General features: G+C 68.9%; 63 protein-coding genes, 1 tRNA gene and 2 rRNA genes (2 of these 66 cut by a window edge). 28 read left to right on the top strand and 38 right to left on the bottom strand.

Annotation, left to right across the window (positions count from 1 at the left end):
- The 8 genes in view from AFR_RS01295 to AFR_RS01260 are tightly spaced (at most 33 nt apart) and all read right to left on the bottom strand, a layout consistent with a single transcriptional unit that may run on beyond the window.
- Positions 1–336: the 5' portion of an ABC transporter ATP-binding protein gene (locus AFR_RS01295; RefSeq protein WP_023357481.1), read on the bottom strand. 354 nt of this gene lie to the left of the window's left edge; 336 of the gene's 690 nt are visible here — the first part of the coding sequence; its start codon is at positions 334–336; its stop codon lies off the left edge, out of view.
- Positions 333–869, bottom strand: a complete 537-nt coding sequence (locus tag AFR_RS01290) for a PadR family transcriptional regulator (RefSeq protein WP_023357480.1) — start codon at positions 867–869, stop codon at positions 333–335. The genes AFR_RS01295 and AFR_RS01290 overlap by 4 nt, the downstream gene beginning before the upstream one ends.
- Positions 870–902: 33 nt before the next feature.
- Positions 903–2,453, bottom strand: coding sequence for a fused response regulator/phosphatase (locus AFR_RS01285; RefSeq protein WP_023357479.1), 1,551 nt, complete (start codon positions 2,451–2,453; stop codon positions 903–905).
- Positions 2,450–3,796: a sensor histidine kinase gene (locus AFR_RS01280; RefSeq protein ID WP_023357478.1), complete on the bottom strand. Its 1,347-nt coding sequence runs from the start codon at positions 3,794–3,796 to the stop codon at positions 2,450–2,452. The genes AFR_RS01285 and AFR_RS01280 overlap by 4 nt, the downstream gene beginning before the upstream one ends.
- Positions 3,793–4,824: a SpoIIE family protein phosphatase gene (locus AFR_RS01275; RefSeq protein ID WP_041841652.1), complete on the bottom strand. Its 1,032-nt coding sequence runs from the start codon at positions 4,822–4,824 to the stop codon at positions 3,793–3,795. Before AFR_RS01275 ends, AFR_RS01280 begins: the two co-directional genes overlap by 4 nt.
- The gene (locus AFR_RS01270; RefSeq protein WP_148308244.1) at positions 4,821–5,213 is read right to left on the bottom strand and encodes an ATP-binding protein; all 393 of its coding nucleotides are present in this window, start codon (positions 5,211–5,213) and stop codon (positions 4,821–4,823) included. Before AFR_RS01270 ends, AFR_RS01275 begins: the two co-directional genes overlap by 4 nt.
- 23 nt (positions 5,214–5,236) lie before the next feature.
- Positions 5,237–5,647 carry an STAS domain-containing protein gene (locus AFR_RS01265; protein WP_041840503.1) on the bottom strand — a complete coding sequence of 137 codons (411 nt, stop codon included), beginning with the start codon at positions 5,645–5,647 and terminating at the stop codon, positions 5,237–5,239.
- 4 nt (positions 5,648–5,651) lie between these two features.
- Positions 5,652–6,518 carry an STAS domain-containing protein gene (locus tag AFR_RS01260; protein ID WP_023357474.1) on the bottom strand — a complete coding sequence of 289 codons (867 nt, stop codon included), beginning with the start codon at positions 6,516–6,518 and terminating at the stop codon, positions 5,652–5,654.
- 200 nt (positions 6,519–6,718) lie between these two features.
- Between AFR_RS01260 and AFR_RS01255 the strand changes: the two genes are divergently transcribed.
- The 3 genes from AFR_RS01255 (at position 6,719) to AFR_RS01245 (ending at position 7,933) form a co-directional block, all read left to right on the top strand.
- Entirely contained in the window at positions 6,719–7,072 is a 354-nt protein-coding gene (locus tag AFR_RS01255; RefSeq protein ID WP_023357473.1) for an anti-sigma factor antagonist, read from the top strand.
- Positions 7,073–7,195: 123 nt separating this feature from the next.
- Positions 7,196–7,639 (top strand): large conductance mechanosensitive channel protein MscL, encoded by a 444-nt coding sequence (gene mscL / locus AFR_RS01250; protein ID WP_023357472.1) that lies wholly within the window; start codon positions 7,196–7,198, stop codon positions 7,637–7,639.
- A 60-nt stretch (positions 7,640–7,699) separates the two neighbouring features.
- Positions 7,700–7,933 (top strand): hypothetical protein, encoded by a 234-nt coding sequence (locus tag AFR_RS01245; protein WP_023357471.1) that lies wholly within the window; start codon positions 7,700–7,702, stop codon positions 7,931–7,933.
- On the opposite strand, the gene AFR_RS01240 is transcribed toward AFR_RS01245, so the two are convergent.
- The gene (locus AFR_RS01240) at positions 7,930–8,673 is read right to left on the bottom strand and encodes a zf-HC2 domain-containing protein (RefSeq protein ID WP_238547219.1); all 744 of its coding nucleotides are present in this window, start codon (positions 8,671–8,673) and stop codon (positions 7,930–7,932) included. The genes AFR_RS01245 and AFR_RS01240 overlap by 4 nt on opposite strands.
- 66 nt (positions 8,674–8,739) lie before the next feature.
- On the bottom strand, positions 8,740–9,378 hold the full coding sequence (locus AFR_RS01235; RefSeq protein ID WP_023357469.1) for a CGNR zinc finger domain-containing protein: 639 nt from the start codon (positions 9,376–9,378) through the stop codon (positions 8,740–8,742).
- A 230-nt stretch (positions 9,379–9,608) separates the two neighbouring features.
- On the opposite strand from AFR_RS01235, the gene AFR_RS01230 reads away from it, so the two are divergent.
- Positions 9,609–10,874, top strand: a complete 1,266-nt coding sequence (locus AFR_RS01230; protein WP_023357468.1) for an RICIN domain-containing protein — start codon at positions 9,609–9,611, stop codon at positions 10,872–10,874.
- A gap of 45 nt (positions 10,875–10,919) precedes the next feature.
- Here the strand turns inward: AFR_RS01230 and AFR_RS01225 are convergent, their stop codons facing one another.
- Both AFR_RS01225 and AFR_RS01220 read right to left on the bottom strand, forming a co-directional pair.
- Entirely contained in the window at positions 10,920–11,273 is a 354-nt protein-coding gene (locus tag AFR_RS01225; protein WP_023357467.1) for a hypothetical protein, read from the bottom strand.
- 4 nt (positions 11,274–11,277) lie between these two features.
- On the bottom strand, positions 11,278–11,727 hold the full coding sequence (locus AFR_RS01220) for a TetR/AcrR family transcriptional regulator (protein WP_023357466.1): 450 nt from the start codon (positions 11,725–11,727) through the stop codon (positions 11,278–11,280).
- A gap of 128 nt (positions 11,728–11,855) precedes the next feature.
- On the opposite strand from AFR_RS01220, the gene AFR_RS01215 reads away from it, so the two are divergent.
- The gene (locus AFR_RS01215) at positions 11,856–12,632 is read left to right on the top strand and encodes a L,D-transpeptidase family protein (RefSeq protein ID WP_023357465.1); all 777 of its coding nucleotides are present in this window, start codon (positions 11,856–11,858) and stop codon (positions 12,630–12,632) included.
- Here AFR_RS01215 and sthA read toward each other — a convergent pair whose 3' ends face one another.
- Together sthA and AFR_RS01205 are read right to left on the bottom strand one after the other, a co-directional pair.
- Entirely contained in the window at positions 12,633–14,036 is a 1,404-nt protein-coding gene (gene sthA, locus AFR_RS01210) for a Si-specific NAD(P)(+) transhydrogenase (RefSeq protein WP_023357464.1), read from the bottom strand.
- Positions 14,037–14,082: 46 nt separating this feature from the next.
- On the bottom strand, positions 14,083–14,523 hold the full coding sequence (locus AFR_RS01205) for a hypothetical protein (protein ID WP_023357463.1): 441 nt from the start codon (positions 14,521–14,523) through the stop codon (positions 14,083–14,085).
- Between the two features lie 245 nt (positions 14,524–14,768).
- Between AFR_RS01205 and AFR_RS01200 the strand changes: the two genes are divergently transcribed.
- Both AFR_RS01200 and AFR_RS01195 read left to right on the top strand, forming a co-directional pair.
- Positions 14,769–15,530 carry an alpha/beta fold hydrolase gene (locus AFR_RS01200; protein WP_023357462.1) on the top strand — a complete coding sequence of 254 codons (762 nt, stop codon included), beginning with the start codon at positions 14,769–14,771 and terminating at the stop codon, positions 15,528–15,530.
- Positions 15,531–15,612: 82 nt separating this feature from the next.
- Entirely contained in the window at positions 15,613–16,272 is a 660-nt protein-coding gene (locus AFR_RS01195; RefSeq protein ID WP_052359283.1) for a fasciclin domain-containing protein, read from the top strand.
- A 1-nt stretch (position 16,273) separates the two neighbouring features.
- On the opposite strand, the gene rho is transcribed toward AFR_RS01195, so the two are convergent.
- The 7 genes from rho to AFR_RS01160 all read right to left on the bottom strand — a co-directional run bounded on the left by rho (position 16,274) and on the right by AFR_RS01160 (position 23,126).
- The gene (gene rho, locus AFR_RS01190; protein WP_023357460.1) at positions 16,274–17,491 is read right to left on the bottom strand and encodes a transcription termination factor Rho; all 1,218 of its coding nucleotides are present in this window, start codon (positions 17,489–17,491) and stop codon (positions 16,274–16,276) included.
- A 198-nt stretch (positions 17,492–17,689) separates the two neighbouring features.
- Positions 17,690–19,027 (bottom strand): methyl-accepting chemotaxis protein, encoded by a 1,338-nt coding sequence (locus tag AFR_RS43250; protein ID WP_193786346.1) that lies wholly within the window; start codon positions 19,025–19,027, stop codon positions 17,690–17,692.
- 216 nt (positions 19,028–19,243) lie between these two features.
- Positions 19,244–19,564, bottom strand: coding sequence for a hypothetical protein (locus AFR_RS01180; RefSeq protein WP_023357458.1), 321 nt, complete (start codon positions 19,562–19,564; stop codon positions 19,244–19,246).
- Between the two features lie 46 nt (positions 19,565–19,610).
- Positions 19,611–20,819, bottom strand: a complete 1,209-nt coding sequence (locus tag AFR_RS01175; protein ID WP_023357457.1) for an ABC transporter permease — start codon at positions 20,817–20,819, stop codon at positions 19,611–19,613.
- Positions 20,816–21,508: an ABC transporter ATP-binding protein gene (locus tag AFR_RS01170; RefSeq protein ID WP_023357456.1), complete on the bottom strand. Its 693-nt coding sequence runs from the start codon at positions 21,506–21,508 to the stop codon at positions 20,816–20,818. Before AFR_RS01170 ends, AFR_RS01175 begins: the two co-directional genes overlap by 4 nt.
- Complete coding sequence (locus tag AFR_RS01165) at positions 21,505–22,569, bottom strand: peptidoglycan-binding protein (protein WP_023357455.1); 1,065 nt, start codon at positions 22,567–22,569, stop codon at positions 21,505–21,507. The genes AFR_RS01170 and AFR_RS01165 overlap by 4 nt, the downstream gene beginning before the upstream one ends.
- Positions 22,569–23,126: a hypothetical protein gene (locus AFR_RS01160; RefSeq protein ID WP_148307839.1), complete on the bottom strand. Its 558-nt coding sequence runs from the start codon at positions 23,124–23,126 to the stop codon at positions 22,569–22,571. The genes AFR_RS01165 and AFR_RS01160 overlap by 1 nt, the downstream gene beginning before the upstream one ends.
- Positions 23,127–23,243: 117 nt before the next feature.
- Here AFR_RS01160 and AFR_RS01155 point away from each other — a divergent pair, with 117 nt between their 5' ends.
- From AFR_RS01155 to AFR_RS01130, 6 genes are read left to right on the top strand one after another with little or no spacing between them, the layout of a single operon-like run.
- Positions 23,244–23,918, top strand: a complete 675-nt coding sequence (locus AFR_RS01155; protein WP_023357453.1) for a response regulator transcription factor — start codon at positions 23,244–23,246, stop codon at positions 23,916–23,918.
- Entirely contained in the window at positions 23,915–25,324 is a 1,410-nt protein-coding gene (locus AFR_RS01150) for a sensor histidine kinase (protein ID WP_023357452.1), read from the top strand. The genes AFR_RS01155 and AFR_RS01150 overlap by 4 nt, the downstream gene beginning before the upstream one ends.
- Positions 25,314–26,195 carry an aminoglycoside phosphotransferase family protein gene (locus tag AFR_RS01145; protein ID WP_063749569.1) on the top strand — a complete coding sequence of 294 codons (882 nt, stop codon included), beginning with the start codon at positions 25,314–25,316 and terminating at the stop codon, positions 26,193–26,195. Before AFR_RS01150 ends, AFR_RS01145 begins: the two co-directional genes overlap by 11 nt.
- Positions 26,192–26,695, top strand: coding sequence for a DUF4279 domain-containing protein (locus tag AFR_RS01140; RefSeq protein ID WP_023357450.1), 504 nt, complete (start codon positions 26,192–26,194; stop codon positions 26,693–26,695). The genes AFR_RS01145 and AFR_RS01140 overlap by 4 nt, the downstream gene beginning before the upstream one ends.
- 54 nt (positions 26,696–26,749) lie before the next feature.
- Positions 26,750–26,950, top strand: a complete 201-nt coding sequence (locus AFR_RS01135) for a hypothetical protein (RefSeq protein ID WP_023357449.1) — start codon at positions 26,750–26,752, stop codon at positions 26,948–26,950.
- Positions 26,951–26,968: 18 nt separating this feature from the next.
- Positions 26,969–27,937, top strand: coding sequence for an aldo/keto reductase (locus AFR_RS01130; RefSeq protein WP_041840500.1), 969 nt, complete (start codon positions 26,969–26,971; stop codon positions 27,935–27,937).
- Here the strand turns inward: AFR_RS01130 and AFR_RS01125 are convergent.
- The gene (locus tag AFR_RS01125) at positions 27,888–28,649 is read right to left on the bottom strand and encodes an HD domain-containing protein (protein WP_023357447.1); all 762 of its coding nucleotides are present in this window, start codon (positions 28,647–28,649) and stop codon (positions 27,888–27,890) included. The two genes, AFR_RS01130 and AFR_RS01125, sit on opposite strands and share 50 nt — an antisense overlap.
- 69 nt (positions 28,650–28,718) lie before the next feature.
- Between AFR_RS01125 and AFR_RS01120 the strand changes: the two genes are divergently transcribed.
- A complete protein-coding gene (locus AFR_RS01120) occupies positions 28,719–29,612 on the top strand; it encodes a LysR family transcriptional regulator (RefSeq protein ID WP_023357446.1) in 894 nt (297 codons plus the stop codon).
- A 4-nt stretch (positions 29,613–29,616) separates the two neighbouring features.
- On the opposite strand, the gene AFR_RS01115 is transcribed toward AFR_RS01120, so the two are convergent.
- Genes AFR_RS01115 through AFR_RS01105 form a run of 3 tightly spaced genes read right to left on the bottom strand, consistent with a single transcriptional unit; the run spans position 29,617 to position 31,550 of the window.
- Positions 29,617–30,618 (bottom strand): SEC-C domain-containing protein, encoded by a 1,002-nt coding sequence (locus tag AFR_RS01115; protein WP_023357445.1) that lies wholly within the window; start codon positions 30,616–30,618, stop codon positions 29,617–29,619.
- Positions 30,619–30,667: 49 nt separating this feature from the next.
- Positions 30,668–31,075, bottom strand: coding sequence for a VOC family protein (locus tag AFR_RS01110; protein ID WP_023357444.1), 408 nt, complete (start codon positions 31,073–31,075; stop codon positions 30,668–30,670).
- A gap of 40 nt (positions 31,076–31,115) precedes the next feature.
- Positions 31,116–31,550, bottom strand: a complete 435-nt coding sequence (locus AFR_RS01105) for a helix-turn-helix domain-containing protein (protein WP_023357443.1) — start codon at positions 31,548–31,550, stop codon at positions 31,116–31,118.
- 96 nt (positions 31,551–31,646) lie between these two features.
- Between AFR_RS01105 and AFR_RS01100 the strand changes: the two genes are divergently transcribed.
- The 5 genes from AFR_RS01100 to AFR_RS01080 all read left to right on the top strand — a co-directional run bounded on the left by AFR_RS01100 (position 31,647) and on the right by AFR_RS01080 (position 34,937).
- Positions 31,647–32,249, top strand: a complete 603-nt coding sequence (locus tag AFR_RS01100; protein WP_084297875.1) for a DUF2975 domain-containing protein — start codon at positions 31,647–31,649, stop codon at positions 32,247–32,249.
- Positions 32,249–32,509 (top strand): helix-turn-helix domain-containing protein, encoded by a 261-nt coding sequence (locus AFR_RS01095; protein WP_023357441.1) that lies wholly within the window; start codon positions 32,249–32,251, stop codon positions 32,507–32,509. Before AFR_RS01100 ends, AFR_RS01095 begins: the two co-directional genes overlap by 1 nt.
- 78 nt (positions 32,510–32,587) lie before the next feature.
- Entirely contained in the window at positions 32,588–33,028 is a 441-nt protein-coding gene (locus AFR_RS01090; protein ID WP_023357440.1) for a YciI family protein, read from the top strand.
- A 30-nt stretch (positions 33,029–33,058) separates the two neighbouring features.
- Complete coding sequence (locus AFR_RS01085; protein WP_023357439.1) at positions 33,059–34,339, top strand: RNA polymerase sigma factor; 1,281 nt, start codon at positions 33,059–33,061, stop codon at positions 34,337–34,339.
- A 7-nt stretch (positions 34,340–34,346) separates the two neighbouring features.
- The gene (locus AFR_RS01080) at positions 34,347–34,937 is read left to right on the top strand and encodes a TetR/AcrR family transcriptional regulator (RefSeq protein WP_023357438.1); all 591 of its coding nucleotides are present in this window, start codon (positions 34,347–34,349) and stop codon (positions 34,935–34,937) included.
- On the opposite strand, the gene AFR_RS01075 is transcribed toward AFR_RS01080, so the two are convergent.
- The 3 genes from AFR_RS01075 to AFR_RS01065 are packed head-to-tail and all read right to left on the bottom strand — an operon-like array spanning position 34,934 to position 37,037.
- Positions 34,934–36,016, bottom strand: a complete 1,083-nt coding sequence (locus AFR_RS01075; protein ID WP_023357437.1) for a Gfo/Idh/MocA family protein — start codon at positions 36,014–36,016, stop codon at positions 34,934–34,936. The two genes, AFR_RS01080 and AFR_RS01075, sit on opposite strands and share 4 nt — an antisense overlap.
- A complete protein-coding gene (locus AFR_RS01070) occupies positions 36,013–36,738 on the bottom strand; it encodes a sugar phosphate isomerase/epimerase family protein (RefSeq protein WP_023357436.1) in 726 nt (241 codons plus the stop codon). Before AFR_RS01070 ends, AFR_RS01075 begins: the two co-directional genes overlap by 4 nt.
- Before the next feature lie 32 nt (positions 36,739–36,770).
- Entirely contained in the window at positions 36,771–37,037 is a 267-nt protein-coding gene (locus AFR_RS01065; RefSeq protein ID WP_148307838.1) for a hypothetical protein, read from the bottom strand.
- A gap of 212 nt (positions 37,038–37,249) precedes the next feature.
- Between AFR_RS01065 and AFR_RS45765 the strand changes: the two genes are divergently transcribed.
- The 4 genes from AFR_RS45765 (at position 37,250) to AFR_RS01045 (ending at position 40,387) form a co-directional block, all read left to right on the top strand.
- Positions 37,250–38,518 carry a calcium-binding protein gene (locus AFR_RS45765; protein ID WP_023357434.1) on the top strand — a complete coding sequence of 423 codons (1,269 nt, stop codon included), beginning with the start codon at positions 37,250–37,252 and terminating at the stop codon, positions 38,516–38,518.
- Positions 38,519–38,712: 194 nt separating this feature from the next.
- Positions 38,713–38,787 (top strand) — tRNA-Lys (locus AFR_RS01055).
- A gap of 198 nt (positions 38,788–38,985) precedes the next feature.
- Entirely contained in the window at positions 38,986–39,333 is a 348-nt protein-coding gene (locus AFR_RS01050; protein WP_148307837.1) for a hypothetical protein, read from the top strand.
- Positions 39,334–39,457: 124 nt separating this feature from the next.
- On the top strand, positions 39,458–40,387 hold the full coding sequence (locus tag AFR_RS01045) for a phosphotransferase (protein WP_041840498.1): 930 nt from the start codon (positions 39,458–39,460) through the stop codon (positions 40,385–40,387).
- 56 nt (positions 40,388–40,443) lie between these two features.
- Here the strand turns inward: AFR_RS01045 and AFR_RS01040 are convergent, their stop codons facing one another.
- Genes AFR_RS01040 through AFR_RS01020 form a run of 5 tightly spaced genes read right to left on the bottom strand, consistent with a single transcriptional unit; the run spans position 40,444 to position 42,858 of the window.
- A complete protein-coding gene (locus AFR_RS01040; protein ID WP_023357431.1) occupies positions 40,444–40,731 on the bottom strand; it encodes a hypothetical protein in 288 nt (95 codons plus the stop codon).
- A gap of 37 nt (positions 40,732–40,768) precedes the next feature.
- Positions 40,769–41,041, bottom strand: a complete 273-nt coding sequence (locus tag AFR_RS01035) for a DUF4235 domain-containing protein (RefSeq protein WP_023357430.1) — start codon at positions 41,039–41,041, stop codon at positions 40,769–40,771.
- Positions 41,038–41,361 (bottom strand): DUF3618 domain-containing protein, encoded by a 324-nt coding sequence (locus AFR_RS01030; RefSeq protein ID WP_023357429.1) that lies wholly within the window; start codon positions 41,359–41,361, stop codon positions 41,038–41,040. The genes AFR_RS01035 and AFR_RS01030 overlap by 4 nt, the downstream gene beginning before the upstream one ends.
- Positions 41,358–41,774 carry a phage holin family protein gene (locus AFR_RS01025; protein ID WP_023357428.1) on the bottom strand — a complete coding sequence of 139 codons (417 nt, stop codon included), beginning with the start codon at positions 41,772–41,774 and terminating at the stop codon, positions 41,358–41,360. Before AFR_RS01025 ends, AFR_RS01030 begins: the two co-directional genes overlap by 4 nt.
- 19 nt (positions 41,775–41,793) lie before the next feature.
- The gene (locus AFR_RS01020) at positions 41,794–42,858 is read right to left on the bottom strand and encodes a YihY/virulence factor BrkB family protein (protein WP_023357427.1); all 1,065 of its coding nucleotides are present in this window, start codon (positions 42,856–42,858) and stop codon (positions 41,794–41,796) included.
- 157 nt (positions 42,859–43,015) lie between these two features.
- Between AFR_RS01020 and AFR_RS01015 the strand changes: the two genes are divergently transcribed.
- Positions 43,016–43,789, top strand: coding sequence for a TetR/AcrR family transcriptional regulator (locus tag AFR_RS01015; protein WP_023357426.1), 774 nt, complete (start codon positions 43,016–43,018; stop codon positions 43,787–43,789).
- A gap of 105 nt (positions 43,790–43,894) precedes the next feature.
- Positions 43,895–44,647 (top strand): PRC and DUF2382 domain-containing protein, encoded by a 753-nt coding sequence (locus tag AFR_RS01010; protein ID WP_023357425.1) that lies wholly within the window; start codon positions 43,895–43,897, stop codon positions 44,645–44,647.
- Between the two features lie 12 nt (positions 44,648–44,659).
- Here AFR_RS01010 and AFR_RS01005 read toward each other — a convergent pair whose 3' ends face one another.
- Positions 44,660–45,790: a glycosyltransferase gene (locus AFR_RS01005; protein WP_023357424.1), complete on the bottom strand. Its 1,131-nt coding sequence runs from the start codon at positions 45,788–45,790 to the stop codon at positions 44,660–44,662.
- Entirely contained in the window at positions 45,787–46,926 is a 1,140-nt protein-coding gene (locus tag AFR_RS01000; RefSeq protein ID WP_041841642.1) for a glycosyltransferase family 4 protein, read from the bottom strand. Before AFR_RS01000 ends, AFR_RS01005 begins: the two co-directional genes overlap by 4 nt.
- A 143-nt stretch (positions 46,927–47,069) precedes the next feature.
- On the opposite strand from AFR_RS01000, the gene AFR_RS00995 reads away from it, so the two are divergent.
- The 3 genes from AFR_RS00995 to AFR_RS00985 are packed head-to-tail and all read left to right on the top strand — an operon-like array spanning position 47,070 to position 51,081.
- Entirely contained in the window at positions 47,070–48,863 is a 1,794-nt protein-coding gene (locus AFR_RS00995) for a LamG-like jellyroll fold domain-containing protein (RefSeq protein ID WP_041840497.1), read from the top strand.
- A 26-nt stretch (positions 48,864–48,889) separates the two neighbouring features.
- Positions 48,890–49,699: an alpha/beta fold hydrolase gene (locus AFR_RS00990; RefSeq protein ID WP_023357421.1), complete on the top strand. Its 810-nt coding sequence runs from the start codon at positions 48,890–48,892 to the stop codon at positions 49,697–49,699.
- Positions 49,696–51,081, top strand: coding sequence for an FAD-binding oxidoreductase (locus tag AFR_RS00985; RefSeq protein WP_023357420.1), 1,386 nt, complete (start codon positions 49,696–49,698; stop codon positions 51,079–51,081). Before AFR_RS00990 ends, AFR_RS00985 begins: the two co-directional genes overlap by 4 nt.
- Here the strand turns inward: AFR_RS00985 and AFR_RS00980 are convergent.
- The 3 genes from AFR_RS00980 to AFR_RS00970 all read right to left on the bottom strand — a co-directional run.
- On the bottom strand, positions 51,078–51,896 hold the full coding sequence (locus AFR_RS00980) for a hypothetical protein (RefSeq protein ID WP_148307836.1): 819 nt from the start codon (positions 51,894–51,896) through the stop codon (positions 51,078–51,080). The genes AFR_RS00985 and AFR_RS00980 overlap by 4 nt on opposite strands.
- Positions 51,897–52,007: 111 nt before the next feature.
- Positions 52,008–52,124: ribosomal RNA gene (gene rrf / locus AFR_RS00975) — 5S ribosomal RNA — on the bottom strand.
- Between the two features lie 96 nt (positions 52,125–52,220).
- Positions 52,221–54,970, bottom strand: a 23S ribosomal RNA gene (locus AFR_RS00970); it runs 361 nt beyond the window's last position.

Below are 54,970 nucleotides of genomic sequence, written 5' to 3'. Positions count from 1 at the left end.
CGAACCGGCGAGAAGCAGCGGAAGGGCGACGTTCTCGGCTGCCGTCAGCTCCGGCACCAGCTGGCCGAACTGGAACAGCACCCCGAATTCGGTACGCCGCAGCCGTGACCGCGCGGCCTCGGTCCACAGGCTGATGTCCTGGTCGCGGTAGCGCACCTCGCCACTGTCGACCTTGAGGATCCCGGCCAGGCAGTGCAGGAGGGTCGACTTGCCGCAGCCGCTCGGCCCGGTGACCGCGACGATCTCCCCCTCGCCGATCTCGACGTCGATGCCCCTCAGGGCCGGCGTGGGTCCGTACGAACGGTGCAGGCCGGTGCCTGTCAGCAGCGGGCTCATGCGATCACCTCTCGGTGGAGGTCGGCGACGCGCAGCAGCGTGGTCTGCAGCCAGCGCAGGTCCGCGTCGAGGTGGGCGATGGCGTAGTCGGCGGCGACCACGTCACCGGCGGAGGAGTCGGTGGCGGTCTTGACCGCGGTCAGCTCGCGCAGCCGGGTGGTGTGCGCGGCCCGCTGGGCGACCAGGTATTCCTTCGCTGCCGCGGCGCCCGAGGCGAGCAGGCTGACCACAACCTTGGCGAAGAGGTCACTGGTGACGTACGGAGCCGGCGGCTCGACGGCGGCCAGCCATTCGTCGAGGCGGGCACGGCCGGCGTCGGTGAGGGTGTACGAGGTGCGCTCGGGGCCACCTTCCTGATCCTGCCCGGACTGCTCGACGAACCCGTCGCGTTCCAGGCGTCCCAGGGTGGCGTAGACCTGCCCGTACGCGAGCGGTTTGGCCCGGGGCAGGCGTTCGTCGTGCACCCGCTTGAGTTCGTATCCATGCTGGGGACCTGCGGAGAGCAGCCCGAGCAACACGTGCGAGGTCGACATGACCCACACTATTCACTGAGTGAATAGACGCCGTCAAGCCCTTTCGGTCACGCTCCGTCGCAGAGCAACCACGGCGATGTCGTCGGCCTGCTCGTCGGCACCGGCCAGATCGACAAGAAGTCGCTGGCAGAAGGCATCGAGGCTGCGGTCCACCTCAGCCGCGCAATCCGCCAGCGCGGACAGGCCGACGTCGATATCGGCGTCGCGGCGTTCGATCAGACCGTCCGTGTAGAGGACCAGGGTCCCGCCGGGCGGCAGCACGAACTCCAGGTCCGCGGGGCGCGGCGCGTTGATGCCGAGCAGCGGGCCCTTCGGCGCCAGGAAACGCGCCTTCCCGTCCACGTGCAGCAGCGGCGGCAGGTGACCGGCGCTGGCCAGGCGGACGCGACCGGTGTCCGGCTCCAGCGTCAGCAGGCACAGTGTCGCCGACTCGGTGGGCAGCACCGCCCGCATGAAGCGGTTGACCAGCTCCAGCACCGCGCCGGGCGGATGCCCCTCGACGGCGTACGCCCGCACGGCATGCCGCAGCTCCGCCATCACCGTCGCCGCGTGCAGCGAGTGCCCGGCGACGTCACCGATGGCCACGAGCAGCCGGCCGTCCAGCATCGTCAGCTCGTAGAAGTCACCACCGACCTCGGTCTGCGCACCGGCGGGCTCGTAGCGGACGGCGAGCTCCAGACCCGGCACGTCGGGCAGCCGCGACTGGAGCAGGCTGCGCTGCAACGTCACCGCGATCCGGTGCTCCTCGTCGTACGAGCGCTGCGCCTCGACCGCGGCCGCCACCGCCTGGGCGAGCTGCCGCAGCACCGGGAAGCCGGGGTTCTGGCTGCTGGACGGCACGGCCACGGAGACCGGCGAACGGTCGCTGCGCAGCCGGGCCGACGCGACCGCGACGGACTCGCCCTCGGGCCAGGGCACACCCGGCCAGAGGTCCGGGTCGTCGTTGCGCACCGTCGAGCCCACCGCGATCTCCTGGTGCTCGACGGTCCACGGCCGGACCGCCGACTCGTGCCCGTCGGCCACGGCGGCCAGCCCGTCACCGTCGGAGGTCTCGGCGACCACGATGACCGGACCGTCGAAGATCTCGTGGGCGCCGTCAGCGGCCGCCTGCAGCAGCCCCGTCAGCGTGGACGCGGAGTTGATCGCCAGCGTGGTCTCGGCCAGCCGGATCATCCGGGCGGCCAGCGTCTCGGCGCGCTGCCGGGCCCGGTAGTAACGCAGCACAGCCTGCGACGTGGCGATCAGCTCGTCCGGCTCGATCGGCTCCACCAGGTACGCGTCCGCACCACGGTTCAGCCCTTGCGTGCGGTCGACCACGTCCACGGCGTGCGCGGACACGTGGATCACGGGCAGTACGCCGTACACGGGATCGGTCTTGATCCGCTCGCAGACCTCGAAGCCGTTCATGTCCGGGAGTTTCACGTCGAGGACGACCAGGTCGATGTCCGCCTCGGTGAGGCGGCGCAGCGCCTCGCCACCCGTCTCCGCCTCCACCACCGTGAAACCGGCACGCGACAACCAGCTCACCAGCAGATATCGCTTGGTGGCGCTGTCGTCGACGACCAGCACGGTGGCGGGTGTCACGGCGACACCGGCAGGGAGACGGTGAACGTGCTGCCCTGGCCCGGCGTGGACGTCACGCGCAGCGCGCCGCCCAGGATGGTGACCAGCCGGCGGGCGTACGGGAGGCCGAGGCCCGTGCCCTTTCCGCTCAGCGGGTGGCTCCCGGGCACCTGGTAGAACTCCTCGAAGATGCGCTCCTGCAGCTCAGGCGGGATGCCTGTGCCGGTGTCGGCCACCGTGAACTCGACGCCGTCGTCGATCGGGGTGACAGCGAGCCGGATCGAACCCTCGGAAGTGAACTTGATCGCGTTGGTCAGGAGGTTTCGCAGGACCTGCGCGAGCAGCACCTCGTCGGAGCGCAGCACGGCGATCGACGGCTCCTCGACGACAAAGTCGACCTCCGGCCGGGTGGCCAGCGGGCGCAGAGTGCCGCGCAGCTGACCGAAAACCGCCTTGAGGTCCACATCGGACCAGTTCGGCTCGATCCGGCCGGCCTCGGCCTTGGCCAGGTCGAGCAGATCGTTGACCAGCGACAGCAGATCGGTGGCCGAGCCACGGATCAGCTCGACCTGACGGTTCTGCTCGGGGGTGAGCGGATCGGAGGCGTCGTCGCTGAGCAACCGGCCGAGCCCGATGATCGCGGTGACCGGCGCGCGGAGCTCATGACTGACGTTGGCGAGGAAGCGGCTCTTGGCCTCACTCGCCGCACGGAGCTGCACGGACTTCTCGTCCAGCTCGTTGTAGAGCGCCACGACGCCGCGGTTGGTCTCCTCCAGCTCGTCGGACAGCTGGTGGTACAGAGCCATCACACCGCGGTTGGTCTCCTCCAGCTCGGCGTTGAGCCGGGCCAGATCGTCGCGCTGGGCGCGTACCTCGTCCAGGGCGCCGATGAGCTGCTGATTTTGCACCGTCAGCTCGTCGTAGGGCGTCCCCGGCACGTGGCCGGCGAGACGTTCACGGATTTCGTCCATAAGATCGGGGCTCAGGAGCGGCGCGGCCGGCGGGAGTCGACGTGACATCCGCACGATCGTTCCGATCCCCCCATCCCCTACCTCCATCGAGTCGACCAGGCGCCTCACCTGCCCCAGCTGCGAAGTCAGCCGGGCTGCGTCACCGGTAACGGGGTATTCAACTTGCACCTGAAGCGTAGGTACCCCATCAGGCGCCGCAACGAACACCACCTCGGCGTCTCGGCCCGTGACCAGCATCAACCGGCCGACCTCACTGAGCGCCGTGGCGAGCCGGGTCTGATCCTGGGTCTCCATGCCGACCTCGCGCGCGACCTCCCGGGCCAGCTGACGCACCACGAAGATGTCCTGCTCGACCCGGATCCGTGCGCGGATCAGAGGATCGGGGGAGGTCATGGCGTCCGGGCCACGAGAACACCGGCGTCGTCGCGCCGGGTGCCGGCGTCCCGCAGCACGGTCGCGGCGATGACCTGCGGCGAGTGCGTGATCAGGCCGGGATAGTCGGTCGCGTTCCAGCGATCGACGATGCCGTCCGTGTGCATGATGACCACGGCACCGGGCAGCAACGGGTAGTCGTACTCGCGGATCTGCCGCCGCTGGTGCCCGGCGATGCCGGGCAGCGACACCATGCCCCGCCGGGTGCCGTCCGCGCCGACCACGATTCCGGCGATGTTGCCCAGGCCCGCATAGCGGACAAGACCGGCCCTGTCGTCCAGCTCGGCGACGGCCAGAGCGGCACCGCGGGTGTGTCCGATCGCACGGTGCAGGGCCTCCACCACCACGGCGGGCGGGGCGGCGGCAGTGGAGTCGAAAACGCGGACGGCCTCCTGCGTGGCCGCATGGGCGAGGTGGCCATGACCCAGTCCGTCGCAGACCAGCACCTGCCGCCGGCCGTCAGCCTCACGGATGGCAAAACCGTCCCCGGTGACCGTTTCGCCGGTCAACGGCCGGGTCAGCCCGGCCGCCCAGGCGGGAGGCGGCGCCTCGTCCGCCCAGACCTGGATGCTCATGACCGTGCCCCGGCCGGGCACCGAGTGCAGGTCGGACCAGCTGGCCTGGCGCACGATCGCCCCGAGACCGATGCCGAGGGTGCCCGCGGTGGAGTGCCCGTCGCCGAGAGACCGGGCGATGTCAGCCATACCCGGACCCCGGTCCAGGGCGACGATCTCCACCCCGGCCCGATCCGGTACGCGCACCGGGCGCACCAGCAGCATGCCTTCGTCGGCGTGCTTGACGAGGTTGCCGGCGGTCTCGGCGGCGACGATGGAGAGGTCGGCGATGCGGTTGGCGGGCAGTCCCAGCTCGGTGGCCAGGCGCTCCGCCGCCCTGCGGACGGCGGCGGCCGTCCCGGCGGCTTCCACCCGGAACCAGACCCCCGCGTCGAGGAGCCCCTCGGGTAGTGACGCCACCGCGCCTCCGCTCATCGGCACCACTTGATCACACTAATCGTCGTACCTTGACCCACGCGGGTGTCGATGTCGAACTCGTCGACCAGGCGGCGTGCCCCGCTGAGGCCCAGACCCAGGCCGCCGCCGGTCGTGTAGCCGTCGGTCAGCGCCAGGCTCAGATCGGCAATGCCCGGTCCCTCGTCGGCAAAAACGATTTTGATGCCGAGACGCCGGCCGTTGTCGACCCGGCCCACGTCGACCGTCCCGCCACCGCCGTAGACGAGGGTGTTGCGGGCGAGCTCACTGGCCGCCGTGACGAGCTTGGTCTGGTCGACGAGCGAGAGCTTGACCGCCACGGCCAGCGTGCGGACGAGCTGGCGAACCCGGACGACATCCTGATCGGTACGGACCACGATGCGCTCCATCGCGGCGATGTCGTCCCCGGCGGTCACGGTGTGCTTACGACGGCCTCGCCGGCGTCGTCCTCGTCGAGGGGCAGCTCGAAGTCACGGTCCCGGGCGAGCATCTCGATGCCCAGCTCGACGTTGAGCGCGGTCTGGATCCCCGGAAGGGACAGCCCGAGCTCGACGAGCGTGATGGCGACCGCGGGCCGCATGCCGACCACGACGGTCTCCGCGTCGAGAACGCGGGAGACGGAGGCGATGGTGGCCAGGGTCCGCCCGACGAACGAGTCGACGATGTCCAGCGCGCTGATGTCGATGATCACACCGTGGCAACCCGTGGCGACGATCCGGTCGGCCAGATCCTCCTGGAGCTGCAGCGCGACCTGGTCCTCCATGTCGATCTGGATCGACACCAGGAGGATGTCACCGATCTTCAGGACCGGTACGCGTTCCACCGGTTCAGCCCTCCCGGCGACCGGCACGACCGAGCGCCTTGGCGTCGGTCTTGCGCAGGACGTGCCGCAACGCGTCGGCGAGGCTCGCCTTGGTGGCGATGTCGCCGAACTCGATGCCGAGGGCCACGATCGTCTGGGCGATCTGCGGCCGGATGCCCGAGATGATGCAGTCGGCGCCCATCAGGCGGGCTGCCACCACGGTCTTCAGGATGTGCTGCGCGACCTGGGTGTCGACGGCCGGCACCCCGGTGATGTCGATGATGGCGTACGGCGAGCCGGTGTCGACCAGCGTCTGCAGCAGCCGCTCCATGACCACCTGGGCGCGGGCCGAGTCGAGCGTGCCCACCAGCGGCACCGCGACAACGCCCTCCCAGAGCTTCACCACCGGCGTGGAGAGCTCGAGAAGCTGCTCGGCCTGGTCGGAGATGAGGTCCTCGCGGGCGCGCACGTAGCTGTCGAAGGTGAAAAGGCCGGCGCGGTCGATGAAGGCCGAAAAGGCGACGTAATCACGCAGAGTAGTGGCGTCGGCGCTCGCGCCCTGCTCGAAGAACGGCAGCACCGCGTCCTTGAGAGCAAAAACGCTCACGGCCGTCTCGGTGGCGGTGAAGCCCTGCCGGGCCCGGATCGTCGACAACTCGCTCAGCTGGGCACGCAGCTCGGCGGCGGAGTCGCCCTCGAGGTCGGTGGCACCGCCGGCGAGCGCCGCGTGGAAGCCCTTGTGCAGGTCCGCGATCTGTCGACGCAGCTCGGCATGGCTGAGACGGCCGCGCAGCAACGTGCTCACCGCGTCGGTCCAGGCCGTGATGACAGCCTCAGCATTGCTCTCGAGCAGGCCCGCGAAGCGCCCCACCTCTTCGGTACTCAGCGCCACCGCCGCCTCCCTGATAGTGACTCCACCCTGGGCGGCTTCGCGTGCGCGCGGACAGCCGTCGCCGAGGGTCGGCCGGACTTTACCACCGGGCGATCGTTACTTGCCGTAGGCCAACTAAAATCTCGGCAGCATCCGCACTCCCCGTTCTGCACACCACCCCCGGCGTGGAGTACCGTTCGGGACATAACTGGAGGTCCTGAATGTCCTTGACGGTACAAACGGAACAGCGCGGCGACGTCGTCGTCGTGTCGGTCGCCGGTGAGCTCGACATGGCCACCGCGCCGCAGCTCCAGGACCAGATCAGCGACCTGCTGGAGAAGGGGCGCACGCGGCTGGTCTTCGACCTCGCCGACGTGTCGTTCTGCGACTCCACCGGCCTGTCGGTCTTCGTGCGCGCGAAGAACAGCACGGACGATGCCGGCGGCGTCGTGCGTCTCGCCGCCCCCCAGCGCGGGGTGCTGCGCATCCTCGAGGTCAGCGGACTCGTCGAGGTGCTGCACACGTACCCGACCGTGGATGAGGCCGTCACGGCCGAGGAGCCCGCACTCGACTGAGCGGCGCGCCCGCCGGACGTTTCGCCCCATGATCCGATCGGCGTAGTTTGTCGCTGACCGGTCGTGGGAAACTGCTGCCCGTCGTCGACCCCCTCGGCTCACGCGCAGGAGTGACTCTTGTCCATGCTCAAAGGCTTCAAAGACTTCATCATGCGAGGCAACGTCGTTGACCTCGCGGTCGGCATCGTCATCGGTGCCGCCTTCACCGCGGTTGTCAGCGGCTTCACCAAGTCCTTCCTCGAGCCGCTGATCAAGTGGATCTCGGGCGGCAGTGGTGTCGGAGCCGGCGTCTGGGAGCCGTCCGAAGGCATCCAGTTCACCTACGCCGCCTTCATCAACTCGGTCATCACCTTCATCCTGACCGCCGCGGTCCTCTACTTCCTCGTGGTCTACCCGCTCAACCGGCTCGCCGAGCGCCGCAAGCGGGGCGAGGAGCCCCCGCCGGAGGCTCCCAGCGAAGAGGTCAAGCTCCTGACCGAGATCCGCGACGCTCTCGTGCGCCAGCAGGTCACCCCGGGTGCCGCCAACGACATCCTCGGACGTCACCAGGAGCCCGGCCAGCGCTGAGTTCTCAAAAGATCAACCCCACCCGGCACTGTTCGAACAAATGTTCGATACAGTGCCGGGATGGAGCAGCGTAAGCACTGGTGGAACGGCCGATGGGGACGCGTCGCACGCAAGGACGTGTACCTCCGAACCAGTGGCGACCAGTGGTATGTGGAGCAGCGTGCGGGCGGCTCCGACGGTGTCTCCCACTTCTTCGAGTACGACAGCGAGGAAGCCGCGCTCGACATGGTCCGCGCCCTCCTGGTGGGTCCGGACGAGTGGCGTGAGCTCTCGGTCCGGCCCCCGGCCCGCTAGGCTGCCCGGCGCTCCTCGTAGTCGGCGGCGGAGGCGGTCAGCGGCCCGCGCGGCACCAGGCGGAGCTTCGGCAGGACCGGGTCGGCGACCTCTTCCTCCTCGACGAAGTGCCAGGCCTTGCCTCCGGTCGACCGGTCGCCGGGCGGGCGGACAGTCTCGCGGGTGACCCGCGACAGCGCGACCACCAGCAGATAACCCAGGATCACGAAGCCGTGGCTGATCAGTCGCTCGGCGTCGACCCGGGCCGCCGACAGGTCGTTGACCGAGAGCAGCAGCAGCATCCCCACAAACGCCGTCAGCATGGGGACCAGTCCGGTGGGCCGGCTGCGCCGCAGGGCGATGAAGAGGAATCCCGCACCGACCGCGACGTTCCAGGCCGCCGACTCGTGCCACAGATGTCCGGGGGTCGCGTCCAGGCCCGTGTGCACGTGCAGGCTGCTCGCACCACCGCCGACCTGGGCGAGACCCAGGATCAGCTGCACCGCGCCGACCGCGGCCAGCGCGACGTAGAGCGGTCCGACGCCGAGCCGGCGCCGCTTACGCTCGGGAGCAGCCGGCAGGGCAGCAAGAATGGCCGCGCTGAGGTCGGGCACATCGGCGACCAGACCCGTACGCGTCAGCCGGTTGACCGTGGCCGCGCGTTCCAGCCACTGCCGGCAGCCGGCACACCCGGCCAGATGCTCGTCGACCCGGGCCCGATCGGCCGGATCGTCCTCGCCGTCCAGTTGTGCAGACAGCATCTCGCGCCACCGCTCACACGCCATACCCTCATAGTCGCCCATCGAGGCGTGCTGGTTCCCGGCTGGTCAGTGCAGATCGGGGCGCTGCACGCTGGGGCCGCCGAGCTGGTTGCCGGAATTGCCCATCAGGCGCTTCCGCTCCCGGAACGCCCGCAGATTGGCCGTGTTGCCGCAGGTGCTGACGTCGTGCCAGACCCCGCTGTTGTTGCGGGAGGTGTCGAAGAACGCCGCGCGGCAGTCGATGTTGTGGCAGAGCTTGAGCCGGGGCCAGAGGCCGGCCTGCTGGGCGAGCAGCGCCTCGGCCCAGAGCGCGGAGGCGAGCCAGCGGATGCCGCGGCCGCTCGGCACCATCCGCACCCAGCCGTCGGCGTCGGGCACCAGGCTGACCGGCACGTCCGCGGGTGGCAGGGCACCGTCGGGCTCGGGGCTGCGCCCGCCGGCGAGGATGACCCCTTCGAAGGTGGTCCGCAGGCGCCGCAGCGACCGCATGTCGGTCGACGACAGCAGGATGACGGGTGCCGGAAGGCCGGCCACCCGGGCCCAGGTGCCGAGCGCGTCGGTGAGCCAGCGTTGCGCGTCATCGGGCGTGCCCAGCAGGTCCGGGGCGTAGGACATGGACGCCCGGGTGTTCAGAAGATCCTGCAGAAGAGCGAGGCCGGCGGGCGCCTCGCGTACGCCGTGCCGGGCACTTGCCTTCCATGACATAGGCGAAGCGTACTTGATTCTTTTTCACACCCGCATCCACCGGTCACCTGACCAGCTGGGCAAATGCTCTCCACGCAGCGTCCCGGCCCGCTGACCCAGAGTTGATCAAGATCGCTATCGGAACTTCAATTAACTATTAGGGCTCTTAACCTTGTGGGTCAACACATCGATGACTGAAGATGTGATGCAGCGGCGCCGCCCCACCGCCCCCTTCCCCCCAAGGACATTCCGTGGCCAGAAATCTGCTCAGACGCGTCCTCGTCGCCGCACTCGGAATCCTCACCGCCGGCACCATAGGCATCGCCGTACGCCCCGCGGACGCCGCCGCTGCAGCCCCGTTCAAGGTGCTCGCGTTCTACAACGGCACCTGGGACGCCGCCCACATCGACTTCGACAAGGAAGCCCGCGACTGGTTCCCCCGCGCCGGCGCACAGTACGGCTTCACCTGGGAAGCAACCACCGACTGGAGCCGCCTCAACACCGGCAACCTCGCGCAGTACAAGGTCATCATGTTCCTGGACGACGCGCCGCCGTCGGGTCAGCGCGCCGCGTTCCAGCAGTACATGCAGAACGGCGGGGCCTGGATGGGCTTCCACGTCAGCGCGTTCACCACCGACGCGAACTCGTGGAGCTGGTACTACAACACCTTCCTGGGCTCGGGGAACTTCGCCACCAACACGTGGGGACCGACCGCCGAGACGCTGAAGATCGAGAACCGCAACCACCCGTCCACCGCGGGCCTGGCGGCGACGATCCCCTCCGCGGTCAGCGAGTGGTACTCGTGGAGCCGCGACCTGCGGCAGAACCCGGACATCGACATCCTGGCCTCGGTCGACACGTCCAGCTTCCCGGTCGGCAGCGACCCGAACCAGCAGTGGCGCAGCGGTTTCTACCCGCTGATCTGGACGAACAAGAACTACAAGATGCTCTACACGAACTTCGGCCACAACGCGATGAACTACGAGACCAACACCCGCACCTCGTCGACCTTCGCCAGCGCCCAGCAGAACCAGTGGCTGATCAACGGCCTGCTCTGGCTCGGCGGCGCGACCAGCACCCCACCCAACACCCCTTCCTGGTACGCCCTGAGCAGCAAGAACAGCGGCAAATGTGTCGACGCCCGCGCCGCCGGCACCACCAGTGGCACCGCCATCCAGCAGTACGCCTGCAACGGCAGCACTGCGCAGCAGTACCAGCTCGCGCCGACCAGCGACGGCTACGTACGGATCAACAACCGCGGCAACAGCGCACAGGCCCTGGACGTGACGAACGTGTCGACAGCCGACAACGCGCCGATCCAGACGTGGGCGTATTCGGGTGGCACCAACCAGCAGTGGCAGCCGGTCGCGGAGGCCGACGGCTCGTACCACTTCGTCAACCGCAACAGCGGCAAGTGCCTGGACGTCCCCGCAGCCTCGACCGCCGACGGCGTGCAGCTCGTGCAGTACGCCTGCAACGGCACCGCGGCGCAGAGCTTCCGGCTCACCGCGCAGTAGAGATCGCGAAGGCCGTCCCACCCCCTCGGCGGGACGGCCTCCGGCTCATCGGACCAGGGCCTGCTCGATCAGGTCGACGGCCGCGCGGGGGTCGTCGACCTCGATGACCAGCCGGGCGTATTCGGCGTCGTCGAGCTGGATGACCACGGCTTTGTCCGCGTCCCGGACGTCCCAGAAGACCCGCTCGCCGTCCGCGTGGAACGTCCCCGCCACGATCACGCCCGGCACGTGGGTGCCCGGCGCGCGCAGACCCTTGGGCTCGCGGACGATGCCGGGGTCGAAGGTCGCGCCGCGGACGTGTGTCAGCGGCACGGTGATCCGGCTCTTGAGCGCCCACATCTTGTTGAGGCCCTCGATGTCGACGATCAGGTCGTCGCCCTCGATGCGTACGTGCGCCATGACGTCACTCCCCCTCATTGGTCGTTCGCGTTGCCCTCGCGCGCAGCAGCAGGCCGAGCGCCTCGTCGAGGCCGGGCCGGGCGTCGTCGAGCAGTGCCAGCGCACGACTCGTCTCGGCGGCGACCTCGGCGTCGACCGGTGCGCGCTCGACCAGGGCCAGGAACAGCAGTCCGAGATCCGGCCCGGACGCCACGATCCGGTGAACCGCCGTCACGGGATCGTCCGCCGCCGCGAACACCTCGGCCGCCGCGACAACGTCACGGGCGACGTGCTGCCGCAACGCGGCCAGGTAGAGACCGCGCTTGCTGCCGAAGGTCTTGTAGAGGCTGCCGCGGTGCACACCCAGATGGCTGACCAGGTCGTCGACCGAGGTGCCGTCGAAGCTCTGCCGTCCGAAGAGCACCACGGCCGCCTGGACGACCTGCTCCTCGTCGAATCCCCGTGGCCGGCCCATGACCCCACCCTAGGTCGTTTGAGAACGTTCAGTCAAGAACAATCGTTCTTAAACTGATGACACTTGCCGGTAGATTGGCCTCTCGAGAAGTTCTCGCGTGTGACCATGAAGTAGTCGAGGGAGGCCTGGTGCGGAAAGCTCTGTCGTTCGCAGCGGCGATCGCTGTCACCGCCACCTTGGCCGTCGGCTGCGACAGCGGCGGTTCCGATCAGGCCGCGGCGCCCCCGCCCGCGCCCTCCTCGGCACCGGCCTCACCTTCCGTGCAGCCGACCACCCCGGCCGCGCCGAAACCCAAGCCGAAGCCGAAGCCGCTGAAGCTCAAGACCGGCGCAAAAGGCGCTGAGGTCGTCGCCCTGCAGGAGCGGCTCAACGAGCTCGGTTACTGGAACGGCAAGGCTGACGGCAAGTTCGGCGGCCAGACCCAGCAGGCGGTCTACGCCCTCCAGAAGGCAGCCGGCCTCGGCCGCGACGGCACGGTCGGCCCCAAGACCAAAAAGGCCCTCGACCAGGGCGTACGCCCCAAGGCGAAGAGCACCGACGGGTACGTCATCGAGATCAGCCTCAAGCGGCAACTGCTGATGCTGGTCAAGGACGGCAAGGTCAGCGAGGTCTTCAACACCTCGACCGGCTCGATGGAGAACTACGAGCAGGAGGGCAACACCTTCCTGGCCGACACCCCGAGCGGGAAGTTCAAGGTGTCCCGCCAGATCGACGGCTGGCGGCACGCGCCGCTCGGCCTGCTCTGGCGCCCGAAATACTTCAACGGCGGCATCGCTGTCCACGGTGCGAACAGCGTGCCGCCGTATCCCGCGTCGCACGGCTGCGCGCGGCTGTCGATCTCGGCCATGAACTGGCTCTGGAAGAACGACAAGATCCCGATCAGGACCAGGGTCTGGGTGTACTGATCAGCCGTCGATCCGGGTGATGTTGCGGATCTTGTTGCTGGCGTCCAGCGCGGCCACCTTGTAGGCCTCGGACAACGTCGGATAGTTGAACACCGCGTCGACGAGATAGTCGACCGTGCCACCGCAGCCCATCACCGCCTGACCGATGTGCACGATGTCGGTCGCCGCGGTGCCGAACACGTGCACGCCGAGCAGCCGGCCGTCCTCCGGCGAGACCAGAAGCTTGAGCATGCCGTACGAGTCACCGACGATCTGGCCCCGCGCGAGCTCGCGGTAGCGGGCGATCCCCACCTCGAACGGTGTCGCGGCGTCGGTCAGCTCGTCCTCGGTCTTCCCGACGAAGCTGATCTCCGGGATCGTGTAGATGCCGATCGGCTGCAGCTCGTGGATCTCGCGGATCGGTTCGCCGCACGCGTGCTGGGCCGCGAGCCGCCCCTGCTCCATCGACGTCGAGGCGAGGGCCGGGAAGCCGATGACGTCACCGACCGCGTAGATGTTGTCGACCGCCGTACGGTAATTGGTGTCGACCGCGATCCGGCCGCGCTTGTCCGCGCTCAGGCCGGCGGCCTCGAGGGCCAGGTCATCGGTCTGGCCCTGGCGGCCGGCCGAATACATCACCGTGTCGGCGACGATCTTCTTGCCGCTCTTGAGGATGCACAGCGCGGCGGTCGAGTGCCGCTCGACGGACGCGACCTCCTCGCCGAACCGGAAAGTCACCGACAGGTCCCGCAGGTGGTATTTCAGCGACTCGACGATCTCTTCGTCGCAGAACTCGAGCATCTTGTCGCGCCGCTCGACCACGGTGACCTTGGTGCCGAGCGCGGCGAACATCGAGGCGTACTCCATGCCGATGACGCCGGCACCGACCACGACCATGCTGCGCGGCACGGCCTGGAGGTTGATGACACCGTCGGAGTCGACGATGGTCCGGTCGTCGAAGTCGACGCTGTCCGGTCGCGCCGGCCGGGTGCCCGCGGCAATGATGATCTTGTCTGAGGTGACCTTCGTGTCGCGGCCCGTGCCGCCATCGATCCAGATCGAGTGCGCGTCGGCGAACCGGCCCGTGCCGGTCAGCATCTCGATGTGGTTGCGGGCGAGCTGGTTGCGGATGACGTCGGTCTGACGGGTGATCACGTGCTGGGTCCGCGCGGCCAGATCGCTGACCGTGATCTCGTCCTTGACGCGGTAACTGCTGCCGTACAGGTCACGCTGGCTCAGGCCGGTCAGGTAGAGCACGGCCTCCCGCAGGGTCTTGGACGGGACGGTGCCGGTGTTGATGCACACCCCGCCGATCATGTCGCGGCGGTCGATGATCCCGACCCGCTTGCCGAGCTTGGAGGCTGCGATGGCGGCCTTCTGACCACTGGGCCCGGAGCCCAGCACCAACAGGTCGTAGTCATACACGAAGGTCAGCGTGGCAGGATCTCCGGGCCAGCGCTACGGGCCAGCGCTATTGCGCGTTTTCGCACATGACCTTGATCGGCATATCGGTGTCCGGAACGTGTCCGGGCGGCCACGGCGACCCGTAGAGCTCGGTGCACATGACAACGGTCATCCACGGCACCCACGGGCCGCGCAGCATGATCGGCTGGGCGCCCTGGAAGTAGAGGTTCACGGACCAGTCGAGCGGGTTCGGCTGCACGAGGATCAGCGACCGGAAGTCGTACGAGGTGTCGCCGAGCACGAGCCGCTGGCTGGTGACGATCGCCGCCTGCCGCCTGCCCTCGTGCCAGCCGTCCTGCTCCTCGGTGCTGCCCTCGGTGAAGAACAGCCCGCCGCTCGCGAAGATGCTGCTGCTGTAGTCCACCTTGGTGGAGAAATAGGCCGACACGTCGACGAGGAAGGAGCCGTACTGCTTTTCGCCGACACCCAGCCGGATCGTCGGAGCCACGGCGGCCGGGTGACCACCCCTCTGCACATGCCGGACCAACATGGACATAGAACGCCAACCGGCATCGGTCTGTTCGGCGTTGTACACCCTCGGTGCTTCGGATTTCACCTACAGAGACTGGCACGCCGAATTGGTCGATCACCAGCTACTTAGCTCTGCCGTGAGCTGAATTGTCCGTAGCGAGGAGGTTAGCTGGCCGAACGTCCGGTGTGCACCCGCCGCGGGAAGGAACCGATGATGGGGACATGCAGCGTGTCAAGATTGATCATTTGTCCTGCCTCGTGACAGGATCCGGACCCCCGCTGGTCCTACTGCACGGTCTGGCCGGCAGCGCCGCAGAGATGATGGCCGTGTCACTCCCCGGCCGGCGCCTCATCGCCCCGGATCAGCGCGGGCACGGCCACAGCGTCCGCCGGCCGGACGACCTCTCCCGCGAGGCCTACGTGGAGGATGTCGCCCGCGTGATCACCGCCCTCGCCGACGGCGGACCGGTCGCTCTGGCCGGCCAGTCGATGGGCGCCCACACCGCGATGCTGACCGCGGCGCGGCACCCGGGCCTCGTCGACCGCCTGGTGATGCTCGAGGGTGGTGTCGGCGGCAGCGTGGACGACTACCCGGCCCGGCTCGGACAGTGGTTCGCCTCCTGGCCCGTGCCGTTCCCGACGCGGGAGGCGGCGGTCGACTTCCTGGGCCCGGGATCGCTCGCGACGGCCTGGGCGGCCGAGCTGGAGGAGCACCCGGACGGTTTCCGGCCCCGCTTCGACGCCGACATCATGGAGGCCGCGATCCGCCCGGTCGCCGAGACCGCCCGCTGGACGGAATGGCAGCAGGTCCAGGCACCGACCCTGATCGTCCGGGCCGCCGAGAGCCGCAATCCGGACGAGGAGATCGCCCGCATGGCCGAGCTGCGCCCGGGGACCCGAGTGGTCACGATCCCCGACTCGGGCCACGACGCCCACCTCGACCAGCCGGAATCCTGGGCGAAGTTGCTGCGCGACTTTCTGTGACGTGCATCCAGGCGTCCCGGTGCGTGCGAACTCCAGTCGGCGGCATTCGCCGCTGATCGGTCGCATGACGAAAGGCGTGTTGATGAACATCGCTCGATTGGCCACCCGCATCGCCGCGGGGGCCACGGCCACCGTTCTCGCCTCGGTTGCACTCGGGGCGCCCGCGCAGGCTCATGGCAAGACCAAACCGCTGGGCACCAAGTCGCTGGCCGCGGTGCTCACCGCGGACAAGAGCGGTTTCGACCGCAACTCGCGCGACTTCGACGTACTGACCGCTGCTGTGCTCGCGGTGCTCGACGCCAAGCCGAACAGCCCGGTCAAGGTGCTCACCGACGGCACGGTCGCGCTGACCGCGTTCGTGCCGAACGACGGTGCGTTCCGGCAGCTCGCCAAGGAGGTCACGAAGAAGCGTTCGCTGCCGACCGAGCAGCAGGCGTTCACCACGGTGGCCGGTCTCGGGATCGACACCGTCGAGGCCGTCCTGCTCTACCACGTCGTGCCGGGCGCGACCGTGGACAAGAAGGCCGCGCTCAAGGCGGACGGCGCCAAGCTGACCACCGCCGCCGGCTCGAAGATCACGGTGGATGTGTCGCGCTGCTGGTACCGCAGCCCGCGCGTCACCCTGATCGACGCCGACCGCAACGACCGCAACGCGCAGGTCGTGGTCTTCGACATCAACAAGGGCAACAAGCAGATCGCGCACGCCGTCGACCGGGTGCTGCGCCCGGTGGACCTGCCCTGATCTAGCTCTGGGTACGGGCAGCCCGGCGCAGGAACTCGGCGTTCGAGCTGGTCGCCTTGAGGTGTTCGAGGAGCTGCCGCAGGCTCTGCTTGCGGTCCTCGCCGCTGAGCGCGCGACGGAGCTGGTGCATCAGGGCCAGCTCCGTCGGCCCGACGAGTGCCTCGTCGTGCCGGGTGCCGGAACTGGTGACGTCGACGGCCGGGAAGAGCCGGGACTCGGCGAGCGTCCGGTCGAGCTTGATCTCGGCGTTGCCGGTGCTCTTGAACTCTTCGAAGATGACGGTGTCCATCGCCGAACCGGTGTCGACCAGCGCGGTCGCCAGGATGGTCAGCGAGCCACCGTTCTCAATGTTGCGGGCCGCGCCGAGGAACCGCTTCGGCGGGTAGAGCGCGGTCGAGTCGATGCCACCGGACATCGTGCGTCCGCGGGCCGGCGCCGCCAGGTTGTAGGACCGGCCGAGCCGGGTGATCGAGTCGAGCAGGACAACCACGTCCCGTCCGGCCTCCACGAGCCGCTTGGCCCGCTCGATGGCCAGCTCCGCCAGCGCGGTGTGGTCGGTCGGCGGCCGGTCGAACGTCGCCGCGATGACCTCACCCTTGACCGAGCGCTGCATGTCGGTGACCTCTTCGGGCCGCTCGTCCACGAGCACCAGCATCAGGTGCGCCTCGGGGTTGTTCGTCGCGATCGCGTTGGCCATCGCCTGCAGAACCATGGTCTTGCCGGCCTTGGGCTGCGACACGATCAGCGCGCGCTGCCCCTTGCCGATCGGCATGACCAGGTCGATGACCCGGGTGGTGAGGATGTGCGGCTCGGTTTCGAGGCGCAGCCGCTCCTGGGGGTACAGGGCGGTCAGTTTGTAGAAGTCGGGCCGGCGGACCGCCTGGTGGGGGTCCTGGCCGTTGATGGTGGCCACGTCGAGCGTGGCCGGCTTGCGGCCGCTCGGCACGTGGGCGATGCCGGTGACACGGTCACCGCGGCGCAGGCCGTGGGCCCGCAGCTGGTTGGAGGCCACCGGGATGTCGTCGGGGCCGGGCAGATAACCGTCGGCCCGCAGCCACGCCTTGTCGTCGACGATGTCGAGCAGGGCGTCGACCGCGACGTCGGCGCTGGGTGCGCCCGGGCCGGTCTCGGCGGGGCGGTTCCGCGGCCCCACGCCGGAAGGCCGGCGGCGGGTCTGCGCGGTGCGGCGTCCGCTGGAGCGAACGTCTGAGTCTGTCATGTGAGGTACTCCTCATTTCGGGGTGCGCGAATACGCGCGAGCGAGGCTGCGAAACATCGCCGGCAGCCGTGCGCCTGCAAAGAAAAAGGGGCCGGTCCTTGTAACTCGGCCGTTGGGGGTGCCTGGGGGGCTTCTGTGCCGCCTACTGCCAGGTCCCGACTGCGCTAAAGGTAGCGCGACGGGGCAACCGCCACAAGCTTAACGACCGGCGCGTGCCAGGAGATCCATCGCCTCGTCGTACGAGGTGACGTAGTGCGCGGCCATGCCGGACGCCGTACCCATGCGCTGCATCTGCATGGCGATCAGCGGGTTGGCCACGATGTGCACGGTCGCTTCGGCGCCCTGTTCCACCACCAGCCCCATGAGCCGCCCGTGCACCTTTTCCACCTCGGGATCCTTGGCGGGCCCGAGCCGGCTCATGTCGACGACGTTCCACCATCCGGGGCGGTTGTCGAGGATCGCGGCCCGCAGCTCGGTCTCGTACGGCCGGGCGATCGCCATGTCCCAGGCGCCGAAGATCTCGAAGTGGAAGTAGTTCCGGGCCCGGTCCCACCCACGGATGACGTAACCGGCGGCGGCTTCCGTTTGTTCCGGCAGGGTCAGCCAGCCGATACCTTGACGCAGGTCACCACCGAGCCGCTGCATCTCCACGACCACCCGCCGGCTCGTGTCCGCAGCCTCGGAGGTCGACCGGGCCAGCCCGGCAACGGCCGACGCGGCCCCGGCCACCCGCCGCATCTCACCGGTGATCCCGGCAGTCATCCTGTTGAGCTCGGCCGTCGTGAGCGACTGCTCCTCCACCGCCGCGGCGATGGTGTGCTGAAACTCCGCAACCCGCCCGATGACCCCACGGATCTCCCCGATGGCGGTCACCGCGGTCTCGGAGTCGTTCTGAATGACACCGACAGCGGTGGAGATCTCCTCGGTCGCCCGCGCGGTCTCCTGCGAAAGATCCTTGACCTCACCGGCAACAACAGCAAAACCCTTGCCGGCATCCCCTGCCCTAGCCGCCTCGATCGTGGCATTGAGCGCCAGCAGGTTCGTCTGCGCCGCCAGCTGCGTGATCACCCCGACGACATCACCGATCCGCGCGGACGACTCCCGCAGACTCCCGACCCACACACTGGTCCGCCCCACGGTCGCCACCGCCTCGGCGATCATGGCGGAGGCCGCGGTAGTGGTCCGCGAAATCTCCTGCACCGCGGACGCCATCTCCCCCGCCGACGTGGTGATGGCACCCACACTCTGCGAAACGGACTCCGCGGACTCCGCGATCGTCCCCGCCTCGTCACTGGTGCTGCGAGCCCCGGCAACAATCGTGTCGCCCGCCCGACCCATCTCCTCCGCGGCAACACCGACCATGGCGACGGCAGGCACGGCGGGTGCGATCCGGCCCGCAAGCGTCCCGATCGCCGCCCCCAGAACCCCACCCCCGCCCAGCCCGGTCCCCCGCAGATCACCCCGGTCCAGCGCGGCGGCGATCCCCGCGACCGCCTCGAACTCCAGACCCACCTGCCGCGCCGCACGCTGCTGCACGACAAGCAAGATCAGACCCACCACTGCGTACGCACAAAGCCCCGCACCGATCCCGGCCCCACGATCGACAGCAACAGCCAGCACAACACCGGCAATCAGGGCCACCCCGACCGACAGAACATTTTTGGAGCCCATGACCCACCTGTTCCGCCGCCCGATTTATCCACAAATGATAAATCCTCAGCCCTTCCCAGGCACCCGATCACGATTGCCGGCTCACCCCACAACGCTGCGGTAGAGAAACCGCCACTGCGGGAGTGACGCCAATCGACTCCGCACCTCGTCAGGCCGGTCGGACTTGTCGACGAACAACAGATACCGGCACTCCGGGAAGCCGGGTTCCTGGTGGTACCGATCCTCGCCATCCCGCAGGTCGTTCGACTGGAGCCGGAGCTTGCCGGTGCCGATCCGCGCTGCCCGGTAGCTGCCTCGGTAGTCACTTTCGTGCAGAGCCCATTCCACCCCGAGCGCCTCGGCGAGCCGCTGGGGCTGATCGCCGAGGCCGGGCTCGCCGTATCCATATACGTCGTAGATCACAGTGGGCTTTCCGTGGGTCTTGCCGGCTGCCGTCCTCTCATGGGTATCAGACCGTTCTGAGGGCTTCGGTGGGTGAGAGGCGGGAGGCGCGGACCGCCGGGTAGAGGCCGGCCGCCGCCCCGATCAGCACGGCGGCAACCACACCCCCGGCCATTCCCACGTACGGGATGAGCACGTCCCACCCCCGGAGGAGGTCGTAGCCCGCTGTCACCAGCGCGCCGAGGATTGCTCCGCCGAGGCCGCCGAGGGCTGAGAGGAGGAGGGCTTCGGCCAGGAATTGGATGCTCACGTGCCGGCGGGTGGCGCCCAGGGCCCGGCGGAGGCCGATCTCGGAGCGGCGTTCCAGGACGGAGATCACCATGACGTTGGCGATGCCGACGCCGCCGACGAGGAGGGCGACGGCGCCGAGGGCGAGGAAGAGGCTGGTGAAGGCGTTGCTGGCTGCGGCTCTGGCTTCGATGGCGTCGGAGGGGCGGGAGACCGTGACCTGGTCCGGGTTGGCCGGGTTGGCGGTGGCGGCGACCACCGCGCGGACGTCGTCGACCGCGTCCGGGTCGCTGCGGATGTAGACGGTGCCGGGTGCCTCGTCGGTGTTGAACTTCGAGGCGGCGATCGGGCGTCCGATGAGGACGCTGCGGTCGATGTCCTGGGCGAGTTCGACGGACTCGAGGATGCCGATGACGGCGAACCACTGGTCGCCGACGTAGATCCGGGTGCCGTCGGCGACCTCGGTGATGCCGAGGCGTTCGGCGGCGACCGAGCCGAGCACCACGACCGGCAGGGCGGCGCGGGCGGGGTCGAGCCAGACGCCGTCGGCCGGCCGGGCGGCCAGGGTGTCCAGCAGGGCCGGGTCGGCTGCTTTCACCGCGATGCCGCCGGTGTGCGTCTCCGGCACGAGGTCGGTACGCCGCACCGTCGCGTCCACCGGGGTGACCGACGCGACCTGCTCGACCGGTGTGATGCGGCGCAGCATCGTTTCCGTGCTGGTGGGGAGGACCGCGGTGGTCCCGCCGCCGCCGATGCCGGTGCCGGCTTCGACGGTGAGCATGTTGGTGCCGAGGCGGTCGAGGGACGACAGCAGGTCGGCTTTGGACGACTCGGAGATGCCGAGCACGGACACCATCGCGGCGATGCCGATGGCGATGCCCAGGGCGGACAGCGTTGCTCGCATGCGGCGGGTCCGGAGGCCGATGGAGCCGACCCGCAGCAGGTCGCCGGGGTGCAGGGAGCTGCGCCGCACTGTCAGGGCGCTCATGAGGTGAACGCTCCGTGCTCGATGCGGCCGTCACGGACGGCGACCTGGCGGGGCAGGCTCTGCGCGATCTCGCGGTCGTGGGTGATGACGACGATGGTGGATCCGGCGGCGTGGAGTTCGTGCAGCAGCCCCATGATCGAGGCGCTGGACGCGGAGTCGAGGTTGCCGGTGGGTTCGTCGGCCAGCACGACCGCGGGGTCGCCGACCAGCGCCCGGGCGATCGCGACGCGTTGGCGTTCGCCGCCGGAGAGTTTCTCCGGGTTGTGGTGCAGGCGGTGGCCGAGGCCGACACGGTCGAGGGCGGCGGCGGCCCGGTCGCGCCGGGCCTGGCGGGCCACGCCGTGGTAGAGCAGGCCGTCAGCGACGTTGTCCAGTGAGGACATGCCGGAGAGCAGGAAGAATTGCTGGAAGACGAACCCGATCGCGTTGCCCCGCAGTGCGGACAGGTCCTGGTCGGAGAGGTCGGACACGTCGTGCCCGGCGACCTTGACCTGTCCGCTGGTGGGCCGGTCGAGGGTGCCGACGATGTTCATCAGGGTCGACTTGCCGGAGCCGGACGGGCCGACGATGGCGAGCAGTTCACCGGCCCGGACGGTCAGGTCGACGCCGTGCAGGACCCGGGTCGGCGGGTCGGTCGGGTATTCCTTGACCACGTCCCGCAGCTCGAGGACCGTTTCGCGCGCGCTCACTGCGGCACCACAACCTCGAGACCCTCCTGTACGCCGGCACCGCTGATGCCCGCGTAGGCGTCCGTGATCGTGCCGGTCTCGACGCCGACCAGCCGGTAGCCGGTGGGCCGGGCCGGGTCGACGACCTGGACGGCGTAGCCACCTTCGGCCAGCGCGAGCAGCGCCGTGACGGGTACAGCGAGCACGTTGTCGTCGCGCGACTGTTCGATGGTCACGGTGACCGAGCCGCTGTCGTAGTTCTTCGCGTCCGCCGGTCTGGTCAGGGCCACCACCATCAGCACGGTCGGGTCGGCATCCGGGTCGGCGGCGCTCGTCTGTGCGTCGGTGCCGACGCTGGTGACCTTGCCCGGGGTCTCCTTGCCGTCGGGCAGGCTGACCGTGACCGCGTCCTGGGCGGCGACGAGGTCGGACTTGTCGACCTCGAGGTCGACCTCGGCCACCTTCGAGGTGGAGCTGACGGTCACCACCGGCGAGGTGATCTGCACCTGGGTGCCCACCGACACCGCGCGGCTCGACACCCGCAGCGGGCCGGGCGCGAAGACGACGTCGCCGAGTTCGACCGTGCCGTCGGGCTCGGCGCGTTTCAGGTCCTCCTCCCAGTTCTCGACGGCGTCGGCGGTCGCCGCGGTGAAGTTGTCGTCGACGGTGAGGTCGTCGCCGTAGCCGAGCGCCACCAGCGCTTTCTCCAGCTGTTCGATGTCCGCGCCGTCCGGGGAGGCGGTGCTCAGCCTGCGGTACGCGGGAATCTTGCCGGTCAGCAGCACGGTGGGTTCCAGGTCGACGCTGTAGAGCTTCTTGCCCTGTTTCACCACTGCGGCCTCGGCCGGGAGGTACGTCACGACACCGCTGCGGTGGGCCGTCAGGTCACGCTTGTCGGCGTACCCGAGGTCGCCCTTGACGTCCTCGGTGACGGCCAGGTCCCGCTTCGCCACCTTGGCCGTTCCGGTGGCTGCGCCCGTACCGGAAGGGGTGGTGGTGTCGGTGCCGCGCTGCGTGACGATGAGCGCGCCGGCCGCGGCCAGGGCGACCACCGCGCCGGTGGCGAGGAGAACGCGGCGCATCAGTTGCCGCCTCGCGCGTCGGTCCAGACCTTCTGGCAGACCTCGAGCGCCGCCGCGACCTTCGGGTCGTCACGGTCGAGGTCGGCGAAGGGACCACCGGCCGAGCCCAGTTTCGACACGTCGGGATCGGCCATCTGGATGCCCTCGCCGCGCATGCACTGCGCAAATTTCAGCGCGACGTCCTGGAGTTCGGACTGGTCCATGTCGGTGAAGCCGGAGATGAATCCCTCGGGCAGATCACCGCAGACCTTCTGCGCCTCGGTGACCTTTTCGCGATCGATGGTCTGGCCGTTCGCGGGCCGGCCGAAGGTGATCTGACCGTTGGCGTCGACAGTCGGATCGGGCACGTCGGCGCCTTCCTTGCGCAGGCACTCGACGTAATCGGCCAGTTCCTTCTCCAGGTTTCCGGAGGCTTTTGCGCTGGGTGCGGTCGTCGCGGTGCCGTCGTCGAGCGTGGCGACCCGGCTGCCGCCACCGTCGTCACCGCAGGCGCTGAGCGTCAGGGCCGCGGCGGCCAGGAGTACGGGAAACATGCGGAGGCGCGTTCGGAAAGTCATGCCGCAAACGCTCGCGGTCGCCGCTAAGAAGCCCATGAACCGGCTCTGAGATTTTGGTGAGTTCGTTTCTCACCCTTCTCTTATTCTCCGTACGCGCACAGCGGCGACAATCGGTGAATGCGTGTGCTGGTGGTGGACGACGACCCGGATGTTCGCGACAGCCTGCGCCGGAGCCTGTCCTTCGAGGGTTACCGGGTGACCACGGCGGCCGACGGCGTCCAGGCGCTCGACTCGGTGGCCGGCGCCCGCCCGGATGTGGTGGTGCTCGACCTCCAGATGCCGCTGCTCGACGGCATCGAGACGTGCCGCCGCCTGCGGGAGCAGGGCAACGACGTGCCGGTGCTGATGCTGACCGCCCGCGACGGCACGCGCGACCGGGTCACCGGGCTCGATGCCGGCGCCGACGACTACCTGGCCAAGCCGTTCGCGCTGGAAGAGCTGTTCGCCCGGCTGCGCGCGCTGCTGCGCCGGCCCCGGCAGCCGGAGGGCGAGCTGCTCCGCTTCGCGGATCTGGAGCTCGATCCGGCCACCCGGGACGCGAGCCGGGCGGGCCGGGCCATCACCCTGACGCGTACGGAGTACGACCTGCTGGAGTTGTTTCTGCGGCACCCGAGGCAGGTGCTGACCCGGCAGCAGATCCTCGCCGAGGTCTGGGGTTACGACTTCGATCCGGGGTCCAACACCCTCGAGGTCTACATCGGTTATCTGCGCCGCAAGACCGAGCAGCACAATCCGGTACGCCTGGTGCACAACGTCCGCGGCGTCGGATACACGCTGAAGGTGCTGTCGTGAGGTGGCAGCCGGGTCTCAAGGCCCGCCTCGCCCTGATGAGCGCGACCGCCGTGGCGCTGGCGATCGCCGTGGTCAGCGTGCTCGCCTGGTGGGCCACCGACCGGACGATGCGCTCGGAGATCGACCGCACGCTGACGAACAGCCCGCTGTCGGCCCGCTTCGAGCAGCGCGGGTCGTTCGACGTGCAGGATCTCTGCACCATCGGGCCGACCTTCGGGGCGATCCTGCAGCGTGGCATCGGGGCTGTGCAGGTCGTCCGGGCCGACGGCACCAGCTGCGCCGTCGCCCAGGAGGCCGCGATTCCCGTGACCCGCGAGGACATTGCGGTGGCCGCCGGCGGGGAGGCGACTGCACCCCGTGACGCCGAGACGACCACCGGCACCCATGTCCGGGCGATCACCTTCCCGCTCCGTGACGGGTACGCCATCACCGTCTGGCGTGATCTCACCGAGCTGGACAACACGGTGCGTACGTTGTTCCTGGCGTTGTTGATCTCCGGTGGTCTGGGTGTCCTCGGTGCGCTCTGCGCCGGACTGGTGGTGGCCCGGGCCGGCCTGCGCCCGCTGGACAACCTCACCGACGCCGCCGAACACGTCGCCGCGACGCAGAACCTCAACGTCCCCATCGCGGTCACCGGCACCGACGAGGTCGCCCGCCTGGCGCTGGCCTTCAACCGGATGACAAGCGCCCTGGAAGGCGCGCGGCAGCGTCACAACCAGACCATCGCGGACGCCAGCCACGAGCTGCGGACCCCGCTGACGAGCCTGCGCACCAACATCGAGCTCCTGGTCCGCAGCGAGGACCAGCAGCGTGCGCTGGCACCCGGCGACCGGCGCGACCTGCTGCGCAGTCTGTCGGGGCAGCTTCAGGAGCTCACGCACCTGACCAGTGAGCTCAGTCTGCTGGCCCATCAGGAACCCGCCGTCGAGCAGGTGCCGGTCGCCGTCGACGAGGTGGTCCGGCGGGCGGTGCAGCGGGCGTCCCGTCGCGGCCACCACACGATCACCACCGACCTGCAGCCCTGGACCGTACGCGGAGACCCGGCCGCCCTGGAACGAGCCGTCCTCAACCTGCTGGACAACGCGGTGAAGTTCTCGCCCCCGAAGTCGGCCGTGGCGGTGCGGCTGCGACAGGGCCTGCTCGAGGTCGAGGACCAGGGGCCGGGCATCCCCGAATCCGAGCACCGGCAGGTGTTCCAGCGTTTCTGGCGGTCGCCGTCGGCCCGCGCGTTGCCGGGCAGCGGACTGGGGCTGGCGATCGTGGCCGACGTCGCCGAGACCCACGGCGCCCAGGTCGGCGTCACCGCCTCAGCGACCGGTGGCGCCATCGTGTCGATCCGCCTGCCACCGTTTAATGCCTTGAGCGGCGATGCGGGACGCGGCGATACTCCGGCGCATGCTGTCTGAGCCCGAGGGTCTGACCATCGCGGAACTCCTCGCGGGTCTGGCCCAGGGCTGGGGCATCAACGCCCGTTCCGCCGAATACCTGCCGGTCGGCTTCGGCAGCTACCACTGGCTGGTGGCCGGTCACTTCGTCACGGTGGATGCCTTGGAGGACGAAGCGGCGTACACGTCGCTGTGCCGGGCCTTGGAAACGGCCCGGGCGCTGCACCTGGACTTTGTGGTCGCGCCGCTGCCGACGACGGCCGGCCCGGTGGTGTGGCGCCTCGGCCCGCGCTACGCCCTGTCGGTCTACCCGGTTGTCGAGGGCGACGCCGGTGACTTCGGGCCCCACCGCCCGGACGACCTCCCCGAGGTCCTCGAACTCCTGACCGCCCTGCACCGGGCACCGATCCCGGACTGCACCGAACGCGCCGACCTGGCCCTCCCCGGCCGCTCCGCGCTGGCCGGCCTCGACAGCCCGTGGACCGGCGGCCCGTACTCCGAGCGGGCCCGCCACCTGCTCGTCGAGCACGCGGACGACCTCGCCGCGCTGCTCGCCGAATACGACGCCCTGGTCGAGCAGGTCCGTCCTACCGGCGCCCGGTGGGTGGTCACCCACGGCGAACCTCACCCCGGCAACTTCCTGCGTACGCCGGCAGGCCTCGTTCTTGTCGACTGGGAAACCGCCCGGATCGCACCGCCGGAACGCGACCTGTGGTTCGTCGTCGAAACCGCCGGCGATCCAGTGGCGCTGGCGTTGTACCGCCTGCGCTGGAAGCTCGCCGACATCGCCGCCTACGCCGGGGAGTTCCGCCGCCCGCATGAAATCACCGACGACATCACCGCATCCTGGACGTATCTCCAGGGGTATTTCCCACTACGCTCGCCGCAATGAATGACACCGATACGGCGGCGGCCGGCTGCACCCAGCGCGCGTACCTGTACCTCGAACGCGACGTGGCCACCGACGGCCCGCCGTACAACCCGGCCGAGCTGGATCTGATGGCCTTCGAGCCGGACGAGGTCACCCGTCTGCTCGGCCTGGACCCGACCGCCACCTGGCGCCGCGGCGACCCTCACCCGCAGTTCCCGGCTCCGCGCCGCTTCAGCGGCTGGAACTACGAACAGCCGGCCCGGGTCACGTACGCGACCGAGGACGTGGTCACGGCGATGCTCGATGCCGTCGAGCCGCACGCCGAGGGGCTCGTGAACGCCTGCAAGACGCTGGGCATGCGAGCAGCGATCATGGTCGTCATCGAGATGCAGGGCTCCCGCCAGAACGACGGCGACATCTCGATCTCCACCCCGGCCATCACGTACTCCGCCGCCACCCTGCGCCGCGCCGCCGCCCTCGACCTGGCCCTCAACCACGACCAGTACGTGCTGATCGACTGACCGCTCGCCAGGCACCGGGCGTAGCGCTGCGTCGAACCGGGTAAAGGTCTGCGCATGACGTCAAAGGCACAGGATCCGCGGACGACGGCCGAGACGATGCACGAGACCGCTGAGGCTCTCGAACGCAGCGAGGACATCCTGCACCGCAGCGCCGACAACTCGCCGGACGAGGCGACGCGTCACCGGCTGCACGAGCTGGGCCACGCCGTGACCCGCGAGGCCAAGGACATCGAGCGTCGCGCCGACGCCCTCTGAGACGCCTAGGCTGCCGTGATGGAGTACACGCGACTGGGTCGTACGGGTCTGAAGGTGAGCCGGATCGGGCTCGGGTGCATGAGTTACGGCCTGGCCGCGGCCGGCATGCATCAGTGGACCCTGGACGAGGATGCCGCCGCGCCGTTCTTCCGGCAGGCCGTCGAGCTCGGCGTGACGTTCTGGGACACCGCGAACGTCTATCAGGGCGGCACCTCGGAGGAGTTCGTCGGGAGGGCCGTCACGCGGTTCTCCCGCCGGGAGGACATCGTGCTCGCCACCAAGGTGAGCGGGAAGATGCACGACGGCCCCGGCGGCAGTGGCCTCTCCCGCAAAGCCATCCTCGAGCAGGTTGAAGCGTCCCTGCGGCGACTGGGCACCGACTACCTCGACGTCTACTACGTCCACCGCTTCGACACCGAAACCCCCGTCGAGGAGACGATGTCGACGCTGAACGACCTCGTCCGTGCCGGCAAGGTCCGGTACCTCGGTGCGTCGTCGATGTGGGCCTGGCAGTTCGCCAAGATGCAGCACGCCGCCGTGGTGAACGGCTGGACGGCCTTCTCGGCGATGCAGGACCAGTACAACGTCCTCAAGCGCGAGGAGGAGCGGGACATGATCCCCACCTGCCTCGATCAGGGTGTCGGTCTGACGCCGTACTCCCCGCTGGCCAAGGGTCGTGCGGCCCGGCCGTGGGGTCAGCAGACGGCACGCAGCGCCTCGGACGCCGTCGCCCAAGCCTTCGACCGCGACGTCGACGAGCCGGTGGTGAACGCGATCCAGAAGGTCGCCGAGGCCCGGGCCGTCCCGATGGCGCAGGTCGCGCTGGCCTGGGTGCTGTCCAAGCCGGTGGTCTCCTGTCCCATCGTCGGTGCCACCAAGCCGAACCACCTCGAGGACGCCGCCGCGGCCCTGGACCTGAAACTGACGTCCGAGGAGATCACCGCACTCGAGAACCACTACGTCCCTCAGGACAACTACTGGTGGTGAGGATGGCGGTGAAACGCCGTCGCGCGAGGTCGAGCTGATCGCGGATGTGGGCCTTCACGTCCGGCGGCAGCGGGGTGTCGGACCGGTCCAGCAGGTCGCGCAGCAGCGGGAGCGCCGCTTCGTACTTGCGGGCCGACCGGGCGACGACCGGCCCGATGGAGTGGATGATGCCGACGCCGTTGTCGGTGAAGTCGGACAGCTTGATCACGCGCGCCCACGGTTCGCCGGACAGAACCTCGGCGAGGTGGTCGGTGTAGTGCCGGATCCGGTCGGCGCCCTCGGGTCGCGCCGGCATGGTGACCGCTTCGACCAGGCGTGCCACCCGTCCGTTGTACCGGCCGGCGATCACCGCGAGGGCTTCGGCAACGGGCGGCGGACCGTGCCCGCTCAGCTCGGTGATCGCCCAGGACTGGTCCTCGACCGCGTCGTGGAGCAGCCCGGCGGTGAGGACGTCAGGGTCGGTGACCCGGTAGTGGCACAGCATCCGCAGCGTCACCCGGAGCACGTGATTGAGGTAAGGCTCGCGGGTCCGGCGCTGCCCGGCGTGCAACTCGGCCGCCCACGCGCAGGCGTCCGCGATCGTGGCGCGGTGTGGTTCGGGGATCCGGTCGAGCTCCAGGGACAGCCGATCGAGGAGGCCTGCTTCGCCGTACAACTCGGTCACCGCGTGCAGCGGCATCACCCGTAAGAGGTGCTGATCAATGATCGTCATGGATCGATGATCTCGGTTACGGATCTTCGTGAGAACTATGTGCTGGCGCCTCGCCTATAGGGTTGTTCTATGGCCGAGGTGCGGATGTCGTCCGACGCGCTGGCCGCGTTCGCGGTTTTTGCCGAACATCTCAACCTGACCCGGGCCGCCGAGGTCCTGCGCATCTCCCAGCCGTCGCTGCACTCCAAACTGGCGACGCTGGCCCGGCACCTCGGCCGGCCGCTCTACCAGCGCACGGGAAACCGGCTGGAGCTGACACCCGACGGGGAACGCGTGGCCCGCTTCGCGCGCGACCACGAGGAACGGCTGACGGCCTTCCTGGACGAGCTGCGCGGCACCCCGCCGACCCGCCCGCTCGTGATCGCCTCCGGGCACACGGCGTACCTCTACATCCTCGGCGACACCATCCGCACCATGCTCGGCGAACGACCCGGCAGCCTGCGACCCCTGCACACCAACCGTCATCAGATGCAGGCCGCTGTCCGCACCGGCCGCGCGCACCTCGGCGTCTTCAGCCTGCACGTCCTGCCCGACGACCTGGTGACCCTCCCGATCGCCACGTACCCGCAGGTGCTGCTGATGCCCGACGATCATCGTCTGGCCCGTAAGCGCAGCCTCGGCCTGAGCGATCTCGCCGGCATGGACCTGATCGTCCCGCCACCGGCACGCCCGCACCGGATCAACCTCGAACAGGCCCTGACCAACGCCGGTGTCACCTGGACCGTGGCCGTCGAGGCCGAAGGCTTGCCGATGACTCTCGACTTCGCCGCCCTCGGCGTCGGACTGGCCGTCGTCGCCGGCTGCGTACGCCCGGCTCCCGGCCTCACCACGCGGCGCATCACCGACCTGCCGCAGGTGACCTTCCACGCCGTTCATCGCCCCGGCGCGCTCGACGACCCGCGCACCGCAGAACTTCTCGGGCGGATCCGGGCGGGCGTACCCGCCTCGGCACGCCGGGGCTGAACGGTCAGCCGCGCGAACGCGGCAAGCAGCACTTCTTGTACTTGTTGCCCGAACCGCACCAGCACGAGCCGTTGCGCTCCGGCGGCCAGCTGATGTGACCCGGCGCGGCGGCCAGCTGCTTGGCGTACCCGGAGCGGGTCTGGGGGTCGGACGGGTCGCCGTCGCTTCCGGCGTACCGGATCAGGCCGGTGACCGAGCCGGGCAGCAGAGCCAGGCCGGTCCGGCCGGCGCCGGCCAGCCGCACCAACTCCCGCTCCAGGTGGGCGCGGTGCTCGTCCCAGGTCTCGCCGTACGCCTCGGACAGCTTCGGCTGCTCGGCCAGCAAACGGTCGAACTCGGCCTGCGGCCAGAAGACCAGATCCTCGGCCGACGCGGTGGCGGCACGGGCGGTGGTGTTGGCCAGTTTGGTCTCGAGCCGGTCGGCGAGGTTGTCGTGCTGGTCGTGCGGCAGGCCGAGAGCATGACGCGTCCGGTGCCGCTGCTGCAGCAGGAAGAAGAGCAGACCGGCATCGTCGGCGCTGGCCGGCTCGGCCGACCCGCCACGTTCGTCCAGCGCGACCTTGACGGCCTCGGTCAGCCACTCCTCCGCGACCCGGGTGCGACCACCGACCACCAGGGCGGCACTCACGTACGCCGCGGCGTCCGAATACCGGGTGAGCAGCGGGCGCAGCGGCTCGAGCTCGGCCATCGCGTCGTCCCCGCGCCCGGCCCGGAACAGGATCCGGGCGCGCAACGCGTGGACCGCCGCAACCTGGCTGTCGTCCCGCGTCCCGTACGCGTCGATCGCCCGGTCCGCGTACCGGAGGGCGGCATCAAGCTTCGACCGGCTCTCGGCGATCTCCGCGGCGAGCGTCAGGGCGTGCCCGGCGTCCCCCGGATCCGCCAGTCGCCCGGCGTCCACGGCCCCGGCCAGCTCGGCCGCAACACCGAGCGGATCAGCCGCGCCCAGGGCGGACTGCCGGATCTCATCAAGGTCAGCGCTGCTCAGATCAGCTTTTGTCGGCACGCCCGCCACGCTACTGCGACGCACGCTCCCGCGGCCGTTGATCTGAGTCTCACTTCCCCTGTTGAAGGATCCGGACGGCGTTGCCGGACGGGTCCCGCAGGCCCATGTCGGTGCCGTAGAAGTGCTCGGTGGGCTCCTGGGTGAAGTCGGTGAAACCACCCGCCCGGAGGCTCTCGAACAGCTCCTGGATGTTGCCGGTGTTGAGAACGAGACCGTTCAGGGCACCCTTGGCGACCAGCTCGCGGAGCCGCTCGGCCGTCTCTTCGTCGTGCAACGGCGGACCCGGCTCCTCCAACGAGATCTCCGTGCCGCCACCCGGCACCCGGACGGTCAGCCAGCGGTAGGACCCCTGCTGCACGTCACTGCCCTTCTCGAGCCCGAGCCTCCCGACGTAGAACTCCAGCGCTTCCTCCTTGTCGAGGACAAACAGTGACGTGACGTTCAGCTTCGTGATCATCCGGCGTGCTCCTCGACCAGGAAATGGGGACGTCGTCAGGCTAGAGAAGCGGCCCTGTCAGCGGCTTATCCGAAACTGCTCGATCCTGCCGCGGCCGCATGTTGACCAGCTGAACGCAGTGGGGTGTCACGACCGGCCCGTGTCCGCGGCGGTAACCCGAAGGTGTCTCCCCGACGATCTCCCGGAACGTCCGGCTGAAGGTCCCGAGGCTGGTGAAGCCGACATCCGAACAGATGTCGGTGACGCTCCGGCCGGTCTCCCGCAACAGAAACATCGAACGCTCGATCCGCCGCCGCTGCAGGTAGCGGTGCGGCGTCTCACCGAACACCGCGCGGAAACACCGACTGAAATGCGCCGGCGAGAGGTGGGCCACCGCTGCGATCGCGCGGATGTCGAGCGGTTCGGCGTACGCACGGTCGATCGTGTCCCGGGCACGGAGCAGCCGCCGGTTCAACTCCTCGACCGCTCGGCTCACGCCCCCATGCTAAAGAACTCCCAGCAGCACGGCCGGGTTGACAAGGTCATCGATCTTATTGATTATCGACACATCGAAAATCGATAAGGAGTTCCGTTGTCACCCTCTCGTCCCGGACGGCGCCTCGCGGGTCTTCGCGCCTTTCTCTCGGTGTTGCTGCTGCTCGACGTGCTGGCCGTCGCCGGGGCCGTCCTGAGCGTGCTCACCGGCAACAACACGACCTCGTTCGAGGTGCCGCGTGACGTGGCCTTCGGCGAGCGGTCGCCGGAGCTCGCCGGGACGCGGGTCGAGCTCAGCAGCGTCGTGGTGCGTGTCGAGGACCCTTCCGCGTACCAGCTGCTTCTTGATCTGCTGGCTCACTCGTTCGGGTTCGTTCTGGCCGCCATCCCGATGATCGTCGTCGCCCGGCGCCTGATCGATCAAGCCACGGACGACCACCCGTTCACCCCGCGGATGGTCACCGGGCTGCGCCGGCTCGGACGCCTGATTCTCGGTACGGGTGCACTGGCTCTCGTGGTCAGCAATGTCGCGGCGGTGCTGCTCGTCGACAGTGCGGGCGTACCCGGGGCCGGGTTCTTCTTCGGAGGCAACGTGGTCACCCAGCTGTGGTGGCTGCCGCTGGGTCTGGTCGTCCTGGCGTTCGCGCAGGTCCTCGAGCACGGGCAGGCCCTGCGCACCGAGCTCGACGAGGTGGTCTGATGCCGCCGGAGGAGGGCCACCGCGTCGACGTCCACATCGACGAGCTGCTGGCGGCGCGCGGGATGACGCTCACCGCCCTGGCCGACGAGGTCGGTCTCACGCTGGCCAACCTGTCGATCCTGAAGAACGGCCGCGCGCGGGCGATCCGCTTCTCCACCCTGACCGCGCTGTGCGACGCCCTGGGCTGCCAGCCCGCGGACCTGTTCTCGGTCAGGCCGGAGAACTCGCACCGGAGGAAGCCGGCCGGATCGGCCAGATAATTCTGGGAGGGTGTCGTGGGGGCTGGTTGCCGTTCGACGCGTTGGTGAGAGAAGGCACCCTGACGTGAGGAGACGACGATGCGGTTCATGGTGATCACCAAGGCCACCGCGGAGAGTGAAGCCGGCGTGCTGCCCGCCACCGAGGATTTCGAGACGGCGGGCAAGTTCATCGAGGAGCTGGTCGACGCGGGCGTGCTGCTGGCCGCCGAGGGCATCTCGCCCAGCGGTGACGGCGCCCGGATCTACTTCGACGGTGAGAAGACGACCGTGGTGGACGGGCCGTTCACCGAGACCAAGGAGCTGGTCGCCGGCTTTTTCCTGGTCGAGATGAAGTCGCTCGAGGAGTGCGTCGAGTGGTTCAAGCGCTACCCGTTCGCGCGGCTGGGTGCGGGTGAGCCGACCAACGTCGAGATCCGGCGGGTCTTCCAGGCCGAGGACTTCGGTGAGAACTTCACCCCCGAGCAGCAGGCCGCCGTGGAGGACCGGGAGCGGCGCGCGAAAGCCGCCGGGAACAGCTGAGTCGCCCGTAGCGGTGGGATAGTCGGTGCCGTGGCCACCGACACCCACCGCGCGATCGAGGCCGTCTGGCGGATCGAGTCGCCGCGGCTCATCGCCGGGCTGACCAGGCTCGTCCGAGACGTCGGCATGGCCGAGGAGCTGGCGCAGGACGCGCTGGTCGCAGCGCTGGAGCAGTGGCCGGCGGAAGGTGTGCCGCGCAATCCGGGCGCCTGGCTGATGACCACCGCCAAGCGCCGGGCGATCGACCAGATCCGGCGCAACGAGACCTACAGGCGCAAGGTCGAGGAGGTCGGCCGGGACCTCGAGGAATCCACCCCGGACATCGGTGCGATGGTCGCCGAGGACGACGGCATCGGCGACGACCTGCTGCGGCTGGTGTTCGTGGCCTGCCACCCGGTGCTGTCGACGGAGGCCCGCACGGCGCTGACCCTGCGGCTGTTCGGCGGCCTGACCACCGACGAGATCGCCCGGGCCTTCCTGGTGCCGGAGACAACCGTCGCGCAGCGGATCGTGCGGGCCAAGAAGACTCTGGCCAACGCCCGGGTGCCGTTCGAGGTGCCGCAGGGCGAGGAGCTGGCGGCCCGGCTCTCCTCGGTGCTGGAGGTCGTCTACCTCATCTTCAACGAGGGTTATTCGGCCACCGCCGGCGACGACTGGATGCGGCCGGCGCTGTGCGAGGACGCCCTGCGGCTGGGGCGGATCCTGGCCCGGCTGGCCCCGCGCGAGCCCGAGGTGCACGGCCTGGTGGCGCTGATGGAGATCCAGGCGTCGCGGACGGGCGCCCGCACCGGCCCGGGCGGCGAGCCGATCCTGCTGGCCGATCAGAACCGCGCCCGCTGGGACCAGCTCCTGATTCGCCGCGGCCTGACCGCGCTCGAACGTGCCGAGGCTGTGCTCGACGCCCGGCCCGGCCCGTACGTGCTGCAGGCGGCCATCGCGGCCTGCCATGCCCGGGCCCGCCGCTTCGAGGACACCGACTGGGCCCGCATCGCCCGGCTCTACGAGCAGCTGGCCGCGACCAGGCCGTCCCCGGTCGTCGAGCTCAACCGGGCGGTGGCCCTGTCCATGGCGTTCGGGCCGGCGGCCGGGCTGGCCCTGCTGGACCAGCTGCTGGCGTTCCCGGCCCTGCAGAGTTACCACCTGCTCCCGAGCGTGCGCGGCGACCTTCTGACCAAGCTCGACCGGTACGCCGAAGCACGCGTGGAGTTCGAACGAGCGGCCTCACTGACGCGCAACGAGCGGGAACGCGCCCTGCTGCTGGACCGCGCCGCCGCCTGTTCCTCCCGGGGACTAAAGCCTGGTGCGGCATGATTGCCGGGTGGCCGAGGGCTATCTGAAGGGCCGGATCCGTCGGGAGGACATCATCACGACGGCCGTCTCGGTGTACGCCGAGGCCGGCTATCACGGCTCGTCGCTGCGGGAGATCGCCCGGCGGTCCGGGATCACCCACGCCGGGCTCCTCTACTACTTCCCGACCAAGGAAGCGCTGCTCGCGGCCGTGCTGGAACGCCGCGACAGCGAGGACACCGAGCGCGAACACCTCGCGGTGCCACCGGGGCTCGACGCGTTGCGGCACCTGATCGCGCTGGCCGCCCACAACGTGCAGCACCCCGGGATCGTGGACGTCTACGCGCGGCTGGCCGCCGAAGCAGTCGCGGCCGAGCATCCGGCGCACGACTACTTCGAACGGCACTACAAGATGGCCCGTGACTACGCCGTGGCCTCGTTCCAGGTGCTGGCTGAGCGCGGTGAGCTGCGTCCCGGCGTCGACCCCGCGTACGCGGGACTGAACCTGGTGGCGCTGATGGACGGCCTGCAGGTCCAGTGGCTGTCCGGCGGCGGCGCGGTGGACCTGGTCGGTGCGCTGCGGTCGTACCTGGAAAGCCTGCTGGCCGTCCCGCTCGGCTAGAGCGTCCGCGCGTACGGATCAAAATCGGCCGGGAGGGCGGGCGGCGCCTCGGCCTTGCTCTGCAGTGAGATCGGCTGCCCGGCGGTCATCGACTCGTCGATCGACTGCATGGCGTCGAGGACGTGGAAGGCGAGCGCGCCGGACGCCCGCTCCGGCACACCGGCACGGATCGCGCGGGCCAGCTCGAGCACACCCGTGCCGCGGGAGGCCTGATGCCCCTCCGCCGGCAGCTCGACCTGGTCGGGCCACAGCATCGTGGGGCCGGAGAAGCTGTTCGGATCGGGGAGTACGGCTGCTCCACGCGTTCCGGTGATCTCCAGGGTCGTCCGGGGCAGCGCGGAGTCGAAGCTGAACACCACCTGCGCGGTGCCGCCGCGGTCGAATTCGAGCAGCGCCGACACGGTGGTGGGGACGGTCACGGCAAATTCCGTACCGGATCGGGGGCCGGACCCGATCGTCCTGGTCTCCCGGGCCCGGCCGCCGGCCGCGGTGACCCGGCGGATCGGGCCGAGCAGGTGAACCAGAGCGGTCAGGTAGTAGGGCCCCATGTCGAGCAGCGGCCCGCCGCCCGCCTGGAAGAGGAATTCCGGCGCGGGATGCCAGCTCTCCGGGCCCGGCGACTGGAAGAGCGCCAGGGCCGTCCGCGGCTCGCCGATCCGGCCCGCGTCGATCGCCCGCCGAGCCGTCTGCAGACCGGCACCGAGCACGGTGTCCGGCGCGCTGGCGACGCGCAGACCCAGCTCCCGCGCCCGATCCAGCAGCTTGCGCGCCGACGGACGGTCCAGGGCGAGCGGCTTCTCGGCCCAGACGTGCTTGCCCGCCCCGAGCGCGGCCAGACCGACCTCGACGTGGGCGACCGGAACGGTGAGGTTGACGACAAGCTCGATCCCGGGATCGGCGAGCAGGTCGGCCACCGTGCCCGACCGCGGAACACCGTGCTGTGCTGCCCGGGCCTGCGCCCGGCCCAGATCCAGGTCCGCGACCATCTCCACCCGGAGATCGGGGAAGCTCGTGAGATTTTTCAGGTACGTGTCGGAGATGACGCCGGCGCCGATGAGGCCGACGCGGACCGCGTTCACTCGGCGGCGCCGTTCAGGCGGGCGAAACTCGCGGCGAGGCCGTCGAAGATGTCGCCGTCGTACCGGTCGAACTCGATCACCCGCAGCGCATCGGGCGCGGCGGCGAGGATCTCGGCCAACGGCACGCGTCCCTGGCCGGCGGGGACCTGCCCCGACCCGTCGGTCGCGAGGCCGCCGTCCTTGACGTGGATCGCGTGCACTTTGTCACCGAACGCTGTCAGGAGCGCGGGTGTGTCCGCACCGCCGGCGGTCGTCCAGTAGGTGTCGACCTCCAGGACCACGGCGGGATCAAGATGCTCGGCGAAGACTTCGAGCGCGTGCCGGCCGTCGACACGTTCGACCAGCTCCCACCAGTGGTTGTGGTAGCCGACCGTGACGCCGTGCCCGGTGGCGAGCGCGGCGGCGGCGTTGAGCTCGGACGCGATGTCGCCCGGCCGCTGCCAGCGGGCCTGCTCGACCATGGGCTCGATGACCGTGCCGATGCCCAGCTCGGCGGCGGCCGCGAAGACCGCATGCTGGTCGGCACCGAGCAGTTTGGCGTGGACGGTGGGGGCGGTCAGGCCGTGCTCGGCGAGACCGGTGCGCAGGACGTCCCGGTTCTCCAGAACCCCGTAGGGCTCGACGCGGGTGAAACCGATGTCGGCCAGACGGGCGAGGGTGCGGGTGGGATCGGTGGCGAAGGCGTCACGGACCGAGTACAGCTGGACGGATAGCTCGTTCATTCCTACCTCCCTCCCAGTTTTCTACCACCTGGTCAGGATTGCCGCTTCCGCCCTTTCCACCAGGCGACGGCGGCGACCGTACCCAGGACGGCGGCCAGAGCGAGCTTGAAGCCCAGCTTGCCGAAAGCCAGAAAACCGAGCGCGCGCACCACTCCGGAGGTCCACCAGGACGCCTCGGTCAGCCGTCCCCAGTCGGCCCGGAACTGCCAGTCGATGATCCACCAGCCGAGCACGACGAGTCCCAGACCGGCGACACCGGCCAGCACGGCGGCGAGGATGAGATGCCTTTTCTCGTTCACCACATCAGCGTATTTTCGCCCCGGTGTCCGAGTCATCGGTCCGCCGGCCGAGAACCTTCTATATCCAAGGGAATGGTTCCCGTCCAGAGGGATCCGTCTATCCACTCTCGACCTTTCGGACGATCTTGATTCGCCGTTCGAGCTAGTGCGCGGCCCCCGTACGATCGCCACCGATCACCGCATCACACACGTTCAATACGGGGGTTTTCTGCATGTCCGTGTTCCACCGCAAGGCACTGCTCGGCCTCGGCGTCACCGCCGCCGCTGTCGCCTCCACCGGCCTCTTCGCGATGCCCGCCCAGGCGGCTTCCGCAGGCGCGGCCAAGGTTGTCGGCTCGTCCACCGTGCAGTTCAACGCCTTGATGGGTAAGACCAACGGGCTCACCATCACCATCTCCGGCCGCACCGTCACCCTGAACGACAAGGTCGCCATCAAGGCCGGCAAGGGCTGCAAGGCGGTCAAGGGCGACAAGACCAAGGTCAAGTGCACGACGTCGAAGAAGACGACGAAGTTCAGCATCGCCCTCGGCGACAAGAACGACTGGGTCAAGAACAACACGTCGGTCTACATGCTGACCGACGGCGGCTCCGGCAACGACAGCCTCACCGGCGGCTCCGCGGGCGACCAGCTCCAGGGCGGCTCGGGCAACGACAACCTGTACGGCAAGGGTGGCAACGACACCATCTTCGGTGGCTCCGGCACCGACGCCTCCTACGGCAGCAGCGGCAACGACCGCATCGACGCCGGCTCGGGCAACGACAAGGCGTACGGCGACTCCGGCAACGACACCCTCCTCGGCGGCACCGGCAACGACCGCGTCGTGGGCGGCACCGGCAACGACCGCCTCTCCGGCAACGACGGCACCGACATCGTCTACGGCGAGTCGGGCAACGACACCATGTGGGGCGACGCCGGCAACGACTCCCTCAACAGCGGCACCGGCAACGACGAGGTCTCCGGCGGCGCCGGCAACGACTCCCTCTTCGGCGACACCGGCGACGACATCCTCGTCGCGGGCGCGGGCAACGACCGCGAGTACGGCGCAGCAGGCGCCGACATCCTCGTCGGCGACGCCGGCGACGACCAGCTCCACGGCGAGTCCGGTGACGACATCGTCCTCGGCGAAGCGGGCAACGACCGCATCACCGGCGGCGACGGCGAGGACATCCTCTACGGCAAGGCCGGCAACGACATCGTCAACGGCAACAACGGCGACGACGCCCTCGTCGGCGAGGACCTGTCCGACGGCGGCATCCAGATCGGCAGCAACTCCGCCACCGACCAGCTTGACGGCGGCAACAACCTCACCATCGACGGCGACTTCTGCCTGGTCCTGGCATCCGGCACGACGGTGAACTGCGAGCTGGTGGGCACCTCCGCCCTCAGCGCGTCCTCGGCCACCGCCACCCCGAACCAGGCGGCCCTGAAGGCCCTGCTGGACGCCAAGTCCCGCGCGGCCACCGCAGCGACGATCAAGTAACAACCACCCGAAGCGTGCCGGTGGGACCGCCCTGGTCCCACCGGCACGTTTTTTTGATAGCAAACGCACCTACCGCCGCTGACGGGCCCGGCAGCCCTCACCGACCCGCTGACAATGCCTTTGAAGTGCGGAAATCGGGCGACACGCCGAGGGGTCAGCGGCGCCTGGCCGCGTGACGGTACCCTGGCAGCCGCGGGCTGCTAGCTCAATGGCAGAGCTGAGGACTTTTAATCCTTAGGTTCCGGGTTCGAATCCCGGGCGGCCCACCAACACCCAAGCCTGCGGTTAGCCGCAACGGCCAGGGCACCCGAGCGGCGTCAGGCACGGGATCCGGGGTGCTCCGGCCGCCTCGCAGCGTCGGTCCCGATACCGGTTCAAGTTGCAGGTCAACAGGCTGTGAACAGCCGGTGATCAAGGATTCTCAAACCGTATTGCGCTTGTTGCCTGTGCGGCGCCAACATGCCCACATGTCTGCTCCCGTCGGCCTCAGCCCAGTTGAGTCATTTGTCCTTGCGGAGGCCGACCCCGAGGCCGCGCTGTGGGAGATCACCGCAGCCTGGACGGCCGACGGCGACGAGGCTGACCGCGTCCAGGCCGTGCCACTCCTCCGAGAAGCAGTCATAGCCTTGGCCGGCTACGGGTTCGTCGCGGTACACGACTTCCCCCTCCGTCCAGCGGACTGGAAGCAAGAGATTCCCGTGCCGGCGGATGGGGTGAAAGCTGCGACCGCCAACGTGCAGTCCTGGCTTTGGCGACCGGCCGGGAGCAGCCTCTTGACCGTCAGCATCACCGATGCGGCAGTCCCGTGGCTGTAGCTGGCCGCGCGGTGATCAGCGGTGCCGGGACAGCATGGAAGCACCGCAACGAACCAGCCCTCAGCGGCCCGAGAGGTGCGGTCGTGGATTGCTGCCCTGCGTATCAACTGCAATCGTCGCGACGGTGACCACGGACCAGCCGATTCGGCGACCGCGGCTGGCGGACAGCCCGGACGATGTTCGAGCGGTGATCCAGGACCTGCTCGGCAGTGCGATTGTTGCCGAGCACCCCGCCCGAGCAGGGTTCACACCGTCTGCGGCGTCGGTCGTGGTCGGCAGCAAGGGGAACAGGCTGTTCGTCAAGGCCGCGCCGGTGGGCGAAGGCCTTGGTGAAGCTGTGGAAGCCGGGGTGGCATTGGCACAGGTGGCCGACGAGCTCGGCCCACTTCTCGTCGGGTCGGCCACTGTCAAGGAATGGCGGGTGGCGGCGTACGAGGTTGTCGAGGGCGAACCTGTGAAGTGGTGGGAAGCCGCCGACCACCCGCGGCTGCTCGAGGTGCTGCAGCGCATGCGCGAGGTGATGGACCCGTGCCCGGTCGCCGGCACTTCTTCGTACGCTGAGGCGTTTTTGCCCATGCTCGGCACCTGGCAGGCGCTGAACAACAACGCCGGCCCGGCCAGCATCGGGCGGCCGTTACCCGTGGACCTTCCCGTCCCGCTGCTCGCCGAGATGGAGAGCAGATGGCTTGACGTCCTCGGTGGCGGCTCAGCCCTGCACCACGGTGATCTGCGACGGGACAACGTCATCCGCGAGCGCACCGGGCGGCTGCGGATCGTGGACTGGACGCACCTCTGGACGGCACCGGGATGGATGGATCTGATCCGGCTGGCTCCCGACGTGGCCGCGTGCGGTCACGACCCCGAGCGTCTTCTGCAACGCTCGTGCTGGCGAGATGCGCCCGCAGACGAAGTGAACGTGGCACTTGCCGGGCTTGCCGGCCGGGGCTGGCGGGACGGACACCTGCCTGACATCCCCGGCCTGCCAGGCCTGCGCCGGATGCAACGCGAACAATGTCTCCACACCCTGAGGTGGCTCGAGGCGCGCCTGGCCTGACCCGCACCGCACGCTGCCACCGCATCGGGGGATCAGCGCGCGGCGCGGCGGGCGGGTTACGGCAGTGGTTCGATGAGCGTGTTCGGCGTGGTCGTGGGCTGGCGCCGCGGGGGGCGAGGTGCCGAGGTGCTCGCCGTGACACTCGCCGGTGCTCCGGCGTCCGAGGTGTCTGCGGTTTGTGCGGTGCCGAGGAGGCCCTTGGCCTTCTGCTGGATCTGGGTCACCGTGGGGTGGTCCTGGGCTTTGCGGGCAGCCGCGACGATCTGCTCGTACCTCTCACGGCCGGCTCGGCTGCCGAGCACGTATCCGACGGCGAGGCCGGTGGCGAACTTGAACACCTTCATGCTTGTCCTTTCTTGAAGCTGCGTTGCTGGTGAGGTCTCAGGCCGGCCACTGGCCGGTGGCTTTCCTGATGCCGGCGGCGCCGGCGCGGTCGACGGTGGCCTTGACGGCCGCGAAGATCGCGCCCTGGATGGCGGCGGCGATGAGGATTTCCGGCCAGCCGCGGTCCTCGTCGGTGGCGTTGGGTGCGTCGTCGTCGTTGCCGACGATCTTCCAGACCTGTTTGAAGATCAGGCCGGAGACGAGTCCGGCGCCCGCGCCGAGCAGCAGCCCGACGGGCTTGTAGGCGATCTTGGCCGCTTTGCCGCTCATGAGCGCTTCCGGCGAGCCACGACGACGATCACGACGAGGGCGGCCACTGCCGCGCCGATCGCGGCCAGGGGAACCGGCCGGCGCACCTGAGCCGGAAGGTCGGAGTCAGCCAGCTGCTGCTTGGCCGTCGAGGCCTTCTGGGAGACGACACCGGCGACCTGAGCGGCCTGATCCTTCACACCGGCCAGCTTCTCCTTGGCGCGGGCCTTGACGTCGGTCTTGGCGGCGAGTTCCTGCACGGTCTCGCCCAGTTCGGCGCGGGTGCGCTCGATCTCGGCGCGCAGCTGCTGCGGGTCGGTGGGGGTGTCCGAACTGGTCATGATGAGCGTCCTTCCCTGACTGCGTTCTTGACGGTCTTTACATCGGCCTGGGTGCTGGCGACGGCGTCGGTGGGCACCGGCGGCACCGCAGCCTGCAGCTTCTGCTTGCCCACGAGGGCGGCGATCCCGGCTGCGGCGACCACAACGACGAGAACGACCAGGAGGGCCAGCCACAACGGCCAGACCAGGTCCAGGAGGACAACCGCGAGGGCGAGGAGCAGGCCCAGCGCGTACATGCCCAGCACGGCGGCGCCGCCGAAGAGGCCGCCGCCGATGCCGGCGCGCTTGCCCTTCTCGGCGAGTTCGAGCTTGGCCAGTGTCAGCTCGTCGCGTACCAGGGTGGAGATCTGCGCGGCCGCCTGGCTGACCAGGTCGGAGGTGGATTCCGCGGACTGCGGGGGGTCGGATGACAAGGTGTTGTCCTTTCGAAGCTCAGTTGGTGCTCAGGCCCTGTTCGCTGCCCGGCTTGATCTTGCGGTCGTCGCGGAGCTCGAGGAACGGCTCGTCGGTGGGGTCGTGGCCTGCGGCGATGGCCCGTCCGCGCTGCAGTTCGGCGTCGAGTTCGGCGCCGAGCAGGATGGCGATGTTGGTGATCCACATCCAGACGAGGAAGGCGATGACACCGCCGACCGTGCCGTACGTCTTGTTGTAGTTGGCGAAGTTGGCCAGGTAGAGCGCAAACGCGGCGGAGGCGAGGATCCAGAGCACCACGGCGAAGACGCCGCCGGGGCTGACCCAGCGGAAGGCGCCGGTCTTGGCGTTCGGGGAGGCCCAGTAGAGGATCGCGAACATCAGGCTGACCAGCATCAGCAGGACCGGCCACTTGGCGATGTTCCAGGTCAGCACGGCGGCCGAGCCCAGGCCGATCTTGTCGCCGACGATCTCGGCGAGGTCGCCGGTGAAGATGACGATCGCCGCGGAGATGATCAGCATCAGGCCGACCACGGCCGTGACGCCCACGCGGATCGGCAGTGTCTTCCAGATCGGCCGGCCCTCGGGGACGTCGTAGACGGCGTTGGACGCGCGCATGAACGCTGCCGTGTAGCCGGAGGCGGACCAGAAGGCGGCGACGATACCGATGATGGCCGCGAGGCCGGCGGTGCCGGGGTCCTTGACCTGGTCCAGGACGGTGCCGACCAGGTTCTGCAGCTGCGGGTTGGGGGCGAGCTCCCGCACCGCGTCCTGCACGGTCTGCTGCCCGTTGCTGCTGAGCATGCCCAGCAGGGACACGATGACCAGCAGGCCGGGGAAGATGGACAGCACCCCGTAGTAGGTCAGCGCGGCGGCCCAGTCGGTGATGTTGTCCTGCGAGAACTGTTTGACGGTGCGCTTGAGCGCACCGAAGAGCCCCTTGCCCTTCAACTGGGCGGGACTGTCCGGCCCGGCGTCGGGCGAGGGCGCGGACAGATCGTTGGGTCTGTCGTCCCCGGTACGGGTCGTGGCGACCGCATCAAGATCGATGTTGTCGCCGCGGCCGGATTTCTGATCAGAACTCATGGCGTGCCTCCTGCACCAGCGCTTCCCGCTCCGACCATTCCCTAATCCTCTTGTCGATAATTCAACTCATCATCGAACGAGGTGTCGTTTATGTTCTAAACGCGTACACGAATAAGCCTCATGTCGGCGGCGGGCCCGGCCGTGGGAGGCTTGGGGCGTGACGAAGGATCCGGACACCCCGCAGGAGCGCGGCGACGCGGTCGCGGCCGTCCCCGCGCCCACCGGCACGGCCGGGTCAGGACGCAGCGGGCTGGATCAGCGGCGCATCATCAGCGCGGCGGTGCGGTTCATCGACGAGAACGGCCTGCGCATGCTGACCATGCAGCGCCTGGGCGCCTATCTCGGCGTCGAGGGCATGGCGCTGTACAGGTACGTGCCGGGCCGCGAAGCACTGCTGGACGGGGTGGTCGAGGCCGTCGTCGACGAGCTGTTCAGCGACCCGAACGTGCACCTCGAAGCCCACGCCGGCTGGGTCGACTACCTGCAACGCCTGGCCCACGGCCTGCGCCGGATCGCCCTGACCCACCCCGAGGTCTTCCCTCTGGTCGCGACCCGCCCACCGGCAGCGCCGTGGGTCCGCCCACCGCTGCGCAGCCTGCGCTGGATCGAGTCCCTGCTCGAGGTGATGACCGACGCCGGGTTCTCCGACGAGAACGCCGCCGCCGTCTACCGGGCCTTCAGCAGCTTCCTGCTCGGGCACCTGCTCCTCGAGGTGTCCGCCCACGGTGTGGAGACCGGACCGGTCGAGGAACCCGACGTGTCGCCGATCGAGGACCTCAGCAACTACCCGATCCTGCAGCGCCTCGAGCCGCATCTGTCCATCGACGTCGCCGCCCAGGATTTCGAGGAAGCCCTCGAGGCGCTCCTCGACCGCGTCGCTCTGCTGCTACCGCGCCGCCGCCGACCCCCACGCCTGACCGAAGAAAAGTAGGCCGCCGACCTCGTTTATGTCCTAAACGGCCGGGCACTCTCACGTCGTCAAGCTGATCGGAGCAGGCTTTCGATCGTGAGATGGATCCCCCGAAAGGACTCAATCGTGATCACGCAGAACGACCTCGCCCGGCTTCCCGGCACTGATGTCTACGACACCGACGGCGCCAAGGTCGGTACCGTCGGCCAGGTCTACCTCGACGCCACGAGCGGCGACCCCGAGTGGGTGACCGTCAAGACGGGGCTGTTCGGCACCAAGGAAACCTTCGTCCCCCTGCAGCGCGCGAACGTCACCGACGACCGGGTCACCGTCGCCTACGCCAAGGACCAGGTCAAGGACGCCCCGCGCATCGACGCGGACGGTCCGATCTCCTACGTCGAGCAGGACAAGCTCTACAACCACTACGGCCTGGCGACCAGCCAGGACAGCAGCGGTTACACCGGCGACGCCGGACACCAGGACCGCGACACGACGCGCGATGACGATGCGATGACCCGCTCCGAGGAGCGCCTGGTCGCCGACACCCGCACCGAGGAGGCCGGCAAGGTCCGGCTCCGCAAGTACGTCGTCACCGAACACCAGCAGGTCACCGTGCCCGTCTCCCGCGAGGAGGTGCACCTGGAGCGCGAGCCGATCACGGACGCGAACGCCGGTGACGCCTACGACGGCCCGGCGATCAGCGAGGCCGAGCACGAGGTGACCCTGCACGCCGAGCGGCCGGTGGTCAACACCGAGGCCGTACCGGTGGAGCGGGTCCGTCTGGGCACCGAGACCGTCCGTGACCAGGAGACGGTCTCCGGCGAGGTCCGCAAGGAGCAGATCGACTTCGACGGACCCGAGGGCAGCAACCGTCGCTGACCCTTCCGGCGGTCATGCTCGGCGTCGCCGGCCGGTGGACCCGAGCATGACCGCGCCGTCGGCGGTGATGAGCGACAGGAAGCCGGCCACGGAAGCGGACCAAGGGAAGGTCTCGGCCCGCGCCCGGGCCGCAGCCCGGCGATCCGGACGCGCCAGCAACGTCCGCACCGCTGCAGCAAAGGAAGCGTCCGTGGTCGCGGCGATCCCGGCCGTGCCGATCACCTCCGGCAGGGCGCTCGCTGCGCTGGCCACCACCGGCGTACCGCTGGCCAGGGCTTCGAGGGCCGCCAGGCCGAACGTTTCGATCGGCCCGGGCGCCAGCGCGACGTCCGCGGTCGCGAGCAACGCGGCCAGCTCGCCGCGGTCACGCAGGTGGCCGACGAACCGCACCGGCAACCCTTGTTCTGCGGCCGACGCCTGCAGCGCCGGCCGCAGCGGGCCACCACCGGCGACCACCAGGACGGCGGGCACACCCGAGGCCCGGAGCCCGGCCAGCGTCGCCAGGGAGCGCTCCGGCTGTTTTTCCGCCGACAGCCGGCCGCAATGCACCAGGAGTGTGTCGCCCGGGGCAGCCCACCGGCGGCGCAGGGCCGGGTCGTGACGGGCCGGCGAGAACAGATCAAGATCGACACCCAGCGGTACGCGCGCCACGCCGGCCCCCAGGCGTTCGAACTCGGCGGCCGCCCAGCCGGTCGTGCAGACGACACGGTCGTAATCGGCGGCAGTGCGCGCGTTGAGGCGGTCAGCCGTCCAGCGGCCACCGCCGAAGAGGCGCAGCAGGCCGTCCAGGCTCTCGTGGGAGACCATCATGGACGGTACGCCGTGCTGCCGCGCCCACCGCCCGATCCACCGCAGTGTCGTCCGGTCGGACACCTCGACGTGGTCGGGCCGCACCTGGCGCAGCGTCTCGGCGACCCGGCGCCGGTCGAGCAGCACCCGGTATCCGCCCATGCGCGGCACCTCCGGCCCCGGCAATGTGATGATCCGGCCCTGCTCGGTGTCGACGTCGGAATAGCGGGCGCCGGGCACGATCAGCACCGGCTCGTGACCGGCGGCCAGGTACCCGGCGCCGAGTTCCCGCAGGGCGGTCCGCAGTCCGCCGGAGCGGGCCGTGACGAAGTTCGCCAGCCGGACGATTCTCATGCCGCCACCAGCGTCCGGTCCCGTACGGGCTGCAGCGCCGCCGTGTAGTGCCCGATCAGCTCGTCGCCGACGGCCGCCCAGGTCCGCCCCTCGATCGCCACCCGCCCGGCCGCACCGAGCAGCGCGCGCTGCGCCGGATCCGCAGCCAGCGCCGCGATCGCCGCGGTGAAGCCGTCGGCCCGGAACGGCGGCACCAGGTACCCGGTCCGCCCGTCGGCCACCAGGTCGAGCGGTCCACCCGCCGCCGGCGCCACCACGGGCAGCCCACTGGCCATCGCCTCCTGCACCGCCTGCCCGAACGTCTCGTACGGCCCGGTGTGCGCGAACACGTCCAGGCTGGCGAAGATCCGGGCGAGCTGCGCACCGTGACGGGCACCGAGGAACACCGCCTGCGGCAGAGCCCGGCGCAACGCCGCAGCCGCAGGCCCGTGTCCGACCACGACCAGCCGTACGCCGGGCAGCCGGCTCGTCTCGGCCAGCAGATCCACCTGCTTCTCGACGGCGAGCCGCCCGACAAAGCCGACGAGCACCTCACCGTTCGGGGCGAGGGCACGACGGATGCCGGCGTTGCGGTGCCGGGGGTGGAAGCGCACGTCGTCGACGCCGCGCCGCCAGAGGTGCACGTCGCGAACGCCGTGCGCGGCCAGCGCCACCACCGACTCGGTCGACGGCGCCAGCGTCCGGAAGGCAGCGTTGTGGACGGTCCGGATCCACCGCCAGGCGGCCGGCTCGGTCATCCCCACCCGGTACGCCCGGGCGTACGCGGCAACATCGGTCTGGTAGACCGCCACACTCGGCACCTTGGCGGCCCGCGCGGCCGCAGCACCCCACGCACCCAGCACGAACGGGCTCGCCAGGTGCACCACCTCGGTGCCGTGCGCGCGCAGCGCCGCGGAGAGCGCGGGGGTCGGCAGCCCGAGCCGGATCTGCGGGTAACCCGGCATCGGCAGCGACGGGATCCGCACGACGGGATAGGGCAGGTCGTCGGGCACACCACGGCCGCCGGGCGGCGGCTGCGGCGCGATCACCAGCGGGCTGTGCCCGCGGCGAACCAGATGCTCGGCCGTGCGGACGACCGAGTGGGCGACACCGTTGACGTCCGGCAGGAAAGACTCCGTGACCAGCGCGATTCGCATGCGCACACGATGGGCGGCGGTCCCGGTCGCCCGGACCACGGCGTCATGACCGCAGGGGGAACGGTCGGCGACAAGACCGCTGTTCGCCCGGTCTTCGCCTGGCCGCCGCCGGTTGTTGCCACGGCTTCAGCAGAGTGACCGGCGTGGATCGACGGAACCTGCTCCGCGCGGCGATCGCCGCGCCTGCCGTGCCCCTGCTCACCGGAACCGCTGCCGAGGCTGCCGAAGCGGCTGAACGCCGGCCGCGCGCCGACGGTGAACGCTTTGCGCTGGCCGTCCTGCCCGACACCCAGTACCTCTTCGACGCCGACAGCGCCGACCCTGAACCCCTGCGCGAGACGTTCCGCTATCTCCTCGACCAGCGTGACGTCGTGTTCATGACGCATCTCGGCGACGTCACCGAGCACGGTACGCCCGAGGAGATCGGTCTCGCGGGCGAGTGTTTCCGGCGCCTCGACGGGAAACTGCCGTACAGCGTCCTCGCCGGCAACCATGACGTGAACTCGTCCACGGACGACCAGCGCGGCGATTCGGCGTACCTGAAGGCGTTCGGCCCGCACCGGTTCGCCAAGATGCCGACCTTCCTCGGGTCCTCCACCGACGGTTACAACAGTGCACATCTGCTCGACGGTGGTGGTCGGCAGTGGCTGATCCTGGCGCTGGACTGGCGCATCTCGGACGGCGGCCTCGGCTGGGCGCAGGGCATTCTCGACGCTCATCCGCGTACGCCCGCGATCGTCACCACCCACGACCTGGCCTTCGCCGACGACGCCGGGGTGGCGGCCCTGTCCGCGCACGGGCAGCGTCTCTGGGACCGCCTGATCCGCGCCAACGACCAGATCTTCCTCACCCTCAACGGGCACTACTGGCCGCCCGGCCGCACGGTGCTGAAGAACGACGCCGGTCACGACGTCCACGTGCACATCACCAACTACCAGGACCGCTACTACGGCGGCGCCGCGATGATCCGGCTCTACACGTTCGACCTGGCCCGCGGCACGATCGACGTCGAGACCCTCGCGCCGTGGTTCCTCACCCGGCGGCCGGGCGCGCTCACGCCGCTCGAGGCCGAGACGATCGAGCTCACCGGCCCGGCCGACCGCTTCAGCCTGCCGATCGACTTCGACAGCCGGTTCGCCGGCTTCGACCCGCCGCTGCTGCCCGCGCCGCGTCCGCCGCGGTCGGTCGTCGACCGTCACACGGTCGCCTACTGGCGCTTCGACGGTGCCGGCCAGGCGGTCACCGACGGCTCCGCGGTCCGGGACCTCACCGGCAACGGCAACGACCTCACGGTACGCCGGTTGGCGAACAGCGGCCCCGAGGTGCTGAGCCTCTCCGCGGACCACCACGTCGACCAGCCCGCCCACGCCAGTCTGCGGTTCGACGGCGGCAAGGGGCCCGATCGTGGCGCCATCCTGCACACCGGACCGTCCGCGGCGCTCAACAGCATGACGTTCACTTCGGGGTACACGATCGAAGCGTTCATCAAGCTGCCGGATCCGTTCGTCGGTGATCACGCGTGGATGGGGATCCTCAGCTGGGAGGGCCGCAGCGGTGACGCGGGCAAGACCAGCGGCTGGTCACCGCTGGAGTCGACCTGCAGCCTCAACCTGTCCCCGGAACGCTTCCTGCAGTACGTCGTCTATCCGGCCGACCGCGACGCCGACCCGACGTCGTGGAGTCACGCCCTGCCCGTGGGTCGCTGGATGCACGTGGCCGTGGTCAACAACGGGCGGCGCACGGTCGTCTGGATCGACGGCTCGAAGATCGCCCGGAACCCGTCCCAGCCGTCGCACGGCATCGCCACCTCGGGCCGCCCGTTCGTGATCGGCGCGACCTCCTTCGATCTGAAGTACGGCCAGGGCTTCTACGGCTGGATCGGCGACGTGCGGATCACGTCCCGCGCGTTGACTCCACAGCAGTTCCTGAGCGCCTGAGGTGTCCCCGTCGTAGGGTCGGAGACATGCCGACCATCTCCACCAGCGACGGGGTCAACCTGCACTACACCGATGAGGGCAGCGGCCGGCCCGTTGTCCTCATCGCCGGGTTCACCGCTCCGACCGAGTCCTGGGAACTGCAACGGCTGGCCCTGCTGGCCACCGGCTACCGGGTGCTCGCTCTCGACCGGCGCTCGCACGGCCTCTCGGACAATCCCGCGTACGGGCAGCGCATGTCCCGCCACGGCAAGGACGTCCGCGACTTCCTCGACGCCGCCGGGCTCGACGACGTTGTCCTGATCGGCGGTTCGATGGGGGCCAGCACCATCTGGGCCTACTATGACCTGTTCGGCGCCGACCGGGTGCGGGGCATCGTGAGCGTCGACCAGACCCCGAAAATGGTGAACGACGAGGTCTGGAAGAACGGCTTCTACGGGCTGGACCGCCACAACCTCGGCACGTTCTTCGAGGACGGCGTCCCGGACACCGGTCGCGGCCTGTCGGTCACCGAGTCGATGAGGCGGATCGGGCGCCTGATCGAGACGCTCGGCCGGGTGCCGCAGATGAGCGACGCCCGCGCCCCGGAGACCTGGCCGCTGCTGCAGGACCACGCCGAGCAGGACTGGCGGGACGTCGTCGCACGGGTGAGCGTCCCCAGCCTCTTCATCGCGGGCGCGGACAGCCAGCTGTGGCCCAGCGAGCACGCGACCGACGCCGCGGCGACCAACTCGCGGGCAGCCTCACTGGTCCTCGACGACTGCGGCCACGCGGCGAACATCGACCAGCCCGACCTGGTCAACGAGGCGATCGTGAAGTTCCTGGCCGGCCTGCCATGACCGGCTCGCTGGCCACGGACCTGCCGGGCGTCGAGCTCATCACCGACGCCGACGTGCTCGCCTCACTCAGCCACGACGACGCCGAGTGGGCACCCGCGGGCCGGCCGGTCGGCGCGGTCCGGGCCCGCACGACCGAGGAGGTCAGCGCGATCGTCGCCGCCTGCGCGGCCCGCCGGATCCCGGTGGTCGCCCGCGGCGCCGGCACCGGCCTCTCCGGCGGCGCGAACGCCGTCGACGGCGGCCTGGTGCTCGACCTGTCCCGCATGAACAAGATCCTGGAGATCGACCCGGACAACATGATCGCGGTTGTCCAGCCCGGGGTGGTCAACGACGACCTCAAGGCGGCGGTGGCCGAGCACGGCCTCTGGTATCCGCCGGACCCGGCGAGTGCACCCTGGTCGACCATCGGCGGCAACGTCGCCACGAACGCCGGTGGCCTCTGCTGCCTCAAATACGGCGTGACCCGTGACTACGTCCTCGGCCTCCGGGCCGTCGTGGGCGGGCCCGCGGGCGCTTACGGTACGCCGGTACGCCTCGGCCACCGCACCACAAAGGGTGTCGCCGGGTACGACCTGGTCAGCCTGTTCGTCGGCTCGGAGGGCACCCTCGGGATCGTCACCGAGATCACGCTCCGCCTCCGCCCGGCCCGCAAAGCCGCACCGCGTACGGTCGTCGGCGCCTTCGACAGTGTTGTGGCCGCAGGGAACGCCGTCGCCGCGAGCACACGCCTGGGTCTGCTGCCGACCGCCCTCGAGCTCCTCGACCGCGCCTGCCTCCAGGCCGTCGAGGAGTGGAAACACCTCGGCCTGTCCTCGACGGCCGAAGCCCTGCTGCTCGCCCAGATCGACACCCCGGGTGAGGCCGGCCAGGACGAGGCGAACGCCCTCGCCCGGGTCTTCCAGGACGCGGGCGCCCAGTGGGCTGAGCAGTCCACCGACGAGTTCGAGGCCGAGGCACTCTTCGCTGCCCGCCGGCTCGCCTACCCCGCGATGGAACGCCTGGGCCCGGTCCTGACCGAGGACGTGTGTGTTCCCCGCTCGGCCGTGCCGGCGATGCTGGCGTCGATCGAGGAGAGTGCGGCCCGGCACGGCGTTGCCATCGCCACCATCGCTCACGCGGGTGACGGCAACCTCCACCCCCTCATCCGTACGCCCACAGGCGACGAAGCCGCCCGGGAAGCAGCCCAGGCGGCGTTCGAGGAGATCCTGACCGCAGCGATCAACCTCGGGGGTACGGTCACCGGCGAACACGGCGTCGGCCTGCTGAAACGAGGCGGTTTGCGGCAGGAGCTCGAGCCCGCGGTCCTGTCCATGATGCAGGCGGTGAAGCAGACGCTCGACCCCCTGGACCTGTTCAACCCCGGAAAGGTCGTAGGGATCTAGCCGCGGGCAACCGTCAGCGAGGAGACACCACTGGTGGCGTCGACGTCGAAGCGATTGCTCGCCGTGTCCCACCCTGGGGCAACAAACACCGTGCCTCCGGCCACCCCGGTACGGTTCTGCCCGTCGATGGTGACGTCACCGGCACCATTCTTGGTGGCGACCCGGACGGGAGCATCACCGGTGAGGTGAACCAGCAGCTGGCTCGCACCACCGCCGAGGGTGACCCGCTGAGTGCCGGTCGCCGCGGGAAGGGACACCTCGGCACGGCTCGTCCCGGCAGCGAAGTCCACATCACCGCCCGGGCCTCCGGTGAGATCGACGGCCTGGTCACTGGCACCGCCGGCAAGACGGACACCCCACCGGACGTCGTCGCTCAGCACCACCGTGACAACAGCCGGGCCACCGAGCCCGGTGTCCCGCAGCCCGGCCACAACGCTGGAACCGTCGACGTCGACCTTGGGGACAACCTTCGACTCAGCGGGTGTGGAAACCTCGAACAGATCCGTCCCGAGGTCCCCGACTGACACCCGCACCACGTCAGCGCCATTCACCAAGGCAAAGCTGGCGGGTTTGCCGGCGGTGACCTCACCGCCGCGGACGATCCGGTCGGGTTCGCTGGGATCAGCCTGGCCGATGCCGGGCAGACCAAGTCCGTTCCCGGATCCGGGCCACGTCGGCGCCGGCCCGGGAACGCCAGGAGCCTGGTCGTCGGGAAGCACATATCCGGGCTGGTGAGCGGGGTTGTAGTCCCTCCCGCCGCCGTCGGGCGCAGAGCATCCGGCGGCCACGCTCACGGCGAGGGCCAGCACTGCCATCCGTCCTGTACGGACAATCACGTTCGCCTATTACCCAGGTCGTCGCCGGCCTACACAGGGGCGGAAAACAGAAAAGGCCCACCCCGAGGGGTGGGCCTTTCCTTACGTTGAGTCCGGCGGCGTCCTACTCTCCCACACCCTCCCGAGTGCAGTACCATCGGCGCTGGAGGGCTTAGCTTCCGGGTTCGAAATGAGACCGGGCGTTTCCCCTCCGCTATAACCACCGAAACAGCTATCAGCGACACAACCATCCAACCCAAAACAACTTCTTGGGGTGGTTGTTTGCTGTGAATCACACAGTGGACGCGTAGCACAAAGTTTAGGGTAGTTAAGCCCTCGGCCTATTAGTACCGGTCGACTGAACCTATTACTAGGCTTACATCTCCGGCCTATCAACCCAGTAGTCTAGCTGGGAGCCTTACCCACTCAAGGTGGTGGGATACCTCATCTCGAAGCGAGCTTCCCGCTTAGATGCTTTCAGCGGTTATCCCTTCCGAACGTAGCCAACCAGCCGTGCCCCTGGCGGGACAACTGGCACACCAGAGGTTCGTCCGTCCCGGTCCTCTCGTACTAGGGACAGCCCTTCTCAAGTATCCAACGCGCACGGCGGATAGGGACCGAACTGTCTCACGACGTTCTAAACCCAGCTCGCGTACCGCTTTAATGGGCGAACAGCCCAACCCTTGGGACCTGCTACAGCCCCAGGATGCGACGAGCCGACATCGAGGTGCCAAACCATCCCGTCGATATGGACTCTTGGGGAAGATCAGCCTGTTATCCCCGGGGTACCTTTTATCCGTTGAGCGACACCGCTTCCACACGCAAGTGCCGGATCACTAGTCCCGACTTTCGTCCCTGCTCGACCTGTCAGTCTCACAGTCAAGCTCCCTTGTGTACTTACACTCAACACCTGATTGCCAACCAGGCTGAGGGAACCTTTGGGCGCCTCCGTTACCTTTTAGGAGGCAACCGCCCCAGTTAAACTACCCACCAGACACTGTCCCTCGACCCGATCAGGGCCGCAAGTTAGATACCCAAATCCAACAGAGTGGTATTTCAAGATTGCCTCCACCCGAACTGGCGTCCGGACTTCACAGGCTCCCACCTATCCTACACAATTACATTCGGATACCAATGTCAAGCTATAGTAAAGGTCCCGGGGTCTTTCCGTCCTGCCGCGCGTAACGAGCATCTTTACTCGTACTGCAATTTCGCCGGGCCTGTGGTTGAGACAGTGGGGAAGTCGTTACGCCATTCGTGCAGGTCGGAACTTACCCGACAAGGAATTTCGCTACCTTAGGATGGTTATAGTTACCACCGCCGTTTACTGGCGCTTAAGTTCTCCGCCTCGCCCTTACGGGCTAACAGGTCCCCTTAACGTTCCAGCACCGGGCAGGCGTCAGTCCATATACATCGTCTTACGACTTGGCATGGACCTGTGTTTTTAGTAAACAGTCGCTTCCCCCTGCTCTCTGCGGCCATACCACGCTCCACCCGCAAGGGGCTTCACGCGTCCGGCCCCCCTTCTCCCTAAGTTACGGGGGCAATTTGCCGAGTTCCTTAACCACAGTTCGCCCGTCGCCTCGGTATTCTCTACCTGACCACCTGTGTCGGTTTGGGGTACGGGCCGCTCGGAACATCGCTAGAGGCTTTTCTCGGCAGCATAGGATCACTGACTTCACCTGAATCGGCTCGGCATCACGTCTCAGCCTTAATGCACCACGGATTTGCCTATGGCACGGCCTACACGCTTACCCCGGCACAACCACCGGCCGGGATCAGCTACCTTCCTGCGTCACCCCATCGCTAAACTACTACCAACCAGGGTCCCGGTCTCCTCACCATTGACCCGAAGGCCGCCGGCAAATCAAGCGGTTAGCATGGAAAGGTTCGTCTTGGGCGCTCCTTTGCGGGTACGGGAATATCAACCCGTTATCCATCGACTACGCCTCTCGGCCTCGCCTTAGGCCCCGACTCACCCAGGGCGGATTAGCCTGGCCCTGGAACCCTTGGTCATCCGGCGGAAGGGTTTCTCACCCTTCATTCGCTACTCATGCCTGCATTCTCACTCGTGTAGCGTCCACGGCTGGATCACTCCGCCGCTTCACCCGCCACACGACGCTCCCCTACCGATCCACACACCTGAACAAGCCAGTCAAGGATTGAAGCTAAGTTAATATGTGAATCCCACAGCTTCGGCGGTGTGCTTGAGCCCCGCTACATTGTCGGCGCGGAACCACTTGACCAGTGAGCTATTACGCACTCTTTAAAGGATGGCTGCTTCTAAGCCAACCTCCTGGTTGTCTGTGCGACCCCACATCCTTTTCCACTTAGCACACGCTTAGGGGCCTTAGCTGGTGATCTGGGCTGTTTCCCTCTCGACTACGAAGCTTATCCCCCGCAGTCTCACTGCCACGCTCTCACTTACCGGCATTCGGAGTTTGGCTGATTTCGGTAAGCTTGTGGGCCCCCTAGACCATCCAGTGCTCTACCTCCGGCAAGAAACACGCGACGCTGCACCTAAATGCATTTCGGGGAGAACCAGCTATCACGGAGTTTGATTGGCCTTTCACCCCTAACCACAGGTCATCCCCCAACTTTTCAACGTTGGTGGGTTCGGTCCTCCACGCAGTCTTACCCACGCTTCAACCTGCCCATGGCTAGATCACTCCGCTTCGGGTCTAGAACATGCGACTAAAAACGCCCTCTTCAGACTCGCTTTCGCTACGGCTACCCCACACGGGTTAACCTCGCCACATGCCACTAACTCGCAGGCTCATTCTTCAAAAGGCACGCCATCACCCCGAAAGGCTCTGACGGATTGTAGGCGAACGGTTTCAGGTACTATTTCACTCCCCTCCCGGGGTACTTTTCACCATTCCCTCACGGTACTCGTCCGCTATCGGTCACCAGGAAGTATTCAGCCTTACCAGGTGGTCCTGGCAGATTCACGGCAGATTACAGGAGTCCGCCGCTACTCGGGAACACCAAAAAGAGGCCACACATTTTCGTCTACCGGGCTCTCACCGTCTACGGCCGACTTTCCCACGTCGTTCGACTAACATGCGACTTTA

The sequence above is a fragment of the Amorphoplanes friuliensis DSM 7358 genome (genome assembly GCF_000494755.1).
GTDB classification, from domain to species: domain Bacteria; phylum Actinomycetota; class Actinomycetes; order Mycobacteriales; family Micromonosporaceae; genus Actinoplanes; species Actinoplanes friuliensis.
The sequence above is the reverse complement of the archived record's forward strand: the minus strand, read 5'-3'. Positions and strand labels throughout refer to the sequence as shown.

Bases quoted from the DNA above. Each gene is read 5' to 3' on its own strand.
- AFR_RS01290 (WP_023357480.1), bottom strand. From the start codon at position 869: ATGTCGACCTCGCACGTGTTGCTCGGGCTGCTCTCCGCAGGTCCCCAG.
- AFR_RS01280 (WP_023357478.1), bottom strand. From the start codon at position 3,796: ATGACCTCCCCCGATCCTCTGATCCGCGCACGGATCCGGGTCGAGCAG.
- AFR_RS01275 (WP_041841652.1), bottom strand. From the start codon at position 4,824: ATGAGCGGAGGCGCGGTGGCGTCACTACCCGAGGGGCTCCTCGACGCG.
- AFR_RS01270 (WP_148308244.1), bottom strand. From the start codon at position 5,213: ATGGAGCGCATCGTGGTCCGTACCGATCAGGATGTCGTCCGGGTTCGC.
- AFR_RS01255 (WP_023357473.1), top strand. From the start codon at position 6,719: ATGTCCTTGACGGTACAAACGGAACAGCGCGGCGACGTCGTCGTCGTG.
- mscL (WP_023357472.1), top strand. From the start codon at position 7,196: ATGCTCAAAGGCTTCAAAGACTTCATCATGCGAGGCAACGTCGTTGAC.
- AFR_RS01245 (WP_023357471.1), top strand. From the start codon at position 7,700: ATGGAGCAGCGTAAGCACTGGTGGAACGGCCGATGGGGACGCGTCGCA.
- AFR_RS01240 (WP_238547219.1), bottom strand. From the start codon at position 8,673: ATGCTGTCTGCACAACTGGACGGCGAGGACGATCCGGCCGATCGGGCC.
- AFR_RS01235 (WP_023357469.1), bottom strand. From the start codon at position 9,378: ATGTCATGGAAGGCAAGTGCCCGGCACGGCGTACGCGAGGCGCCCGCC.
- AFR_RS01225 (WP_023357467.1), bottom strand. From the start codon at position 11,273: ATGGCGCACGTACGCATCGAGGGCGACGACCTGATCGTCGACATCGAG.
- AFR_RS01220 (WP_023357466.1), bottom strand. From the start codon at position 11,727: ATGGGCCGGCCACGGGGATTCGACGAGGAGCAGGTCGTCCAGGCGGCC.
- AFR_RS01200 (WP_023357462.1), top strand. From the start codon at position 14,769: ATGCAGCGTGTCAAGATTGATCATTTGTCCTGCCTCGTGACAGGATCC.
- AFR_RS01195 (WP_052359283.1), top strand. From the start codon at position 15,613: ATGAACATCGCTCGATTGGCCACCCGCATCGCCGCGGGGGCCACGGCC.
- rho (WP_023357460.1), bottom strand. From the start codon at position 17,491: ATGACAGACTCAGACGTTCGCTCCAGCGGACGCCGCACCGCGCAGACC.
- AFR_RS01175 (WP_023357457.1), bottom strand. From the start codon at position 20,819: ATGAGCGCCCTGACAGTGCGGCGCAGCTCCCTGCACCCCGGCGACCTG.
- AFR_RS01165 (WP_023357455.1), bottom strand. From the start codon at position 22,569: ATGCGCCGCGTTCTCCTCGCCACCGGCGCGGTGGTCGCCCTGGCCGCG.
- AFR_RS01160 (WP_148307839.1), bottom strand. From the start codon at position 23,126: ATGACTTTCCGAACGCGCCTCCGCATGTTTCCCGTACTCCTGGCCGCC.
- AFR_RS01155 (WP_023357453.1), top strand. From the start codon at position 23,244: ATGCGTGTGCTGGTGGTGGACGACGACCCGGATGTTCGCGACAGCCTG.
- AFR_RS01145 (WP_063749569.1), top strand. From the start codon at position 25,314: ATGCTGTCTGAGCCCGAGGGTCTGACCATCGCGGAACTCCTCGCGGGT.
- AFR_RS01140 (WP_023357450.1), top strand. From the start codon at position 26,192: ATGAATGACACCGATACGGCGGCGGCCGGCTGCACCCAGCGCGCGTAC.
- AFR_RS01135 (WP_023357449.1), top strand. From the start codon at position 26,750: ATGACGTCAAAGGCACAGGATCCGCGGACGACGGCCGAGACGATGCAC.
- AFR_RS01130 (WP_041840500.1), top strand. From the start codon at position 26,969: ATGGAGTACACGCGACTGGGTCGTACGGGTCTGAAGGTGAGCCGGATC.
- AFR_RS01125 (WP_023357447.1), bottom strand. From the start codon at position 28,649: ATGACGATCATTGATCAGCACCTCTTACGGGTGATGCCGCTGCACGCG.
- AFR_RS01120 (WP_023357446.1), top strand. From the start codon at position 28,719: ATGGCCGAGGTGCGGATGTCGTCCGACGCGCTGGCCGCGTTCGCGGTT.
- AFR_RS01110 (WP_023357444.1), bottom strand. From the start codon at position 31,075: ATGATCACGAAGCTGAACGTCACGTCACTGTTTGTCCTCGACAAGGAG.
- AFR_RS01095 (WP_023357441.1), top strand. From the start codon at position 32,249: ATGCCGCCGGAGGAGGGCCACCGCGTCGACGTCCACATCGACGAGCTG.
- AFR_RS01090 (WP_023357440.1), top strand. From the start codon at position 32,588: ATGCGGTTCATGGTGATCACCAAGGCCACCGCGGAGAGTGAAGCCGGC.
- AFR_RS01070 (WP_023357436.1), bottom strand. From the start codon at position 36,738: ATGAACGAGCTATCCGTCCAGCTGTACTCGGTCCGTGACGCCTTCGCC.
- AFR_RS45765 (WP_023357434.1), top strand. From the start codon at position 37,250: ATGTCCGTGTTCCACCGCAAGGCACTGCTCGGCCTCGGCGTCACCGCC.
- AFR_RS01050 (WP_148307837.1), top strand. From the start codon at position 38,986: ATGTCTGCTCCCGTCGGCCTCAGCCCAGTTGAGTCATTTGTCCTTGCG.
- AFR_RS01040 (WP_023357431.1), bottom strand. From the start codon at position 40,731: ATGAAGGTGTTCAAGTTCGCCACCGGCCTCGCCGTCGGATACGTGCTC.
- AFR_RS01035 (WP_023357430.1), bottom strand. From the start codon at position 41,041: ATGAGCGGCAAAGCGGCCAAGATCGCCTACAAGCCCGTCGGGCTGCTG.
- AFR_RS01030 (WP_023357429.1), bottom strand. From the start codon at position 41,361: ATGACCAGTTCGGACACCCCCACCGACCCGCAGCAGCTGCGCGCCGAG.
- AFR_RS01020 (WP_023357427.1), bottom strand. From the start codon at position 42,858: ATGAGTTCTGATCAGAAATCCGGCCGCGGCGACAACATCGATCTTGAT.
- AFR_RS01005 (WP_023357424.1), bottom strand. From the start codon at position 45,790: ATGAGAATCGTCCGGCTGGCGAACTTCGTCACGGCCCGCTCCGGCGGA.
- AFR_RS01000 (WP_041841642.1), bottom strand. From the start codon at position 46,926: ATGCGAATCGCGCTGGTCACGGAGTCTTTCCTGCCGGACGTCAACGGT.
- AFR_RS00990 (WP_023357421.1), top strand. From the start codon at position 48,890: ATGCCGACCATCTCCACCAGCGACGGGGTCAACCTGCACTACACCGAT.
- AFR_RS00985 (WP_023357420.1), top strand. From the start codon at position 49,696: ATGACCGGCTCGCTGGCCACGGACCTGCCGGGCGTCGAGCTCATCACC.
- AFR_RS00980 (WP_148307836.1), bottom strand. From the start codon at position 51,896: ATGGCAGTGCTGGCCCTCGCCGTGAGCGTGGCCGCCGGATGCTCTGCG.